The organism is Sporosarcina sp. E16_8, assembly GCF_017347095.1.
In the GTDB taxonomy this organism is placed as follows: domain Bacteria; phylum Bacillota; class Bacilli; order Bacillales_A; family Planococcaceae; genus Sporosarcina.
The window spans coordinates 1-57,671 of the sequence record NZ_JADPRZ010000005.1; the positions used below are offsets into that span (position 1 = coordinate 1).

Here is a 57,671-nt window from a genome sequence, read left to right on the forward strand (position 1 = left end):
CTTAATATTAAGAGCAAATAAGTGCTACTCGTAAGTTATAAAAAAGCAATAAGTGTATTCACAATGAAAAGGTTGGATTGTCATTTACACATAAATATTGACACTCCCTTCAATAGGGAAAAGCTTGATAAAACATTTTCTTTGTTGTAGGATATTAACTAATTAGTTTTTATTGAATTTTAACTATACTTAAAAAGCGATGATAAAGACATGAGTTGTTTTTATGGTTTCCAGAGAGGGAAGTAATGCTGAAATCTTCCTAACATAGAAAAACAATTTACCACTTTTGAGCTGCATGAAGCCGTCTATGCTACGTTACAGCACCATGAGCAAACGCCATTGTTAGATGGTGTTAGAAATTTGGGTGGAATCACGAGCAAACACACTCGTCCCTTTACAAGGGACGAGTGTGTTTATTTGTATAGAAATTTAACTAAAAAACGATAAAAGCGATGACAAAGACTTGAATTATTTTTATGGTTTCCAGAGAGGGAAGTATTGGTGAGAACTTCCTAACGCAGAAAATAATTTACCACTTTTGAGCTGTATTAGTGAAATGAAGTAACTAATACCGTTAATGCTACGTTACAGCGCCATGAGTTAACACCATTGTTGGATGGTGTTAGAAATTTGGGTGGAATCACGGGTAATCATACTCGTCCCTTTATTTGGGACGGGTATTTTTTTATTGTCTAGGAAAATATAAAATCTCTCACTATTGATTAGTTGTAACGTAGAGATTTTACGTTTAGACTCCAGCACTTGCGCTTTTGTTATACAAAAAATTGGATGGGGTGTTTTTAGATGAATGACAAGCAGATTGAGATTCGATTTCCAGATGGTAGCCGAAAGATTTTTCCTTTAGGCATTACATTAGCGGATATTGCACAGTCGATAAGTCCAAGTTTGAGAAAGAATGTTGTAGTTGGAAAGGTGAATGACCAATTATATGATTTATCACAATGTATTATGGAGGATGCTGCGATAACTCTTTTCACAAAGGAATCGGAAGAAGGGGTCGAGGTCCTTAGGCACACAACTGCGCATGTGCTAGGGCAGGCGGTTAAAAGACTATATGACGATTCGAGGTTAGGGATAGGGCCCGTTATTGAAGACGGCTTTTACTACGACATCGAATCGGATACTAGCATAACTTTGAATGACTTAGCGATGATCGAAAAAGAGATGCAAGCCATTATCGAAGAAGATTTGAAAATTGAACGTATAGAAGTCACATATGTTGAGGCAAAAGAACTATTTGAGAAGCGTGGCGAATTGCTTAAGTTAGAACTATTAAAAGATATTTCAGCGGACGAGAAAATTTCCCTTTATAAACAGGGTGAATTTATAGACCTTTGCCGCGGACCACATTTACCGTCAACTGGACAGATAAAAGCATTCAAATTAACGCATTTATCGGGTGCCTATTGGCGGGGGGGTAGTGATAATCAAGTAATGCAACGTATCTATGGAATTGCCTTTTTGAAAAAGAAAGACCTAGATCTGCATTTGTATTTATTGGAGGAAGCAGAAAAAAGGGATCACAGAAAACTAGGAAAGCAATTGAAATTATTCATGTTCTCTGAGGAAGCACCGGGCATGCCGTTCTATTTACCAAAGGGGCAGATAATACGAACGGAGCTAGAGAACTTTTCACGCGCACTTCAAACGCGGGCCGGTTACGCCGAGGTACGCACGCCATTCATGATGAATCAACGCCTGTGGGAGCAATCGGGGCACTGGGATCATTACCATGAGAATATGTATTTTTCAGAAGTGGAAAACGCAAAATTCGCGATGAAACCGATGAATTGTCCGGGGCATATGTTGATCTATAAAAACAGTCTTCATTCGTACCGTGATTTACCGATACGGATGGCTGAATTCGGTCAAGTCCATCGCCATGAATTTAGTGGAGCCCTTAATGGACTATTAAGGGTTCGAACATTTTGCCAAGACGATGCGCATATTTTTGTCAGGCCTGATCAAATAAAAAGTGAAATAAAGCATGTTATTCGTTTAATTGATGAAGTCTATCAAACTTTTGGTTTTGATTATTCGGTTGAACTTTCTACAAGGCCAGAACAATCGCTAGGGAGTGATGAGATTTGGAATGATTCAGAAGAGGCTCTAAAGAATGTGTTAGACGATCTAGCCATTATTTATCAATTAAATGAGGGGGATGGTGCATTTTACGGACCAAAAATTGATTTCCATATTAAAGATGCACTTGGACGAAGCCACCAATGCGGCACAATTCAACTCGATTTCCAAATGCCTGAAAAGTTTGATCTCACGTATATTGATGAAAACAACGAAAAAGTTCGTCCGGTTGTCATTCACCGTGCAATTTTTGGCTCAATCGATCGTTTCTTTGGAATATTAATCGAACATTTTGCAGGTGCTTTCCCTCTTTGGCTAGCTCCTACTCACGTGGAAATTATTCCTGTTTCAAGTGTCCATTTGGATTACGCATTGATCGTACAATCCATTTTAAGAAATGAAGGGATACGGGTTGAAATTGATCAGCGAAATGAAAAGTTGGGCTACAAAATTAGGGAAGCTCAACTACAAAAGATTCCTTATACACTCATTCTTGGTGACAAGGAGATTGGTGATGGAACGGTGAATGTTCGAAAATTGGGAAGTCGAGAAACAGAGAGTCTATCCATTGAAAATTTTACTTTATTCATTAAACAGCAAATAGAATATCGTAGGCTTTAAAAAAATCGATTTTGAGAGTAGTTTGAATTGGTTGTATAATTAAACAGAAGGTTACTATCCTGATAAGAGTAGGGGGATTTGGTTGACTGTAGTAGGCGTTAATCGTTCAAGACGCGAGATCACTAGTTTTCAGGAGAAAGGGAAATCATATGGTCCTACTGAATCAGACCGGAGAATTGTTGCGATCCCAGGTCTTGGTTTTCCAGTAGAAAAACCAAAAGCCAAAAGAATGTTGAATTAAAATGATATTGTGCATTACGAATCATTTTAAACTGATAAAGAATAATAAAAAATATTTACCTGGGATTAGTCATTTTAGTTCTGGTTAGGGATTTTTTGGGCAGCAATAATTTGATGCTTAGGTTTACTAAGTTACTAAGCTTTTCTTTCTGATACTATTGCTATTATTTTACGTGAAATGAAAATAGGAAAGATTGACTTGAAGGGAATGAAATTCATGGATGTCGTATTTAAAACAGAAAAAGCCGTTTTTAATTATAGAGTAGCTGGAATTTGGATTGAAATTGCGGAGGATTCGCAAAGCAGCCTTAAAAGGGAGTTTCATGAAGAGTTGGGTATTGATATTCATGTGGACCGAATGGCTTTTGTCATCGAAAATTTCTTTGAACATGGGGGGAGAGATTTTCATGAAATCGGCTTTTATTATGCGATCACATCTATAGGAAATCCATCTTCATATAACGAAGCCTCTTTTCATGGCATTGAAGGCGAGCGATTAATATTTAAATGGACACCAATTAATGAACTAAATGAAGTAGCATTATATCCTGAGTGTTTACGTAACGCTTTAAAAGATATGCCGCCGTTTATCCAGCATTTCGTAGTGAAAAAAATAATTTAATTTAATCAATATACGTACTAATCAAAAAATATTATCTTGGTATAGGAAAACCTGAATAATGAGCACTTTGCTAAGTGCTCATTATTCAGGTTTTCACATATATCATGGGACTTAGCTTGGAGGCCCTACTTTAAACCCAAGGTAAAAGAACATCATCGAAATTGCTAGTAGTTTAACAAAATACAATGTCGGGCACTCTAGTTCTTACTGTTATGACCAGTGCCCTGCAATAAATTCGTCCCGACCGGAAAGTGAGCGGTCTTCATCGTAATGCTCTTGTTCTTTTTCATGATAATCCTGATGATATTCTTCTGCACGGTAAAATGTTTCACTGGGACGGATGGGTGTCACAATTGGATTAGTAAATGTACCACTTGCACAAAGATTTTCTTTAGATGTTTCGGCAATTTGACGCTGCTCATCTGTATAATAGAAGATAGCTGTTGAATACGAATGGCCGCGGTCTTGGAATTGTCCATCTGCATCGGTTGGATCGATTTGCTGCCAAAATACATCCAGCAATTTATCATAGGGGAAAATGGAAGGAGCATATGTGATTTCAACGACCTCCAAATGACCGGAGTCGCCCTTTTTGACATCTTCATATGTAGGATGCTCAACATGTCCGCCCATATAACCGGATACGACGTCGTATATACCGTCCCACTCTTTAAATGGTTTCACCATACACCAAAAACAACCACCAGCAAATGTTGCTTTTTCAACTACTATATCAGTCATCGTTAACAACGCCCTTTCTTTGCATATTAGTGAATTGTATCATAATTAGATTAGTAGGTAATAGTTGTTTGCTTATGTTTAATACACTAGCAAAAAGAGCGCCTACTAAGCGCTCTTACAGTTGAGAGATGCAAATGAGCGGTTGAGATTGGATTAGTTTAATTATTAATAGATGAAGCTTGCGCCAATGATTATCAATAGTATAAAAAGCACAACAAGCAAAGCAAACGAGCTACCTTCTCCACCACCATGTTCACGTCCCATATCTTACACCACCTTTCTGCACCAACATCTATGTAACATATGCAGGGATGTAATGAGGTGAGTGGGGAAAATATTGTAAATCGTCCATTATAGAAAAAATAATAATGGATATAACTACATCAACAGGCCATGAATCGCCCGAAAGAAAGATAGTTAAGGTTAACCTCAATGGCCCATCGTGTTATAATCGAGATAGCCAGACGCAACCAAGAGGCTTCCTGTTCGTCCTAATCGGGATATCAATTTTTGGGGGAATCAATAATGGAAGATCATTATGAAGGGCCAGTACCGAAAAGAAGAAGAAAGAAAAAACTTCGCATTGGTAGGGTCATCTTTTTAATAATTACGCTCTGTTTTATCGGAGCTGGGCTTTATTCATATGTTGAATACAATGCAGGGAAATCACTGGCAAAAGATAATGGGATTGACCCGGGACCGTTTAAAGGGGATGCCACAGATCCGAAGTATACTTCCGTTGAAAATTACTTACTGCTCGGTGTGGACGATGACGGCAGTGGCAGATCGCGGACAGATACGATGATGGTGATGTCTTGGGATAAGGGTGCTGGAAAGATACGGGTCATTTCATTTATGCGTGATATTTATGCGGAAATCCCAACATACAAGTCGTATAAGTTAAATACCGCCTATTATCTGGGAAAATTGCAGACAACGAAAGACACGATAACAGGGATGTTTGGTGTCCCTATTCATCATTATGCAATTGTTGATTTTGCTAACTTTGAATCGATTGTTGATATTGCATTTCCAGGTGGAGTAGAGATTGATGTCAAAAAAGAAATGTCAGAAAAAATCGGTGTTACACTAATGCCAGGAAAAAAACAGTTGAACGGCAAGGAATTACTTGGCTATGCGCGTTTTCGTGCAGATGCAGATGGTGATTTTGGGCGAGTTGCACGACAACAAGAAGTAATCTCTGCGATGAAGGATGAAGCGATGCGACCAGGAATGATTGGTAATGTACCAAAACTTGCAGGTGCGCTATCAGGTTTCATTAACACGGACTTGACGTCCAAGGACGAAATTTCACGTGCGATCTCCCTTATAATGAAGAAAGGTGCAGAAGTTGAAACGATGACTGTTCCAATAGAGAATTCCTATTCATTTAATTCGTATCCTCACGCTGGATCTGTTATTGAAGTGGATATCGTAAAAAATAAAGAGGCCATCTCCAAATTTCTTAATATGCAGTTGGATTAAGAGTACAAACTTGACGAGAGAAGAGGATGCCGATGGAAGTTGATGAGAAAAGAAATAGACCCATTTCGAATATTATTCGTTTTTTAGGCGGGCGTAGCACGTTGTTCGTTCTCGTTTCACTATTATTGATTGGCTTAATCATACTTATTTTTAATCGGATATCATTCATCTTTTATCCGATTACTGTCTTTTTCTCAACAGTAGTATTGCCAGTCATTCTTGCCACAATTGCTTATTATTTACTAAGGCCTATCTTACGTTTATTAGAAAAAATCAAAATACCACGAATTTGGGGTATATTAATTATATTCATTGGTGCTATGGGTCTTATCACCTTGCTGGTGTTTATGGTATTTCCATTCTTGAAAATCCAGTTTAATAACCTTATCGAAGAATTCCCTACATATTTCAGCCAACTGGTGCTGAAAATCGATGAGCTATTAAAAACATCCATTTTCGCTTCTTATTATGAAGGTTTGGATATCAATGTGAAAAACATTTTAGAATCGGGGCAGGGTGATCTTGGAAGGTATTTCACGGATGCGGTCGGTGGAATCGCAAGTGGTCTTAGCTCTTTCATTTCCGCTTTAACTGGTTTTGTACTTGCAATCATTACTGTGCCATTTATTCTTTTCTATTTATTAAAAGATGGAGAGAAATTGCCGCGTTTCTTTATTCAGATGTTGCCTCCGCACATGAGGGATGATGCTAAAACCATTCTTCGTGATGCGGATCACCAAATTAGTTCTTATATACAAGGACAAATTCTTGTGGCGATATGCATTGGCGTTATGATTTCAATTGGATTTCTCATCATTGGAATGGAATATGCGTTATTACTCGGTGTTATTGCAATGTTTACAAGCGTTGTCCCGTACCTTGGACCGCTTATCGCAATTACTCCCGCGGTCATTATCGCCATTGTGACATCGCCCTTCATGCTTATCAAGTTAGCAATCGTTTGGACAGTTGTTCAGCTCATTGAGGGCAAGTTTATTTCACCGCAAATTATGGGGAAATCATTGCATACACATCCGGTCACAATCATTTTCGTTTTACTGACAGCGGGATCGTTGTTCGGTGTGCCTGGTGTCGTTCTCGGAATCCCAGGATATGCACTCATGAAAGTTGTGGCAACACATTTATTCAAATTGTTCAAAATACGGTATAATAAACATGTAGCAGCTGAGGGCTTATATTATGAAGATACGGATGGTCAAAGATTGGGGGAATAGAACATGGTAAGGCAGTTTTTATCAACGATTGAATATGGAGAAATGACCGTTAATACAAACGTCGATGGACCGAATGTCGCTTTTGGTGAAACGCTTTCCGGCACAGTTTATATCGAAGGGGAGGACAGTGATGAACTCGTCGATTATATTGTGATTGAGTTGTTGAAACGGTCAGAAACTGATGAAATGATCATTGCAAAACAATCTATTGAAATAATGAGTGACATCAAATCCAAAGAAACATGGATGATTTCGTTTGAAATGGTACCTGACGAGCGATGGGAGAGCGAATCGGAAGTCCAAACGCAAATACTCATTTTAAAGACCACGGTTCATCTCAAAAACGGAATCAATATCCAGGATGAAGGCGAAATTACATATGCATGATATCAAACGCGTCCAACTATATGGACGCGTTTTGCATCTTCACTGAAGCCACCCTTATAGGAGGGGGATTAAATTTTCCGTTAATATAGGTGCTTTCATTTTGCTTGCTGTATAATTGCAGAAAGAGTTAGTGGGGGGGAATTCATTAATGGATAAAATTATTCCTATTTTTCACTCGTTATCAAAAAGCATGCGTGGCATTCATAAGGCCAGTTGCGATAATATATCTATCGTTCAAAGCTCAATTCTATATGAGATTTCATTAAAGAAGAAACCATCAATGCAGACGGTGGCTGAAGCTGTTGGTATGGATATCACGACGTTTTCCAGACAGATTGGGACGCTAGAAAAGAAAGAGTTAGTTACCAGAACGCCGTATGAAGGCGATCGGAGAATATATCTATTGTCGTTAACTGGGAAGGGCAGTGACATGGAGGTGGCCATTAATGGAATCATTGCGGCCAAAATGGAGAATGCCTTGGCATCTATGAATGACTTTGAACGTGAAACAGTTCTTCGCTCCATGCATGTATTGGAGGTAAAGTTGCGAGGGAATTAAGAGTTAATCAGTACCAAATGGGTTATTGTTAGAAAAGATTGCATATTGCAAATTATTATATTGTCGATAAATTGCGGTGTACAAATAGATGAAGTAAATAATTTGTAGATTGCAAGTAGTTCACATAGTGTTTTTTGGGGGTACAGGTTGGTTATGCTCATTACTTGTAAAGTGCAACTAATACGCTAATGTGCGCGAATTGGTGGTAAATATGTATATATTACAAAGAAGTTGCTGGCGGTAACACAATTGGATTCACTTTAATTTGTGGGGGATGAGGAATCCAATAGCTGATGGAGGATTGGCTATATTGGAAACGCGGAAAATATATCGTCACTGAAAGGACGAGTTGTTCATAAAATAGTAGTAGGGAAAGAGGTGATTATATGTTTGAGATTTATGATGTAGTTATAATTCCACTTATTTTGGGGATTGTGGAGTTGTTTAAAAGGGCCGGCGTGAGTAAAAAGGTGTTGCCGTTTATAGCTTTAGTAATTGGGATTGTTATAGGCGTGGTCTACGTGACTGAATTTGATTGGAGGCAGGGAATATTAGTGGGGGGAATGCTAGGGTTATCAGCTTCAGGCTTGTATTCAAGCGCTAAAAACACTGTCGAGAAGAGTGACGAGTAATCGTTACTTTTTTTTATGACTTAGGAAACAATAAATTCACGTATTATGGCTAAGGTGCAACATAGAGTTTGCACGTCCATGCCCTTGCGGAAATATTAAATAACTCTGTAAATATCCATTGGAAACATACACTCTATCTGTGATGATATAAACAATTTTTGTCTCTTGAAGAGAGATAGAAAACGAAACATCGATATGACAAGCCGAAGAAAAGTATCCCCACACGGATGGGATAGTTGGCACAGACCTTGCTCTCTCGAAAGATTAATTTCCTAACGGGAGTTGTTCGCCAAAGTGTCGCCTCTGCCTATCCTATTGGGAGAATGTGAGTGTATGTTTGCGAAATAGAACCCCATGGCTTAAGCCATGGAGTTCTATTTCGTAAAAACTTGTACTACTCGTTTTTATTAAGCTTTCCGTACCATTTCCAGTAACATATGCGCAAGTGTGTGTTGCGCTTCTTTAGAACCGGAATTCCATAGTTCCATTAACAATTTCTCTTCCCTGTTGCGAGGATCTTCGTGTTTGGCTAGATAATTTGCAACTAATTCTGTAGTTTTAGCAAGCTTTTCATCACTCAAGCCCATGTTTTCCCCCAACTCAACTTTCTCGGAGAGGTACTGTTTGAATCGATTAAAGTTCTCTAAAATCTCGTCCTTTTTCTCGACGTCAATCTTAGATAACTCTTTTTGTACCTTATCCTTCATATCCACTAAAAACACCCCCTTTTTTGTTTGAACTCATATTGTTTACTTAAACTCAACATTATAAACAGGGAAATAATTACTTCTGTATTGTAGTAATAAATGAATGTATTTACTTACTTACTTGTAATTTGAACATACATACGTATTTTTTTAGTTCCACCAAACATCCTATTTTATATACCTATCCTAACAAAGCTGTATAATGTGAAGATGCCCTAAACGTTGATATTACTAGGTTAGTAATTAATAAATACCTCAATTTGCTAAGCGTTGTTTATACTGAGTTTACATGCGTCTACTAAAATGAACTAATCGTTGAGCAAAGAAAGAAGGCGTTCGCATATGGCGAAGGTATTAATTGTAGATGATGATCCGCATATGCGGGAATTGGTCGGACTTTTCTTACGTCCAGAAGGCTTTGAAATAGAGGAAGCATGCGATGGTATTGAAGCATTGGCAACTCTAGGGTCATTTAAGGCAGACTTGGTACTATTGGATATTATGATGCCAAACATGGATGGATGGGAGCTGTGCCGAGAAATTAGAAAACAGTTTGATATCCCCCTTCTAATGCTGACAGCCAAAGGAGACACGGCGCAGAAGGTTAAAGGGTTTGAGTTAGGCACGGACGATTATCTTGTGAAACCGTTTGAGCCAGTTGAGCTTGTTGCACGAGTGAAAGCATTACTTAAGCGCTATAGAATTGCAATCTCGCAGACGGTCCAGTTGGGCGAACTGATGATGAACGGTAAAACACATGAAGTGTTTTTGGCAAACCGAAATGTAGAGCTACCGTTGAAAGAATTTGAATTGTTGTTTAAGTTAGCGAGCTATCCTGGTAAAACCTTTTCGCGGGAGCAGTTGATTGAGGATATATGGGGGTATGATTACGAAGGCACAGATCGAACGGTTGACGTGCATATTAATCGAGTGCGCGAACGTTTTTCCGACAACCTTGGTTCATTTAAAATTAGCACCATTCGTGGGTTAGGTTATCGCCTAGAGGTAGAAGGTTGAGAAAAGTACTGCGTATTGGAATGGCTGTATTTGCGTGGTTAATCATCACTGTCAGCTACTGGTCGCTATCTTACTTAGGAACTTCGTTCATTCATATAAAATGGGATTTGCATACTAGTGACTTCTTTAGAGGGATGATTACGTTGTTCGCGATGATTTTCCTGTTCATTGTCACTAGCTGGATTTTTTCGAGGTTTGCTTCTCCGCGGCGAGTGGATTTTTTCACAATGATGATTGATGCAATGCGAAGAATTTCTAAGGGTGATTATAATATCGAGTTAGCGAATCAATTTAAGCATAAAAAGAACCATCCTTTTGGAAAAATTGTAGAAAGTATTAATGAGATGGCGGTAGAGCTGAATCAAATAGAGCAAATGCGTCAAGAGTTTATCTCCAATGTATCGCATGAAATCCAATCGCCACTTGCCTCGATTAGTGGTTTTGCAACTGTTTTGAAGCAAAGCGATTTAACGCCACATGAACGGGAACGTTATCTTGAGATTATAGAGACAGAAAGCAGACGATTAGCCAATCTGAGCGATAACTTATTGAAGTTAACATCCATAGAGTCTCAACATCACCCTTTTGAGCCAATAACGTACCGATTGGATAAGCAAATTCGTGAAATCATTCTATCCTGTGAACCGCAGTGGGTTGCAAAATCGTTAGAATTGGATATTTCATTAGATGAAGTAGAAATCACCGCCGACGAAGAACTGATGACACAAGTATGGATTAATCTCATTAATAATAGTATCAAGTTCACACCCATCGGCAACAGCCTGAAAATTGTTCTACTCAAGCGTGGTCAAGAAGCAGTTGTGACCATTGCGGATACAGGAATGGGCATAGCAGAGGAAGATCAAGCACATATATTTGAGCGTTTTTATAAAGTGGATAAATCACGTAATCGTACGCTGGGTGGAAGTGGTTTAGGCTTGTCGATTACGAAGAAAATCATCGATATGCATGATGGTTCCATTCAAGTACAAAGTAAATTGAATGAAGGTAGCCTGTTTACGGTCACTTTTCCAATGTAAGAGAGTGGCTGTCAGGAAGTCTATAGAACAAGGAGAATCTGTGGAATGGTAAAACTATTAAAAAATCTATCCGTGTATAAATGGATTGTACTAGCGATATTAGGGCTTGTTTTCATTCAATCGATGTCGGATCTATTTTTGCCGACGCTAATGGCGGATATTATCGACAAAGGGGTCGTCGTCGGTGACATTCCGTATATTTGGAAAATCGGAGGAATCATGCTGTTGGTTGCTGCACTTGGGGCGGTTGCATCTGTTGTTGCGAGTTACTACTCTTCAAAAGCAGCAATGGGATTCGGACGGGATATTCGCCGTAAAGTATTTGATCATGTAGAGAACTTTTCCCTTCAAGATTTTGATGAAATTGGCACGGCATCACTGATTACAAGAACGACGAATGATATTACGCAAGTGCAGCAAGTGGTCATTATGATGCTGCGGATGGTCGTAAGTGCTCCGATTATGTTGGTCGGTGGTATTATAATGGCTGTTTCAAAGGATGCAAAATTATCGTTAATCATCGTTGCAGCAATGCCTATATTAATCGGTTCAGTGTTGCTAATTCTTTATAAAGGGGTACCGCTGTTCCAAACAGTGCAAACGCGATTGGACCGGCTAAACCTTGTTTTACGCGAGAACTTAACTGGCATTCGCGTGATTCGTGCGTTTAACCGTGAAAAGCAAGAGCAGGTTCGCCTAAAGAAAGCGAATAAAGATCTGACTGATGTATCGATCAAGGTAAACAAAATGATGGCATTTTTAATGCCTGTCATGATGCTCGTTATGAACCTAACCGTTGTAGGCATCATTTGGTTTGGTGGAATTCGAATTGATAATGGTGCTATGCAAATCGGGGATTTGATGGCATTTATTCAATACGTCATGCAGATCATGTTCGCACTTGTTATGGCATCGATGATGTTTGTTATGATACCTAGGGCTGCTGTTTCAGCAAAACGGATTAACGAAGTGCTTGCGATGAAGCCAATGTTTCTGAATGAAGGAACTAAAAAAGCGGACAAAGAGCCCGGTACACTGGAATTTGATCGTGTATCATTCAGCTATCCTGGTGCCGAGGCTCTAGCGTTATCGGATATTAGTTTTACGGCGAAACCGGGTGAAGTGACCGCTATTATTGGCGGAACAGGCGCTGGGAAAACAACGCTAATTAACTTAATCCCACGGTTTTATGACGTGACTTCCGGTACGATTCGTGTCAATGGTGTTGATATTCGTGAATCATCACAAGAAGAAGTACGATCGAAAATCGGATTCGTCCCACAAAAAGCACTGCTCTTTTCCGGTACGATTGCTGAAAACATTCGGTTCGGTAAACAAGATGCAACGCTAGATGAAATCGAACATGCTGCTCGTATTGCACAAGCAGAAGATTTTATTTCGCGGATGAATGACGGCTACGATTCAGTTATATCTCAAGGTGGATCGAATGTATCTGGCGGTCAGAAACAGCGACTGTCCATTGCACGTGCGTTAATTCGCAAACCGGATATTTATATTTTCGATGATAGTTTCTCTGCGCTTGATTACAAAACAGATGCCAATTTACGTGCTGCGTTAAAAAATGAAACGAAGCAAGCGACCGTCGTAATCGTTGCACAACGTGTTAGTACCGTAGTCGATGCCGATCAAATCATTGTCATAGACAACGGTGGAATTGCTGGCATTGGTACGCACGAGGAACTTCTTGAACAAAATCTGGTTTATCGTGAAATCGTCGAATCACAGATCTCGGAGGAGGAAATCGCATGAGTGAACAAAAACAGTCACGACCTCAAGGCGGAGCCCCGATGGGACCTGGCGGAGGAAATATGATGATGATGATGTCGGGCAAAAAGGCCAAGGATTTTAAAGGTACGTTACGCCGCCTGATTGGTTATTTATTGCCCCGTCGCAATGCATTAATCGCTGTATTTTTTGCAGCAATTTTAAGTACTGTATTCATGATTGCAGGTCCTAAAATAATGGGGAATGCGATTACTGAACTATTTGAAGGTGCTTATGGCAAGGTCACAGGCGTGCCAGGAGCCTCGATTGATTTTGAAGCAATCGGTAAGCTACTCCTTTTACTAGCTGGGTTGTATGTGGTCAGTAGCTTATTTAGCTATATCCAACAATACATCATGTCGAGTGTGGCACAAAAAACGGTGTATGATTTACGGGAAGACGTCAACGGGAAGCTTAAGAAACTACCGCTTAAATATTACGACGGCCGCCCTGTTGGTGAAACACTTAGTCGGGTAACGAATGATATTGATACAATTGGAAGCACATTGCAACAAAGTTTGACACAATTTATCACATCGGTTGTTACAATTGTCGGGATTCTGATCATGATGTTAACGATCAGTCCTGTGTTAACCCTTATTGCGCTCGTCAGTTTACCTCTATCGCTGTTTGGCATTCGGCCGATTTTGAAAAGGTCACAAAAACATTTCGCCGATCAACAACGTACGCTTGGTCAATTGAATAGCCATGTTGAAGAGATGTATACAGGTCACCAAGTCGTCAAAGCATTTGGCCATGAGCGAAAGTCCGTTGCTGAATTTGATGAAGTGAATGAACAATTATATGATGCGGGCCGTAAAGCTCAATTCATTTCGGGGATTATCATGCCAATGATGTCTTTGATTGGGAACCTCAGCTATGTCGTTATCTGTGTTGTTGGTGGTATTTTAGTGACACAGCGCGCCATCTCAATCGGGGATATTCAAGCATTCATTACGTATACACGTCAATTCACGCAGCCGATTATGCAAACCGCAAATATCGCAAATATCATTCAGTCAACAGTCGCGGCAGCAGAGCGTGTCTTTGAACTGCTTGATGAGGAAGAAGAAATAAAAGAAGTCACGACAGTGAGTTTAACGTGCGCACAAGGAACTGTCTCCTTTGAACACGTCGACTTTGGTTACGGGGATGATTTGTTAATTGAAGATATGAACATTGACGTGCAACCAGGTCAAACAGTCGCTATTGTGGGACCAACTGGTGCCGGGAAAACGACATTGATTAATTTATTAATGCGTTTTTACGAACTGAACGGCGGGAAGATTACAATTGACGGACTCGATACACGGGATATGTCTCGTGAAGATCTTCGAACGACTTTTGGAATGGTTCTCCAAGATACATGGCTATTTAATGGGTCGATTAAAGAAAACATCGCTTTCGGAAAAGAAGGCGCAACGGATGATGAGATTTTCGCTGCATCCAAAATGGCTCATGCCGATCACTTTATTCGTACATTGCCGGAGGGCTATGACACGGTCTTGAATGAGGAAGCATCAAACATTTCACAAGGACAAAAGCAACTCATTACGATAGCCCGTGCTGTTCTGGCAAATCCTCCTATTATGATTTTGGATGAAGCGACGTCGAGTGTAGATACACGGACGGAACTCCTCATTCAACAGGCGATGAATCGTTTAATGGAAGGGCGAACGAGCTTCGTCATTGCTCACCGTCTTTCAACGATTCGGGATGCTGATTTAATCATCGTGATGGATCAAGGGAAGGTAATTGAACAAGGGACACATAAAGAGCTGCTGGAGGAAAATGGCTTTTACGCAGATCTGTACAACAGCCAGTTTTCTACTAAACCTGCAGTGTAATTACAAAAGCGGAAGCGCCTGTTCTGCCCCGACAAGCAGGAGGGATGCAGTTCAATCCCTCCCGGAAGGCTTGAAGATAAAGGCGCTCTTTGCCTTTATCAGCAAGACTGAAGTGACTCGAGGGGCAAGGCGCTTGAGTCTGGATGTTACAAAAGCGGAAGCGCATGTACTGCCCCGACAAGCACTGTAGGTAAAGGAAGGGCAGTCACGCAACGCCTCGTCCTGCAGCAATGACTGCATGACCCACATCGTGTGGGCCCAGGGGCAGGGCGCTGGAGTCTGGACGAGACAAAAGCGAAAGCGCATGTACTGCCCCGACAAGCACTGTAGGTAAAGAAAGGCAGTCACACAACGCCGCGTCCTGCGGCAATGACTGCATGACCCACATTCTGTGGGCCCAGGGGCAGGGCGCTGGAGTCTGGACGACATAAAAATACCCCATCCTCGAATTTGTTTCTGGGATGGGGTATTTTTATGCCCTTGCGAATCGGCCTTTTGAGGTGCATACTATTTTAGTAGCTTATTATACGTATAGGAGTTAATTTATTATGAAAACTGATTTAGTAACACTCAAAAAAATGTCACCTGCTTACGATCCATGGGAAGCATACTTGGATGTGCAGGAGCATGGCAAACTGACATTGTCGAGCATTGAATTCACGACGACGTATTTATGCAATATGCGCTGTGAACATTGCGCAGTCGGGTATATGTTACAGCATAAAGATCCGGACGCATTACAAGTAGCATTACTACTTTCTCGCCTAGATGAAATTCCTCATTTACGAACAATAAGTATCACAGGCGGAGAGCCAATGTTCTCTAAAAAGTCTATAGAGAACTATGTTTTGCCGTTATTGAAATATGCACATGAACGCGGAGTCCGCACACAGATGAATTCGAACTTAACGATGCCACTCGACCGTTATATGGCGATTGCACCCTATCTGGACGTCTTACATATTTCGCATAACTGGGGCACAGTCGACGACTTCGTGGATGGTGGATTCGCCAATATGGAACGCAAACCACCTCGAGAACGCCGCGCTGAGCAATTCCAGCGGATGATCGATAACAGCCGAGCATTGGCTGAAGCGGGTGTCATGGTTTCAGCAGAGACAATGTTGAATAAACGGACGTTGCCGCATCTAGAGCATATTCATCGACAAGTGGTAGAGGAAATGAAATGTGCGAGGCACGAAATTCACCCAATGTACCCAAGTGACTTCGCTTCACAGCTTGAAGTGCTTTCTTTAGATGAAACGCGTAAAGCGATTCATGAGCTGCTAGATCACCGTGATGACGATGTCTGGATGCTGTTTGGTACACTGCCATTTTATGCATGTAGCGATAACGAAGATGATTTGGCACTGTTAAAGCGAATTTACAGCAGTAAAAACGTATCGGTGCGTAATGATCCTGATGGCAGATCCCGTCTGAATGTTAATATATTCACTGGCGATGTGATTGTTACGGATTTTGGTGATACACCGCCAATGGGCAATATTCAAACGGAATCGCTTCCTGTAATGCTCGACCGCTGGCTTGAGCGACCACTTGCAAAAACGATTGGTTGCCATTGTCCCGCGGTTAACTGCTTAGGACCGAATCTATTGGTAAAATATGCGTATTATCCTGAGATGGATTTCACGAAGAGGATTGCGGCTATTACATGTTAAGCTAAACTAAAAACGACACCACTATGAGCATTTGAACGCTCATAATGGTGTCGTTTTTAGGTGGATGAAGTGTTTTTCTTTAATTGAATAAAATAGTAGGATTATTATGGTGAAATAGAAGCAACTAAAGAAAATGGAGGAGAACTTAAAAATGTCCATGATAACTATTGAAAAGGCATCATTACTGTCTTTTTCGCTTAATTAAAAACCCGTTATTGTTATTCAATCATACGCAGTACGATAAGAAATTATATAAATACTGCACTTTTGAGTTGCAAAATAGGAAAGGCATACTCAAATAGCCTTTCATCCAATGAAAAAAGAATCAATTCAAGAGCAACCGAGTAAGACGTAAAGCAAATAAGTTACATGACTGACTTATTTTTGTACTATAAAATTATGGAGTTAAATCTGAATAGTATAATACTATTGGTCTCATATACCGGGAGAGTGAAGAGGAAGTGCTTAAAAGAAAAGCGATTGCTTTATTGCTCTCTGTCCTACTAGCTATTCCAATTAGTGGTTTTTGTTTCATGCTTATAGAAAGTAGTTCAATACGGGAAGTACCCGGGCTAATCGTTTTTGCTAGTATGTTTGTAACCCCTGTGATTCTTTTATATGGGGTACCTGTATCAATTCTGTCAGATAAAATGAGCAATAGATTCATAGGCGTGAAACGAGTTCTTTTTGCATTTTTATCCATCTATTCCTGGGTATCAGTTTTTCCTTCTTTTTTATTTTGATAGCTGATTCTAGGTCAATCTTGACAAATTATAATGGTGGCGACTTGTATGTCTTAGCTGCTTCAGCACTCGCCTCAATCTTACTTTTTGGAATGGATGAAACTTTGAGGATGTTTCAAGCAGAATAAGTTTTAAGCTTTCCTTATTCAAGCAGCGAGTTCGCTAAATTTAGTTGAACTCTTTTTTTTGAAAAAATAAAGTGAACGATTTACCGAGTTGAACTGTCTAATAAGTAACTAGGGGGTGAGTGTATGGAGATGGATTTGGCGAAAAGGGCCATTGCGGGTGATGAACAGGCGTTGGTGGAGCTGTTGGCACGACATGAAGATAGGCTCTATCGTACGGCTTTTGCGTATTTGAAAAATGAACATGATGCTATTGAAGCTATACAAGAGCTGACGTATAGAGCTTTAAAAAAGATGCATACCGTCAAAGAACCAACGTACATAGCAACATGGCTTGTTCGAATTATCATCAATATTTGTTTAGATATGAAAAAGAAACAAGAGAAATTAGTCTATAATCATGAAATTGAACTAGCGTCGACAGATCATCAATCATTCGAAATGGCCGATATTATTGCAAGTCTGCCAACAGAACAACAAGAACTTATCTACTTAAAATACTTCCAGGATTTGAAGAACGGAGAAATTGCACACTTGAAGCAAATTCCCGAAGGTACTGTGAAATCAAGGCTACACATGACGTTAAAAAGATTACGCGTACTCATTGCAAAGGAGGAACTGTAAATGACTAATTTGAATGATCAGGATTGGCAGAAGCTAACGGAGGAATTGGAAGCGATTGAAATCCCTAAAGAAGCCCTACATCAAGCACGTGCAAAGGCCACGCATCAGCATCGGTTGACCAAGAAGAGAAAGCGACTTCTGTATTCAGTCGCCAGTGTAGCTGTTATTGTACTGTTGCTGTTTGTGACGTCGATTCGCGTTTCCCCTGTGTTTGCACAGGCTGTGGCCAAGATCCCAGGGTTTTCTCCTTTCGTTGGCATGATTGCTTATGATAAAGGAATCAGTGACATTGTCGAAAATAATTACTATGAAGAACTCGGAATTGTTGTCACGCAGGGCGACTATACTTTGACTTTACAGAATGTCGTAGCTGATCATTCGGGCATGACGATATTCTATAAGCTTGAATCCCCCTTTGATCTTTCCAAAGTGAGTATAACTTCTTTAGAGGTGACTCAACAAGGCATTCCATTTGGTGTCGCAAGTTCCTACATTGTCTCTCAAACGGGTAATAGGACTATACAGGAAGACAAATTTGAAATTACTTCTGCCGATGATTTATCATATGGCAATATGTCATTTGAATTTAATTTGCACGTGAGTGATGCAGTAGAGACAAAGTTCGCAGTGCCATTCACACTCACCAAGCCCATTGAACAACCAAAAGTATATGAATTAAACCAAGCCGTTGTCGTAGATGGTCAAACAATTGACATTAAACAGTTGAAAATTTCGCCCTTACGTGCAGAAATCCGACTAGCTGCTGACGAACAAAACACGATGCAATTACTAAATTTCACATCGGTTCGATTGATTGATGAGAATGGTGAAGATTGGGGTCAACCAAGAGATAGCGGTAGGGGGTTCGGCAATTTGCGTGACGGTGAAGTGGGCATATTTATGCAGAGTAATTACTTCAGACAGCCGAAAAAACTAACGTTAGTGATGGAGAGGATTGAAGCACTTCCAAAAGGTTCGGACTATTTCGAGGTCGATTTTGAAAAACAGAAAGTACTGTATGTGCCAAGTGAACTGGATATCGATGTGCGAGTACCATCGGGCAATACATCGGAAGTCACTTATCCAACTGGCGGTATTGGAGTATTGTCTGAAATAGTTGACAAAGAAGGCAATGATTTAAATAGGAGTCTAATCGAAATGCATGTTAGCAGAGAAGCACTATATGACACAGTAGTCTCAACATTTGATTTTGATAATGAAGTGAATCCAATTCGATTTAATATTAATAGCTATCCGCTGTATTTAGACGGTAAGGTAGAGGTGGATATTCCAATTGATTAATAAGTTTTCGCACCCTCCCAACCAGTCTAATACAGGCTATTAATTCATAAGGTTTTAAAACTTAATAAAAAGGATGTCTCTTATGAGTAAATGAAATCTCATAGAGGCATCCTTTTTAATTTTCAAATAATGAAATGAATAGGTTGTTAGTAACGTATTAATGATAAGGGATACTTTTAACAGAGTTAGCTATATGGAAGGAAATAAACTACTAGTATAAGGAGCGATGATGTGAAAAAACGATTATCGTTGATTATTCTGATTGTACTACTAACCGGGTGTGATCCGAATTTTTCATTTTCAGAAATAAGTATAGCTAATGCAAATGATAGTGTTCAGGAATTTATTCAGTATGCTGAAGTGAAGAATGGTAACTATCTCTACCTTGATGGTGAAAAAAGTATATATATATTTATAAATGGGATTTATGTTAATCAAGGAAATGATGCAGTATATTTTAGTGACTTTAATGTCAGCGCCCAACAAGATACATTGAACGTATTTATTAATCAGGAATATGATTCTGACTACTCAAATACGGCATTAAAATCTCAAGTGCTATATAAAATTAAAACAGTAGAGAAATATGATACGATAAACCTTTTTATCAATGGAAAACCCATTTTTTTCGATGAGATATTCGGCAATGAACAATTGATCGTGTATGAAATATAGATAAGTGCAATTACATACGACAATAAAGTTTGCAAGCAATGCCTCAAGTAAGGTGATGATGCACAGTAAGTAGATTGAACCTTCCGTCACGAAGATCGTCTGTACAGTGGGAGGAAGATGTTTATGTATAAAAAACTGAAGATTATCTTGATTATATTTGTATCATTTATTGCATAGCTCATAGGAGCAGTTTCATTATTCTTTATATCTATCCAACTCCTTTTTTCTGGCGCATGCGGAAATGAAGTCCTATCAACAATTGATTCGCCGAACGGTCGTTATACAGCTTATACTTTTACGAGGGACTGCGGTGCGACGACTTCTGTATCTTATCAACTTTCTATCCTGAAAAAAGATCAAGAACATAAAAATAAAAGCGGCAACACATTTGTCTCGAAACAGGAATTTGATGTTGAATGGGCAGATGATACACAATTAAATATAGCCTATCCGGAATCGGAAAAGACGTATAAAATGGATAATAAGGTTGGTAGGGTGGATATTGTGTATACATCAAGATAAAAGGATTTACAGAAATGGGGTACAAGGATGGCGGACTATAGTGAACCTTCCTTCTTACTATTTTCAATGGAGCATATGGCGGCAATAGGCATATTGTGCCTGTCGATTTTTTTGTTGTTTATTTCAAGAAAGCGATGGTCGGTGTTACCGAAGCATGAGCGTCTTTTTGCGTTATCCTTATTGATAATGGAAGTTATTTATCATGTTTGGATGATAGTAACTGGGAGATGGGGACTGAGCGATTCGTTGCCGCTAGAATTATGCAGCATTAGTTTACTTGTCGCGATTGTTCTATTATGGACAGGGAATAGGCATTTGTATGATTTCATCTTTTTTGCAGGTATCGGAGGGGCACTTCAAGCAATGGCAACTCCTGTTTTAGAAGTTGGATTCCCGCATTTCAGGTATTTTCACTTTTTTTATACGCATATTGGAATTATAATAACGGCTCTTTATTTTACGTGGATGAAAGGATACAGGCCCACTTTTAAAGGTGTTCTCAAAACAATGATTATTTTAAACTTGTTGTTGCCACTTATATTTGCAATTAATGTGTTATTCCAAGGTAATTATATGTTCTTAAGGGAAAAACCATTCAATGGAAGTTTGCTTGACTACTTAGGGCCTTATCCGTGGTACATGTTATCGCTCGAAGGAGTAGCAATTTCAATATTCCTCTGTTTGTGGCTGCTATTTAGAAAGTGGCATTTTCCTGTTTGGTCACGTTAACTACATCTTAAGACTGAGATAAAATCACTTCTCAGGTCCATTTGAATGAAATCCCTTTCGATTATACTAAAGTGTAAGCGGTGAATTGATTGCAACGGAGAGTAGGGCACAGAAATATGGTTGATTATTCGATGAGAGTACAAGAGGAGTTGCATTTTTGGAAGCGGAAGATGACAAAGCGATCTGGCCTTATAAGCCGAACGTCAAAAAAGGCACAAATGAAAGTGAATGGTTTTATTCCGGAAAAGTTTCATAAGGTGATGACAGAGAGCATAAAAAACATGGTGAAAGCCACTTTGGTCGGCTCAAATATCACGACGAAAAAAGGTCAATCAACCGCGCAAAGTTTATATGAGCGAGATGAGTTATTTAAGGAAAAGCTTTCTTCATTCCGCAAAACGGCTGTTATTGAAGGCGCTGGAACTGGAGCGGGAGGTATTATGTTGGGCCTGGTCGACTTTCCGCTATTATTATCCATTAAAATGAAGTTTCTGTTTGAGGCCGCAGCGGTTTATGGATTTGATACGAATGAATACGAAGAGCTATTGTTCATTTTACATGTATTCCAGCTTGCTTTTTCAAGTGAGGAAACAAGGAAAGAGACATTATCTATCATTGAGAATTGGGATGAGGAGAAACTGATGATTGCTGATATGGATTGGAGGGACTTTCAGCAAGAATACCGGGATTACATTGATTTGGTGAAAATGTTTCAATTAATTCCTGGGTTTGGTGCGATTGTCGGCGCGTTTGCCAACTATAATCTACTCGATCAACTCGGAGAAGTAGCGATGAATTCATATCGACTACGTATAATGCAAAGAACTTCGGATACACAAAAACTTAAAATCATAAATAAGGGGGTTTGAAACGAAATGATTTTTAGAAATAAAGTGTTCATTATCGTCGCATTGGTATTGCTTGTTGTTGGTGGAATTACATTGATGTTCAATTCCGGAAATCACTTTGAAAATAACGCCAAGAAAAAAATGATTGATGATCAATCATTTACTAATATTGAAATTTTGACAACAAATGCAGCGGTGGAAATCGTGCCAACCAAAGATGCGGTAACGACAGTGTCGTATTCAGGTAAGACAAAGAGAAGGTCGAAATTCATTTTCACGGCTGTTGTAAAAGAAAATACACTATCCGTTCAGTTCAAAGAAAAGCGGCGAAGTTTCATTAATTTTGGTTTTTCCTCATTAGACTTAAAGCTAATCGTGAAAGTACCTGAAAAACAGTATGATCGAATCCAAGCGGAAAGCGATAACGGACGAATCAAAGTGGAGAATATTCAAACGAAAGAGTTGGCACTGGAGACAGACAATGGCGCGATTGAGTTAAAAACGATTGATGCTACAGCTGTCAATGTTAAAACAGATAACGGAGCAATTATACTGGATCATGTAGATGGTACGATTATTGGTAGAACAGATAACGGAAGAATATCCCTTGTAACAAACAATTTAGATCGACCGATTGAATTAACGACAGATAACGGTAAAATCGAGATTCAAACTGACAAAGAACCGACGAATGCTACAATTGACGTGAAAACGGACAACGGACGAATCGATGTTTTTGGATATGAAAACAAACATACGAAGTTCGGCAACGGTGAGTATTTGATTAAATTAAGAACAGATAATGGGAGAATAACGATAACGAAATGATAGGAGACATTCTATCATTTCGTTTTTTCTATTAATTGGAGTGCTTCGTAATCAGCCTCCGTGTCGACATCGAATACTAGCCTCTTATCAGCACAGGGCATCAGCTTTCCCTTTTGATGAAAATCGCCTTGTAAGATTGCTTTAGCTCCTTTGTCTCCACGTAACTCCAACAGTTCGGTGTACATGGAAGACGAAAAAAGGACAGGTGGCATGATTGTCTGTTCATATGTGGTAGCGACAAACCTGCACATCTGGTTGATCTTCGTGCACGCAATCATTTCTTCGAGCATTTGGACGGTGATGAAAGGTTGATCCGCCAATACGACGATGACGGCATCCATGCGATCCGTTTGTGCCTGTTGAATGCCGTAGCGCAATGATTCAGATTGGCCATTATGAGCAGTTGGACATTTTATGAATGAGCATCTCGCATCTAGCTTCATTTCAGCGGGAAGCCAATCTGCATCGTCCTTATCCTTTGTAATGATATAGACCTTATCGAGCGATGAATTCAAAGCTGTTTCAAGCGCCAAGCTACCTACTGTCATGCTTCCAACAGGCAGTGCTAATTTATTACTCCCCATACGGCTGCTGTTTCCGGCGGCAAGATAAATACCAGCGATTTTCATTAATTTTTCCCTCGTCTCACTGCGATTAGTTCTGCTACAATACTAACAGCGATTTCCTCAGGTCCATCTGCACCAATAGAAAGCCCTACAGGTGAATGAATCCAATTGGGGATTTCTCCACCAAGTAAGCGTTTAGTTCTTTTTTTTGACCCTAAAATACCAAGGTACAATAATTGATGGTCGCGGATTGTATGCATTAGTTTCGCATCAAACTGGAAATCATGCGTCATAATGACGACTGAGTCGAGTGGACTTAATGAGATATTGGCGATTAGTTTCTCTGTGTCGCCAATCTGAATAGATGCTACAGTAGGGAAATGAATTTCATTACAAAGCGCACTTCTCCAATCGAACAGATGGACCGCGTATCCAACGTTGCAAGCAAGTTGTGCGAGCGGTCGTGCATCAACGCCCGCACCGATTATATAAAGGGCAGGTTGTGGCCATATAAGTTGGAAATAAACGATTTCATCTTCGTCGCCCTTACTTGTTTGTCCTACACTATTTTGAAACGGAGTGAAGGCATTTAGTTCGAAGGGTATTTCACCTTGCCAGTTGTCAAAACAATCTTTGCTTTCGTTTAAAAATGCATAGTTATTAAAATTAGTTATTGATTGGATAAGTAAAACAGGCTCCTTGGCCAACAACCGTTTGTGCATTAAGGTTAGATAGTGTCGGAAAACTTTATCGATATCGCGCATAAAGACTGAAACAACTCCATTGCATCCCGCACCACGTCCCCAGCCAAGGTCATCTTCAGCACTTAAATCATAGTGAACAATTCCCACTTTTCCTGTATTGAACAATTCTATAGCACGACTATGTAAATCACTTTCAAGACAACCGCCACTGATGATACCTGTATGTGCACCATCCTCTTGAAAGAGCATCCAAGTACCTTCTTTCCGGTAAGCTGAGCCTTCCACCTGAACAATCATCGCTAGTACAACGGGTTGGGCATCACTCAATACAGTTTCAATCATTTGTTGAATCGATTGCAAATCCTCACCTCAATTCTTTCCACCCACTTTCGCCATCAAGCTAACCTTCTATTCATTCTCTAATATCGTTACCACATTATAATCCGTCGTTGTTTTGGTTAGAATACGAGAGATATATATAACTTTTCGGAAGTGTGGTATTTGAATAACTATTTACTTCCGGTCGTAGTCGGAATTGTCTTTGGCTTTGTGGTGCGGACACTCTTGTTACGTACTGATTTCCGGCAATACCCAACGTATCCGACAGGGCGAATCATTCACCTATCCTTCGGCTTCATCGCGGCTTTCATTGGCGCGGTGGCGATTCCTGCGTTGTTGGAATCTGATTGGACTGCCGTGACATTCCTTGGTCTCGCTGCCACTCAGTTTCGCGAAGTCCGGAAAATGGAAAGAGAGTCACTCCAAAATATCGATAAGTTCGAACTTGTAGAGCGTGGAACGCCATATATTGAGGGGATGGCACAAGCGTTTGAAAGTCGGAATTATTTAGTGATGTTCACGGCACTTATCACGACGTTGTGTGCTGTATATTCCTTTTGGCTAGGAATTATTGGTGGGATTGTCATGCTAGTCATTGTGAAGTTCAATATGTCTGGAAAATCGCTGATGTGACAGAAGCGGAGATTTGTATCGAAGGGCCGACGCTTTTTGTAGGGGATATCCTCATTAAAAACGTGGGACTAGAGGATACGAGAAAAATCATTACCGAAAAGGGAGTTGGCGCAATTGTCACCCCAAAAAATCAAAATAGCATTGTCACTTTGTCCTCCCTTGGGCAGCGACAAGCAATGTTACACCATGTAGCCACTGTACTTGGAAGTTATTTGGATTCCGGTGAACCGGCGTTGGTTCCACTAACAAAAAGAGATATGGCAGACGGTCGAATTGCACTGTTCTTTTTGCCACGTGAAAAAGATTTCCATCAAATCAAAGCGGTGTTGGATAAAGTCCCTATACTAGATAGCGCAATTCAAATGCCTGAAGTAGCGGATAAAGGAAAATAGTGGAACGATGGTAAATAGCGCGCCATCGTGTCGCAATGCCTTCATGACCCGAGCGTGTGGCCGCTGGAGTCTGGACAGGTAAGGAGTTGAGTAGATTGGAAAATCAGCACGCAAAGATTGTCGCTATCATAACGACGAAGCCAGAAACAATACAAGGTGGCGGCGCACCTGTCTTCATTGTGAAAGATAATAAGGAATTACAGAAAGTCAGCATGACACTTGAGCAGGTTATGGATGCTTCACCGCATGAAATTGACACGGATACATTCATTATCTTTTCACGTTAAATACTGTTCGGGAGGCGATTGTATATGATTAATAAAATATGGACAACGGTTGGAAAACCCGAACAATGAATTGCTGCGGTAGAAAAATTGACAGGGAAAGTCAGATATGTTGGGGATTATTCGGTGCCAGGACTAATGCACGCGAAACTTGTGAAAAGCACATAAGTTCACGCTATGATTAAATACATTGACACGGCTGAGGCTTGGAAAATGCCTGGTGTACGTGCAATTGTTACAGGTGAAATGTTTCCATTCATATTGGTCCCATTTTAAATAGTTAAACATTGATTCAATTCAGTTACGAATTATCAATGGCATAAAACCGGGTAACACCACGCCAACCCAAACCAAACCGTATTGACAGCTAACAATATCAGTGATGTGGAGAAATTTGTGAATCGAGCAAAAGAACTTATCCAGTGTGATGAAGACCAAAAAATTGATAGCGGTAAAAACAAAGTGCGAGCGAAGGGCACCTATGTAGATGCACGGGGTATCAGGATATCAAAAACTTGCATATAATTTACCCGCTGGACCGCCTGTTGAAGTTGTTGCTGTACTTGTTGTAACGATTGTAGGTCTACCATGGAAGCCATTTGCTGAAGTAGTTGTACAGCCTGTTGCATGGCTTGTAGTGCTGGTTCTTTTTGGTGTTGAATTATTGCTCCATTTAAAAGAAATCCGCAATTTATTATTTTGTAGGATGGTGTTGAATCGCCTTAATCAGGAATTGCAGGCGTAGCATCGATTTGCCAAAATGACATAAAAATAACCCATCCCCGAGTTAACCACTTTTAGGGAATGGGTATTCAATCTTATAACTAATTCCGTAAGAATTTAGTCCGAAATACGTAAAACATACTTAAACCTTACCACTTTAATGTCATTAGTAAATGACAACAATCACCTGCACTTTCATCGTTGTTTAATTCAATACGAATTCCAGTTGGGCTAAAATATGTTTTAATTTTTAATGTGATGCCTGTTGATACAATTAAATCCTCTACCTTTTTTGTATTTGATAGTTGTGCTGCTTCCATTAACTCATGTGCGAATTCTTTAGAGTTAACGATCTTTCCTGCTAACAAATCCGCCTGTTTCAATAGTTCTTGAAATCTTTGTGCCGAAGTATTCAACACTTGTGTATTTATAGATGGAAAAGGACTTGGTGGTTTTAAAACGGTCTGTGGATGTAATTGCTCGTTGAACAACCGCCGTGGATCAGAATAAGGATAAGTCCAGTGTGGATAAGGGTTATAGTGCATGAGAATGCCTCCATTCCAAGTATCGGGTATCCTATTCTATGTTCAGTGACTCTGTGCGGTTAGGGTAATTGGAAGAATCGATAATGAAATTGGAAGAGGTAATAAATCTAGTGCATTTCTAGATTCTTTTCCGGATTGTAAAGTTATCTTCCAGTAACAACCAGTTCTGTGGGAATGGATAACCAAGTACCCAGTAACTGATTCCTCGTAAATGATAATCTTTTACCATATCAAACTTTGCCTGTGCACTACGGGCATCTTCAAACCAGACTTCATGGTTACGCCCCTGTTCATCCGTGTATCGATAGAATGGAGACTGAGCAATAGGGTCATATTGAATGGCCGCCCCATACTGAATAGCGCGGCGGATTGCCTCCTGCTGGCTGAATGTTTCCGCCTCTTGTCCTTGCACGTGGGGTAGCAACCAGTCGCGCGCGTAGATTTGAAAACCAAACAGGATTTTGTTTCTTGGGATAACGGTGACAGCGTAATCTAGCACTTTTTTTATTTCATTTAGCGGAGAAATTGCCTGCGGAGGACCTAATCGATAACCCCATTCATAGGTCATCAATACCACGAAATCAACGATTCTTCCGTGTGCTGCGTAATCATGTGCTTCGTATAATAACCCTTTTTGGTCACCGCTGATTTTCGGGGCAAGAGCTGATGAGACGGAATAACCTTCCGGATGCAAGCGGTCCACTGCACGTTGTAAAAATTGGTTATAGTTTTCACGGTCGGCCGGAAACACATTTTCAAAGTCGATATTTAATCCTTGATAGCCTTTTTCTTTCATGACTTTTAAAATATTGGTCAGTAACACATCTTGGATATCAGTACTTGCAAGGATTGTATGTGCAAGACTAGATCCGGCAGCCGTGGCACTGAAATTTGTAATGGCCATCACAGGAACAATTCTTTCGGCGGCAGCAGATTGAAGCATGGCGGTATCGTCAAGTGAAGTTAGTCCACCGTCTTCACGTATTGAATAGACAAAAGGCATCCAATAGGTTAAATATTGGCCCACTTCTTGAATTTCTCGAGCCCCTGTTTCCCCTGTATTGATTGTGTAGGCATTCACATCAATAACTGGTTTATGGGCGGGGATGGTTAAAATAGTTCCGGATAAAATCATATTAGGATCTTGAATTTGATTTGACTCACTAATTTCTTTGATAGTTGTACCATAACGATGTGCAATTTCTGTTAAATTTTCACCAGGTTGTACCCTATGTGTCTTTGGGGGTGTTGGAACGACTAGAGCCAACCCACTTACTAGTTTACTTGGACTTACCAACTTGTTAGCAGTCACAATTTGGGTTACAGTGACGCCGTAGCGTTGTGCAATCAACCATAATGTTTCACCTGGATGTACGACATGAATTTGCATATAGGTCTCTCCTCGTATATTCATCTCTTATATGATATTCAAAAGGGAGTGAGGATAGTATTGATAATATGATTACCTCTCAGGTTATACAAAAAGACCAATCTTCGACAAATTAAAATATGTCGAAGATTGGTCTTTTGTATATAAGCGAAAAAGTATATGCGACAAAAATGAAGTTCGATAAAATTCCATCAGAAAGCACTCCAATCTAAAATAGCCTCATCAACTGTTGTATTCCCCATAGAATCGAATCCTTTTAGGCGTTTTTCATGCATTTTCATTCTATTTCCGGTTTTTTGCATATAGTTGGCTTCCATTCATTTGAACATGCAGGCACATAACCGGATCTACCGCATCTAGATTCCCATCGTTTCGCATACAGGTCTAATCTACCTTTGAATAAATTCCGAAACAGATTAATTTTATCAAGCGGTTCTGATTTATTTGTAACCTATTTATGTATATCAAGGACATTTTCGTTTATTGGTTTACCAGGTAATTGTTGCTGAATGAGTTGCTTTAGATACTCATTCTCTTTGCGTAATTGATCACATTCAGCTAACGCTTTTTGTAATTGAAGGTCCATAGTGAACACCCTCTTATTTAATTTATTAATCCATTAATAAATCTACTTTACATTCTAAACACTGAATCTTCAAGTATTGTATAATTAGATTGATGAATGTAACCAAAATTTATGTAACAAACTATAAGGGAGTTGAGGAGTGAAAATGATTAAAGCGGTACTATTTGACTTGGATGGGACTTTGTTAAATCGAGATGCATCTGTAGAAAGGTTCATTAATTCACAGTACGAACGTTTACATGAATGGGTAGGACATATCCGAAAAGAGAAGTATATTTCAAGGTTTATTGAGTTAGATTGCCGAGGATACGTTTGGAAAGATAAAGTTTATCAACGAATGGTTGCAGAATTTAATATAACGGGGCTGACCTGGGAACAATTACTTCAGGATTATGTGAATCATTTTAAAGAGCATTGCGTTCCATTTCCTAACCTTCATAAAATGTTGACAACACTCGTAAATCAAACAATTATCCTAGGGATTATTAGTAATGGGAAAGAGCAGTTTCAGATGGAGAATATAATAACGCTTGGTATTAAAGACTACTTTGAAACGATTTTAATATCTGAAACGGAAGGTATTAAAAAACCGGATTCTCGAATATTCGAGAAGGCGTTAGAGCAACTTAATGTATCCGCAAATGAATGCCTTTTTGTCGGGGATCATCCAGTAAATGATGTGAAAGCATCTCAAAATGTAGGGATGTTTGCTGCTTGGAAAAAGGATTCCCAGTGGAAAGATGTAGATACAGATTTCATCGTGCATGATTTAATGGAAATACCTATAGCCGTAGAAAGCGTCAATAAAAAAGGAAGTGATTTGGCTATTACCGGAATCCCTAATCGTAACAGCTAATAGCCAAAAAAGTTTTTCATAAATAATTTATTGAAATACCCATATGATTTCCCCAGACCATCATTAGATAAAGAGAAAGATGAATTTTTACTCTGGGGGTGGATGGTCATGGCGAAAAGAAACCGAGGAAAAGCATTGAAAAAGCTCCCTTCAAAAGGAAGAGGAGACTGTCCGATGTGTAATCGAAGTAGAATTAAGTTATTGTACGTTCATAGAAATGAAGCTAAAGAAATTATTAAAGTGTGTAAAAACTGCAGAGATAGATAATTTTACTAGGATCGTAGAATACTTTATTATTTTGATTTAAGGCATCTTTCGAGATGTCTTTTTTTTCACATAAAGGTGATGATAGGGATGCACATGGTTTACACAGGAGTAGTGAAAATCAGATTTGGATGGTAGTTTTCATCATAATTCCGAATAACTATTTGCTCAATAATAAGGTTTGAAGGAACGTATGTATGGTATAATAGTTTAGTAATAGAATAGGTGACTCAAGGGTGGTTGGCTCATTCCCATTTTGAAGGGGGGTGGCGCTAATGACAGTATTCGAAGGATTAATGCTAACATTTACATTTGGAGCATTAATTATTGCGATACTATCATTTAACCAAAAACAAAAATAACCCATCCTTGAGTTAACGGCTCAATTAGGATGGATTATTTCATACCTGATGCTAATCCCCTTGTAGGGAACCTGCTTATTACATTGACCGTTTGGTGTTAACGCACCAAGCGGTATTTTTTATTATATTCTAATCTTATTCTCATTATACGTTCGAAGGCTTCATCTATCAAGTGTTTCATTCGGGTAAGCTTTTGTATATGGGTAATTTTGAAAAAGTTCGGAAAACAATTTAATTAAATTGTGATGAAAGCGTATGGTATATTGATGGGAAAGGGGTTGCAATGATGAATGAATTAACGATTAGAGAGCTTCAATCACGTGACGAAATTGTTGAAGCGTACCCGATTATGAAGCAGTTGCGAACACATCTGGATGAAGTTACATACTTGGAATTAGTCTGTGAGGCACAAGAGAAAGATCGTTACCAACTGTTCGCATTACAAAGTGATGGAGAAATCGTTGCGGTAATTGGTTTTAAGCCAATGATCACACTTTATTATGGCAGATTCATTTGGATTTGTGATTTGGTGACGGATACCACGAAACGGTCTAGCGGGTATGGGAAGAAGCTACTTACCTATGTCCATAAATGGGCAAAAGACAACGGCTATGAAAGTGTTGCGCTGTCATCAGGCTTGCAACGAACAGACGCACATCGATTTTATGAAGAGAAAATGAAGTACGACAAAGTGAGTTATGTATTTAAAAAATCGTTAGGATAGATATTAGACTCAAGGATGGTCGGCTCACTAAAGGAAGGCAGTAGGTTATACACTTCCGAAAATAGCCAATCACATGCAAATCTATATCTTTACAACATTTTACTGAAGACATACAATCGTGAACATATTAGGAAGCCAAGGCTTTAATCACCTACAAGATATCGTTGATAGTGACGAAATCTTCTTTCGTGAGTCTATGAAGGGAAATGAAATCACGCCATCCAACTGTTGATGTTGAGACAATAAGAAGTGCATTGAAAAGACCCTATTTAGGGGGCAATTTGATTTTTATAAATCAGTTGTCTATCTTCTGATAAATTTTTGGAAAATACCTATCAAAAATCTTGCGAATGGTGTGGTAAGTGGAAGTAAAATAAATGCATAAATTGTACCCCAAATCAATGTGCCTTCAACGTTTATCGTTTTCATGCCACCTCTAACGATAGTTTCGGCAAAAATCGCGCCTATCGTCCCACTATATAGAGTTACAAGAAATGCACTTAAAAGACTTATGAGCCAAAGTTTTTTGTTGGAGACTTCGTTTCTATTGTGAAAATATCCCCCTAATACTGCAAAGGTAATTGCAAAAGGAATTATTACTGAGAAATACAACCAATTTTCACCCCAATATAGAGTTATTCCACCAGCCAATGTTTGTCCTATAAGCATAAATAACAATGCAGTAATGAATGAAAATAAAGTACCGAAAATAAGACCTTTTAACCAAGAAATATTTTTCATAATCTAATCACCACCTAATACACATTTTGAGATATATGGACTAAATAATTTGTATCGTTACGTTACTATTCTACCATAAAATAGTAACACTCCAACTTTCGCCACGTCACTTGTGAGCGGTGATTAGAATACTTACTTTATTCACAAAGTGTCAAACTAATTTCAAACGATTTACGGATTAACTGATAGGATAGAAATCAAGATTGAGGAAGCATGTGGTGAACTATGGAAAATGAAAAGTGGTGGATTAAAAGAATAAAGAGGAACGGCAGCGACACAGCGGCAAATGAACTTGTTGCGAAATACTATAAGGAATTATACATCTATATTTACAAGTAAACGCTCAATACGGAGTTATCGCTTGATCTCACGCAGGAACTATTTATTAGTGTACTGAAGACGATTCATAATTAAGACAGTAAGAAGGCGGCATTCCTGACTTGGTTGTACAAGCATAAATTCGTAGAAATATAGTAATCTAAAGGTCAAATGAGGGTGATGGGTTTTAAAAGTTGAATCCTTGCACGTGAGTGGTTAATGAAGAGTGTAAATGAGCACATTGTTTCCTATTCGGCTAAAGGGGTGAAGCAGATGGATGTTCCTAAAATACCTTTTTTAACAAACTGTTTGTCTTATCGGTTAATCAACGAAGGTTTTTCAACTGATGTGAAATGGTGTGTCGATGAGAAGTATTTAGTACGCATTTCTCCAACTACGGACGTTAGCCAGTTAGAAAAGCAGGCACTGTTAACAAATGCGGTTCATGCAATTGAACCTCGTATTCCGTACGTGCACGAAGTAGGATTACATAAGGGTCATGCATACATGATTTTAGATTACATTGTTGGAGAAAACGGAGAGGCAATGTTGCCAACCCGCAGTTATGCGGTTCAGTATCGAATCGGTCAACAGGTCGGACAAACTCTTCGAAATATGCATAGCATTCAAGCTCCCACTGATTGTCCAACCTGGGAAGAACGCTGGACGAGGCGTGTAGAACTACTTTCTCCGCGGTATGAAGAAATTGCTGCTAAAAACGGTAGGTATCTTCGGGTTTTAGGCTTTGTACAGGAACATTTGCATTTGTTTAAGGGTCGTCCTAGTCACGTTCAACATTATGATTTTCATCCGGGGAACATCTTGATTCAAGATGATCAGTTCACGGGTTTGATTGATATGCAAAAGATTACGTATGGGGATCCGGTAAATGAGTTTTACAAAATGGAATATTTTAATGTACCCGTGAGTATAGCCTATTCGCGTGGTGTAGTAGATGGTTATCATAATAACCAGCCCATTCCAAGTACTTTCTGGGCATTACACAGACTGTATGCTGCTATCCATATCCTCTCTGCTGAAGTATGGGCAAATGAAATTAGCCTAGATCAACAACAGAAATTCAAAAAATATACAGTGTTTACGATGGATCAATTTGATGATTTCAAGTTACTCATTCCGAAATGGTACACGGAAGATACGGGAGACTAATCTTTTTATTTAATGGTTGAAGTTTAACAATGTGTATACGGTTATGGTGATGAATGGACATTTGTAGTAGAGGTAAGTAATTACTTAGTCTTTTCGTGAAAGAAACTAAGGTGAAAGAACCGCTACAGCACGGCGGCTTCTATTAAAGTGATTAATGAGTTATCATTAATCACAACAGGAAAGGCGAGTGTTTCTAAATGACTGGAGCAATTAACCAAAGAAAATCAGAGCATATTCAAATCACTTTGAATGAGCACGTAACAGGTGACACGATTACAACCGGCTTCGAAAAGGTTAAATTCATCCATAATGCGTTGCCTGAAATCAATTTCAATGATATATCAATTGATACTACATTTTTAGGACATGATTGCAAAACACCCTTTTTAATCAGTTCCATGACAGGAGGGGCGGTTTTTGCAGAAACAATTAATCGGAATCTTGCCGAAGCTGCGGAAGAAAGAGGCTGGGGATTAGCTTTGGGTTCGACGCGCGCACTGATTGAAAGTGCGGAACATAGGTCCTCTTTTCAAGTTAGAAAATATGCTCCTAGCATCCCTATAATCGCTAATTTAGGGGCGGTTCAGCTTAACTATGGCTTTGGCGTAGATGAATGTCTCCGAATTATTGATATAACTGAGGCAAATGCTCTCGTTCTTCATTTGAACAGTATTCAGGAAGTGATCCAACCAGAGGGTAACACGGATTTTAAAGATTTATTGGAGAAAATAGAACGACTTTGTAGTAAGTTGGAAGTGCCAGTTGGTGTTAAGGAAGTCGGATGGGGAATCGATGGGGCCACCGCTAAGCGATTATGCGATGTAGGCATATCCTTTATCGACGTAGCGGGGGCAGGCGGCACATCATGGAGTCAGGTCGAAAAGTTCCGTTCAACGTCTGCGGTGAAGAGAAAAGCCGCTGAAGCGTTTAGTGATTGGGGTATCCCAACAGTTGAATGCATTACTTCAGTAAGGGGTAAAATTGGTAAGCAACCGATAATCGCAAGTGGCGGAATGCATACTGGCCTAGATGGAGCAAAAGCGATTGCGCTTGGTGCAGATATAGTCGGGTTCGGCAGGTCAATTTTGAAGGAGGCTACGCTGTCTACAGAGGATGTCCTGGAAGTGATGGAAACAAGGGAATTGGAACTTCGCATGGCTATGTTCGGCATTGGAGCGGCTTCATTGAAAGAGTTGAAAGAGACGGATCGGGTCAGTTACCAGACTTACGTACGTTAAAGCATTTAAATGCCCTTAACTTAATCCAACTAATGAATTAGAGTCGTCTTTACATGATGTAAAGACGACTTTTTTCATTGTTTGAAAATGAAACTTTATTCATATGCGAAACGTAAATGAAGTTGGAATAGTGTTAGGGGGATGAATGATGCTTCGTAAATTGGCGTGATTTCAATATGTGTAGTTTGGAATCAGCTCGTGTAAATATAGGGGATTTATTACCACATGAGGATTACTACAAAGTGAAATCAATCGTCGAGCGGATTGCTAGTGATGAACAACAAGAATTGAAGTTTTTACTTCACGGGGATACCGGGGTTCATAATTTTGTGTTTCAGCATAATAGATTAACTGGAATTATAGATCCTTCACCTATAGCAGGACCTATAATATATGACTTTACGTATGCATTTTGTTCATCACCAGATGATTTGGATGTAGAGACATTACTTTCAGTATTTTCCTTGCTCAAACAGGTACCTATTGGAAAAGTGAGACTTATAGAAGAAGTTATTTTCCAATTATATACGCGAATAGGGGTTTGTGTTAAAGTCCATCCACATGATTTGGAGGACTACCTTAAAGCATGGGATTATTGGAGACGCCTAATGCCTTCTTGAGATAGCATGTGTCTAATTCATTTTAGAGGAGGTTTTGAGATCCATTGGAAATTAAACAAGTTATTTTACACACAAAAAATGTACTACAAATGAAAAAGTTCTATATTGATATTTTGGGATTCTCTTTACTAAGAGAGGATAACATTAGTTTTCGAATTGCGACTGGTAGTAGTGAGTTAGAGTTTGTAGAACATGAAGCAGTAGATCATCCCTTTTATCATTTCGCCTTTAACATTCCAGCCAACAAATTTAAAGAAGCAAAATTATGGACAAAAGAAAGAATTAACCTAGCTGTTGAAGATAATGAAGATGAAGTTTATTTTGAAAACCTAGATGCTCATGCTCTTTATTTCTATGACCCTGCTGGCAATATCGTAGAGTTTATTGCCAGACATTCGGTATCAGAAGAAAGCTCAAAAACTTTTTCTATTAATAGTATTCTTAACATCGGTGAAATGAGTTTAACCGTGAATGACTCGATAGATGCAAGCAATCAGCTAAATGAAATTGGTGTACACGAGCGTGACAATGAAGAAATAAATAGGGATTGGCTAAATTTTATGGGTGAAAGAGAGAAAGGAATATTTTTATTATTAAATCAACCCGGTAGAAAATGGCTGTTCTCGGATAAAAAATCTATGATCTTCCCTCTTAAGATAATATTATCAAACGATCATATTATTATCATTAATTCGGGTAATGAATTAGAGATTTATCCGAATGGGGATTTAGACGGTAAGAGATTATAGGCGTAATCTGGAGTGGTTGAATGTTATTTAGTGAACGGTGATTGAAAAAGGAGAGGTGCTCTTTGTTGAAGAACAAATTTCTCGTGATTCCATTGCTATTTGCCGTTACGTTGGGTGTAATCCTTAGTGTGAAAACTTTTCCGAAACAATATACGGTTAATTTAGAAGGGGTAAAGTATCAGCTGGGGACCGAAAATAATCACTTCACGGAGCCTATCACTATACGTATTGATGGGAAGCTACAGCAGAGTCTCACAGGTTCCAAAACCTTCAAAGGAACCATTGATATAGATGACGAGAAGATACCGGTACCAGAAGATCAAAGAGGGTTAGAAATTATGTTTCAAGATAACGGTGGAGGACCCATCGTATATAGTTATTTCGAAAATGGACGTCCAGGCACATATGGTTATGGGGTACTTTATACGAACAGCAACTTTAGTGAAGTTACCATCGCCACATTTCAAAAGGATGAGACGGACCTATCTAATCGTGGTTGGACATCTGAAAATGGTCAAATGATAACCGCACCTGCTGCTAATAGGACCGAAGCATTGAAGATTTCAAACGAATTGATGAAAGATTATTTAAAAGGTAATTCTTTAAAATGATACTTCTAATATAGAAGGCGGCTGTTTTGAATATAGACGTTCATACCTATCATCATTGAAATGATGATTGTTCTATTAATTATTTCGGTTTTCATTCTCATTGCAATCCCGAATGTCACGAAGCATTCGAAGTCAATTAATGAAAAGGGGGTAATTACTGATGTCGATAGTGAGGGAAATATCGCCTTATTGTCAATTGCTTAGGTCAAATCGTCAACTGCATATAAAAATAAATAAGGCCCATTGCTAATAAAATAGCCATGGACCTTATTTTCATAAAAAGGGTTTCCAATCACTTGAAAACCGCATACATTTTTCTCTTCACAATCTTGATGTTTGGGTTAGCATGGTCAATTAATCCAACGCCTTAATTGGCAAACAGATAACAAGGTGGAAAATATAAACACAATCAAAAGTGACCTAACGGCGGTAGAAAAACAACTTACTTTCAATCGGATTGAAAGTAAGTTAATTGATGAGGAAACGTTAATTTTGAAGGTTTTAACTTATAAGGGGATCGAACAACGGAAAATCTTCCTCGCAGACTGGCGTACAAGCCCTTACAAGCGGGAAACCTTCAAAAAGGCGATATAATATGCCTATGACTTAGAATTGAACGTTCTACAGCTCGTAGGTGTGCAAATTCATGATAAGGCGGCGGCGAAGGCCAAAGCGAAAGCCGTCAATAATAACGAAGTAGTATTACCCAATAAGGGGGTGGTGCTTTTTTGCGTGATTTATAATGAAATATATCCTTATAGCAATCCTACTGCAGGAGGAAATTTTAGTTTGTACGATTATTCATAGTTGATAAACCAAGAGTAACGTGATTTTAGTGGTTGGATAAATTGGATTATGTAAATATAAGTGCCGAAATCACGAGTGTTGAACATATGTTCTTATTGGTAGGAATAGAATGGAGAGGTGAGAAACAATGTTCAAAATATATTTCGGAAAAAAAACGATATTTTAAACAAAATCACGCTACATTGTCCAAGTAAAAAAGTTAATTTAGATTCTTTTGTTTAAAAAATCACAATTTGGGTATATATAGCCGGGTTAGAACATTAGTTCTGAACCCTGTAAATGAGCATATTTTGTTACGGGTTTGGAATCAATAAACACATACAATTGAATTTAATCAACGGAAAATCGTTCAAATATAAGAAGGGGCTCAACTATCAAGCCAATAGAAGGGAAGTGAAGGCTATGCCGAGAAATCCAGGTATGACAGACGAAGTCATTATTAAATTATACAAAAGTGGCCTGTCTTTTAAAGAAATGGGACCAATCGTCGGGCTGTCTGATCGCGCAATTCGGGGTGTGATGTATAAGCATGGCATATTAATGAATCGAGAACAATACTCTGGTCAACCTCGAAAGCACAAAGTGAATGAAGACTACTTTAAAGTGTGGACACATGAAATGGCTTGGGTGTTAGGTTTTTTTGTGACAGATGGACATGTGAATAAACAACTCCATAGCATCTATTTCTCCCAAAAAGATGAACGTATTCTTAAGCTGATTGCGAAATATATGGAGGCAGACTATGTGCTTGCAGCCACAGGACCAACAAAAACTACACCGACTATAATCATTAATTCTAAGGAGATTAAAAAGGATCTTGAAGTGCTGGGGATTATTGCTAATAAATCATTAACAGTTCCTTTTCCCAATGTTCCAGAAGAATATTTAGCGTCGTTTGTAAGAGGTGTTATTGATGGGGATGGCTCCGTAGGGAAGGAAGGTTATACAATGCATGTTACATCAGGCAGCCTGAATTTTGCAGAAGGTCTATTATCCGTATTCCGTTCATGGCGATTGAAATCTGACATTACATCCCTAGTAGGACAAACCGGTAATACTATTTACCGCGTATGGATAAGGGGAAAACTCGAACTACTGAAACTTGCTGCCCTTGTATATAAAGATGCAAATTCTGATGATTTTCTAATATATAAAAGAGTATACATGACACAGCATTCAGTTGACCCTTATTATATCCAGGATCAAAGAGTCTTGCCAATGTGGCAATTGGTAGATGGAAAATTAGTTCATACACCTATCAGTTCAAGAATATCGTTCCGAACAAATATCAGCAAAAAAGTTTTAGGAAAGCTGAAAATGATGGCTAAAGAAACGGATACTCATGTGAATTATTTGCTTGAAAATGGTTTGAAAAGTGTTTTAGCGCAGGAAGAGATTTCATTTCATAAAGGGAAGAGACCAACAGATCGAATTCAATACAATACGACGTATGATAATGATTTGTTAGCTGATGTAAAAGAGTTTGCAAAAAAGAATAAGCTATTCATTAATGATTTGATTGAGTACAGTGTACAATTTATTGATAGTGAAAACAGCTACTAAAAGGGACCTGATTAATATCAAAGCAGGTCCCTTTTAGTTTAAAAAATATTTAGGTTGACATAATATATATTATCGGCAGTTGTGTTTCATTAGATAAGTATACTTGAAACAGTGAGATAAAGTCGGAATATGTACAATGCCAAGATAATCTAAAATAATTAGACTTTCTTAGCTTATTAACCTGCACATAATCCTATGGATCCATTTGTGGTCACTTATTTCTTCCAACATCTAAAAACAGTTACTAATCCTTTTAACTTTCAATCGTTTTCATCTACTTAAAATAAGACTATTGTAAATAACGTTGATGAAAAGTAACAAAAAAATCACCGATTCTAAAACTAGCCCTACCAAGTAAGCCACTTATACTTCCATAATAAAAAAAACGAAGTGTCAGCTTCTCTATTAAAGAAATCGGCACTTCGTTTTATTCACTATACTTATCGTGCCTCTTTTGGTGGTTGGCACACGTCACATTTACGTTGGTTATTAGTATTAAATTTCGTAAATGTCTTTTCAAAGTTGCTACCACAAGCACATTTAAATAGTAACTTTTGAGAAAAACCATTATATTCCGTCGTTAACAACTTACTTTCTGAGTTCTTCTCAACAAATTCTTTAATTTTATCGATCGTCCATCGTTTACTCATTCTCTTACACCTCCATATTTTATCGCTATGCGGAGGGTTTTCTTCGCATACGTTCAATTATAGGCAAAAAGTAGTTATTATCCTAAGTTACTCATTATAACATGAGCTGGTACTCAATTAAACAGGTGGAAGGTATCTTATTTATACAGATTGGTAAGGGTTTGAAGTTATCGCTACCTATTCTCACCTAAGGTACGACTTTCACCAACTTAAAAGTCATTCATCACTTTTAAGTTGGTTTATTGAGCTCATTTCCCTTGTCTTACATTACGTAATAATAGTGATAACGCAAAACCGATGATCGCGATGATTAACCCGAATGTTATCGAGTTTTGAACACCTTGAATCGAGCCTTCTAACTGTGCTACTACTGTATTGCCATTTATATTCACATAATTCGCCGTACTAATCGACATAATTGTAATCGCGACTGCTGTACCAATTGCACCGGCCACCTGCTGCAATGTATTCATGATAGCTGTGCCATCCGGATACAACTGTCTAGGAAGCTGATTGAGCCCATTTGTTTGTGCAGGCATCATCGTCAATGTAATACCGATAAACATAATAATATGAAATGCAATGATAAAGTAGATAGATGTTGTACCGTCAATTGTACGTAGAGCAAACAGCGCAACAATGCTCATAAATAGCCCTCCGGGTACCATCACACGTGGCCCGAAGCGATCAAACATATTTCCTGCCAAAACGGAAACAAAGGCATTAATAACGCCACCTGGCAATAATGCAACACCAGCAATGACGGGTGTTAACAGTAAAATGTTTTGTAAATAAATCGGTAGTAATACCATCGTCGATAAAATCATCATCATACAAATCATAATGATGGTGACGCCCATGCTGAACATGCGGTATTTAAATACGCGTAAATTCAGCATCGGTTGTTCCATCTTCGTTTGTCGGAATCCAAATAGTACTAAGGAAAGTAAACCGATACCAATCGATACGAGTACTTCTGTGGACATAAATGTACCCAGTTTTCCTGAAATACTAAAGCCGTAAACGATACCACCAAAACCAATTGACGAAAGAATTATCGACAAGATATCGAATTTCACAATATTTACTTCGCCCACGTTTTGGATAAATCGTAAACCAAACAACAGGGAAAATACTAAAAACGGTAGGCTCAACCAGAAAATAAAGTGCCATGATAACTGATCAATGACTAAACCAGCAATTGTTGGCCCAATTGCTGGCGCAAAAATGATAACAAGCCCAATCTTCCCCATCGCGGCACCACGTTTGTTAATTGGATAGACGAGCAAAACGACCTGCATCATCACCGGTAAAATAATGGCCGTACCAGCTGCTTGAATAATTCGTCCCAGCAATAAAATGATAAACGTTGGTGAAACGGCTGCAATGATCGTTCCTACAATAGAGAATACTAACGATGCTACAAACAACTGTCTAGTCGTAAAACGTTGCATTAAAAAGGCTGATATGGGCACTAACACACCCAGTGTCAGTAAATAGCCAGTTGTTAACCATTGAATGGTTGGTGCATCTGAGTTGAAATCAGAAATTAATTGCACAAAAGCCATATTCAAAGCCGTTTCATTAAATAGGCCGATAAACGTTGCAATTAAAAAAGCACTGATTATTTTAATTCGCTGTTCATATAAATCATTTTTCATCTTGTTCCTCCCTAAAAAAAATCACTTCCTCACTTTATCACAAAATGCTATAAGGAAACAGTTGATAGCTTGAATGAGCCAACTATCTATCCAGTTGTTTCTCAATCGCCATAATAGCGACACCATGCAATATACATTCTATTGGTATCTCCTCTATTCAACTAATTAATCAGCTGAACTTCATAACAAAACCTGTGCTTTTAGCAGTAAAGCCATTTTTCAAATAAAATGCGTGAGCATCTACCCACTCTGCTCTATTGCCGCTATTTAAAGTGATTGCAAATCCACCTTGGTCAATAATGATTTCTTTTGCTCTTGCGATGAACTGTTTACCAATACCATTTCTTCTATAGCGTTGATTCACTACTAAGCATACAACACTTCCGTAACAACCACTCTGACATCAGTCCTAGTATAAAGGTGAATACAATCTGTAATAAGCTTTGAAACATCGACGCTAAACTACCAAAACGTCCCATGATTGCTGTCGGGACATTTTTCTGGTAAAAAGTATCATAGCCTGCATTACTAAATGCCATAAAGAATCCTAAAAAGAAAAAGGCTGCTGTTGCCGTCAAAAAATCAACTGCACTGTAGAATAACAAATAACCTACTGCTATTAAGACCATCCCAACACCTAAATATAGTTGTAATGAGAAGCGCTTTGCAAAGGCTGCTGAAGCCGCTGCACCAATTAATGCACCTACACCTGCAATACTGACGATGAGCCCATACATTTGATCAGACAGTGCTAAATCTACCTTGATAAATGTGACCTCTTGGGAATCCAAAGCGAAAGCAATCATAAGCCCGGTCTGGAACAGCAAATAAATTTTAATAAAGTAACGATCCTGCTGAATAAACTTTTTTACAACCTGCCAATCAGCAGCGAGCATACTCACTGTAATCGGCTCTCGTTGATTTAAGTGTTCATCTTCTACGTCGGGCAACCTTGCTATACAAAACGCACAGAAAAAGAAAGTAATCGCGTTTAAAATCACACACCACATCGTACCAAATAAGGAAATGAGTACACCGGCTAATGCTGGTCCGATTAAAAATGAACCTGAATTCATCATACTCATGATCGAGTTAAAGCTTCTCCGATCGGTTTCAGTAACAAATTTTGTAATATAAAAGGTCGAGCTTGGACCAAAAAATGCCCCTGCAATGTTGGCCGCGAATAGAATACCATAAATAATCCATAGCGAATCCAAAAATGGAACAAGTAAAATATGCGAACCCCTTAGGATATCTGCTATGACCATCAATTTCCGTTTATTTACACGATCAATGATGGAGCCTGCCCAGAAATTTGTCAGCATTCGTGCAATTGGCCCAACAATGTAAATCCCCGCGACTGCAGCAGCTGAACCAGTCATATCAAGTACTAAAATATTTAACGCAATTAAATAAACCCAGTTTCCAAAAAATGAAACGCCTATACCACCTAACAGAAGTGAGTACTTCTTAAAAATTCTCATTGAAATCCCCCGCATTCTTCGATGCCCTAAACTTCTAATTTAAGCTTATCAAATTTTGAGGTTAGGAATATTTAGTTTTGGGGCAATAATGTGGATATTGTGGGGTGGAAAGTGGAAATTCACTTGATTAGGTGGAAAAATTCTGCTATACAGCTTATAATTAAAGAGTATAGAAAGGAGTCGTTTAGTGTGAAAGAAATTAAATTAAATTCTCCTGAGTTTAACCGCGTATTGAAAAATATGCAGCTTGAAAACTTACATTTAAGTCATTCGCTGCAACAAAAAGCTCTTGAAATTGTCAATTCGGGTATTCCAGTAACGCCGGCTTTGATTAAGGAAGCTTTGGCAAATGGCGAAATACAATGAATTTGAAAATGACGATTATCTTTTAACGACAAATTTGTTAGGTGTGACAAATTTTGCTGAGCTTGAGCAGGCTGAGGCGTTTACTTTCTCGATTCGTGCAACTCAAATTGAACAAGGTGCATACAACATTATGGCTTTTTCGCTCAGCAATTTTGTCGGACTTCACCACCATCTATTTCAAGACATCTACTCGTTTGCAGGACAATTCCGAGATGTGCAATTGATGAAAGGTAATACTCGCTTTTGCCAAGTACAATTCATGGATGCATACGCGTGTAATTTATTCACTCAATTACACAATGAACCTAAATGGGATACTCATGAGTATGCAGTTAAAAGATTGGCTTATTTCAAATCAGAGCTGAATATGCTGCATCCATTTCGTGAAGGCAATGGTCGAACAATTCGTATTTTCCTACAAGCCTTTGCAAAGTCAAAAAGATTTTTATGGACATACGACAAAATCGATCGTGACGAATACATGCAAGCTATGATACGTGCAGTAACAAGTGAAGATTTCCTTGAAAAGTTATTGCTAGATACATTAAAATCCATAGATTAAATGCCGACGAACTTCCGACTTGGAAAGTTCGTTTTTTTTACATTATGTATAGAAAAAACCGCAAAAAGTCAGATGCTTTCTGCGGAGGATTGTTTGGGTTGTTCTAATATGATATTTCTTTTTTTCATCTGAACAAAGAAAATGGCTGTCATGCTTAAACTGATCAATCCGAAAATGATAACCATCGATTGCAATCCGATAATATCGAGAAATGCACCCGCTGTCAGTAAAACGACCTGGAACATGACTCGTTCTAGCATATTGCGGAACGAGAAAAATCGGCCATGGTACTCTTTCGGCATCTGTTTCTGAAAAATGACCATCGCTGTTGGAAAAAAACAACCTAACGCGAATCCGAGAACGGTAAAGGCACTTAATGTTATAACTGTACTATCTGCAAAAAAGAGCATGAATTCTGCCACTGCTACCATTGTTGCAAAGGAAAATAAAATAGTCGTCGTGCGCCATTTCTTAGAAATATACTTCACGGCAAATGTTCCGACCATGAATGCTACCCCTTCAAATGTATAAATAAGTCCTTTAATTGATGCAGAATCTTGGATTTCACTAATATTAATGACAATTAAGTTGAATGATCCGATGAAAAGCAATGGAATAAGTGTCATAATGAGAGTCATGCCGACTGCTGGATATGCTTTCAGCACAGGAAACACTTCCATGAACCCACCCTTGTTGCCTACAGATTTCACTTTGGCCTCTCTTCCCTCTCCCTCATCGATGCGCAACATCATTGTGAATAGTAGTAGTGCACCGTAAGCAATCATTGATATCCAGTAGAGCGAAATAAGCGACCAGTAGACGAGCATAATACCCGCTAAAGCCGTACCAAGCACACGTGAAATCGTTGCAACGTTCATATGCCACCCGTTCATCGTCAACAAATCATCATCTTTAACGACAAGCGGAATAGTAGCCTGCAGTGCAGGGAAGTAAAATGTTGCAGAGAGTTGAATGCTAACCATGAATGCAACCATCCACCAAATAGATCCCGTTGAAATTGCAATTAGCATAAAGATAACACTGAGCATACGCCCTGCCCCTGATATAAGTAGTACTGTTTTTTTCCTTGACTGATCAATGATTTTCCCAGCTAATGGCCCCGCAAAGATTCCTGCAAGAAGCCCTGCTGACATTATTAATGCTTTAACGAAATCTGATGGGATCTTTTCTTGCATAAACTCAAGATTTCCGATTATTCCAGTCCATAATCCTAAGCCGGCAATCATTTCGCCAGCTAAAATGATCCAAATATTCCTGTTTTTCCACATACAATATCCCCGTTCTATTAGTAATAATTTCTCGAATAGTCCACACTTGTACAGGATCGTCTATTTTAGAGTTATATATGTTGAACTATAGAACTCTATCTATCTCGCTACGGTGCTAGGGGATGCCTCCCCTTCTTAGCAAAGCAGCTTCGCCGGCAGTCTAAGAACTTCGGCTGCTCTTTGTAAGGCTCATTCTCTCAGTATAAATTTATAGCATATATAGTTTCCTTTTGAACGCGCAAATTATTTCGCTTATCGAACTATTATACGTTAGAAGAAATTAAAAGTCATGGGAGGATACTCCCATGACTTTTAAAGTTACTTATTCAATTTCAGCTTTCGGATCTTTATAGATATGTGTTATGCTGCCATCTTTTTTCTCATCGGCTAAGCTACTGCCGTTTGAAGAGCGGTCAACTGGTCGCAATGATCCCGCTAAGATAGGAATTTTACTTCCCTTTTCTGTCGCTAAAACAATGATTTCATCATTTTTCACCAGTAACGCTCCGATAACACGATATGGATTTGACTTAAGCTCCTTCAGTACAACATTACCTCGTTGCGCCCTAGAAGCGCTTTCGAGCTCTTTTAAGCCCATTCTTTTCACGCTACCTCGCTGTGTCGCGATTAAGACGGAAGCCCCGTCATCTGCATTAATCTCCATTGCGACGAGTTGGTCATCATCCTTTAGGTTAATGCCCCGTACACCGGCTGTCCTTATGCCTGTTACTGACAACTCAGTAAGTGGGAAGCGAAGCGCATAGGCCATCTGCGTGAAGAGGATAACGTCTTCGTCCCCTTTGACGAGCCTTGCGTCAATCATCGCATCGTCTTTTTTAACACCCATCGCTTTAAACAACCTTGAATAGCGCTGGACTTTAAAATCGGCAAGTTTGGATTGTTTGATTAACCCATTTTTCGATGCTGTAACGATTAACGCTTCTTCATCGAAGTTCTCAAGGCCAATCGCCGCCACAATCGTTTCATTCTGCGCAAGCGGGATGATACTCGAGATGTGTTGCCCAAGATCTTTCCATTTAATATCTGGCAGCTCATGAATAGGCTGATAGAGATAGTTCCCGGCCGATGTAAACAGTAAGAGATGATGCTGCGTGTTCATTGGCGCTTCTAACAGCGTATAATCGGATTCTTTCATTTCTTGTCCCGTGCCGTTTGATGCGCTGTAAGAGCGGACGCTAGTGCGTTTCACATAGCCATCTTTCGTGACTGATACAATCACTTCTTCACTTGGAACAAGGATATCAAGATCGACTTTAATTTCCTCGATTTTTTCCTCGATAACAGAACGTCTTGGTTCTGCAAATTGTTTCCGAATGTCAAGAAGCTCTTTTTTAATGACTGCAGAGAGCTTTTTATCGCTCTTCAATATGGCATCAAGCTGTTCAATCAGTTTCCGAAGCTCAGCATCTTCTTGCTGAAGTTCAGTAATATCCGTGTTCGTCAGTCTATAAAGCTGTAGTGAAACGATTGCTTCAGCTTGAATTTCGGAGAATTCGAATTTTGAAATGATATTATTTTTAGCATCACGTTTATCTTTTGATGCACGAATCGCTTTGATCACTTCATCCAAAATCGATAATGCTTTCATAAGCCCTTCGACGATATGTAGCCGGTCTTGCGCTTTTTGGATATCGTATTGGGATCTTCGTGTGACGACTTCTTTCTGGTGGCCAATATACGCATCGAGCAACATTGGCAGTGACATTAATGTCGGCCTACGTCCGGAGATGGCAATCATATTGAAGTTATACGTCACTTGCAAGTCTGTATTTTTAAGAAGATATTGCAAAATAGCATTGCCGTCGACGTCCTTTTTCAGTTCGATGACGACACGGAGACCTGTACGATCCGATTCGTCTCTGACGTCTGCGATACCATCTAGTTTCCGGTCATGACGAAGCTCATCCATCTTCCTCACCATAGTTGCTTTGTTCACGTCATAAGGGATTTCCGTCACAACGATTTGCGATTTACCGCCTTTTAAAGGTTCGATGAACGACTTTGACCTGATGACAAAACGTCCTTTTCCGGTCTCGTAAGCTGTTTTAATACCATTTGTACCTTGGATAGTACCGCCAGTTGGAAAATCAGGTCCTTTGATAACTGTCATCAATTCATCGACTGAAACGTCCGGTTTGTCCATCCGCATAAGGACTGCATCAAGGACTTCATGAAGCGCATGTGGTGGGATATCGGTCGCATAGCCTGCAGAAATACCTGTTGAACCGTTAACAAGCAAGTTTGGATACCTTGCGGGTAAAACAGTTGGTTCAGGTTCAGTATCATCGAAGTTTGGTATGAAATCGACAGTGTTTTTACCCAGGTCGCGTAGCATTTGCCCTGCTATTGTAGAAAGCCGTGCTTCTGTATACCGCATTGCAGCAGCTGAATCTCCATCGACTGAACCGTTATTTCCTTGCATTTCAACTAACATATGGCGCAGTTTCCAGTCTTGGCTCATTCGTACCATTGCTTCGTAGACGGATGTGTCACCGTGGGGATGATAGTTCCCGATGACATTCCCGACTGTTTTGGCGGATTTACGGAATGCTTTCTCATGTGTATTGCCTTCGTGGAACATCGCATACAAAATACGCCGCTGAACGGGTTTTAAGCCATCGCGTGCGTCAGGCAATGCCCGGTCCTGGATGATGTACTTACTATATCGTCCAAACCGGTCACCGATCACTTCTTCCAGGGGAAGGTCTTGGTAGCTTTCCGATTGTGTCATTCAAAATCCCCCTCAACGTGCAAAAATTCGTTGTCCAAAATATTGTGCTCTTCCTGCGTACCGAAATCGACGTTCTCTTCAATCCAGCGTCGTCTTGGCTCTACCTTATCGCCCATAAGTGTCGTAACTCGGCGTTCAACTGTAGCGCTGTCTTCAATCGTTACACGGATTAATGTACGCGTTTCAGGATCCATAGTTGTTTCCCATAACTGATCGGCATTCATTTCACCAAGTCCTTTGTAGCGTTGGAGCATATACCCTTTGCCAACTTTTTCTATCGCTTTATTAAGTTCGGTGCCTTCAGTCCATGCATAAGCAAATTTTTCGCTCTTCCCTGTCCCTTTAAACACTTTGTAAAGAGGTGGCAATGCGATATATACTTTTCCTGCTTCAATTAGCGGTTTCATGTAACGGTAGAAAAACGTGAGCAATAGCACTTGGATATGTGCCCCGTCTGTATCCGCATCCGTCATGATGATTACTTTATCGTAAGCGATGTCTGCTACTTGGAAGTCAGAGCCTACGCCGCCGCCGATTGCATGGATAATCATATTGATTTCTTCATTCTTCATGATATCCTCGAGCTTTGCTTTTTCAGTATTAAGTACTTTCCCTCGTAGTGGAAGGATTGCCTGGAATACACGGTCTCGTCCTTGTTTTGCAGAGCCGCCAGCAGAGTCACCCTCGACTAAGTATAGTTCGTTTTTCGCAGCGTTTCTAGATTGGGCAGGTGTTAATTTACCCGATAGAAGTGTATCTGATCTTTTTCTCTTTTTACCTGAACGTGCATCTTCACGTGCTTTTCGCGCCGCCTCACGAGCCTGATGCGCCCGAATTGCCTTACGTACGAGTGACGCACTTAAATCCGCATTCTCTTCAAGGAAATACAGAAGCTTTTGGGATACAATTGAATCGGTTACACCTCTTGCTTCGCTTGTCCCGAGTTTCCCTTTTGTCTGTCCCTCAAATTGCAAGATTTCTTCCGGTATACGTACTGATATAATCGCCGCAATTCCTTCACGGATGTCCGCACCTTCAAGGTTTTTATCTTTTTCTTTCAATAAACCCGCTTTTCTTGCATATTCATTAAATACACGCGTCATACCCGTTTTTGCGCCGGTTTCATGTGTTCCGCCGTCTTTAGTCCGGACGTTATTCACGAATGATAAAATCGTTTCTGAATAACCGTCACTGAATTGAAAAGCAAATTCAACTTCTATACCTTCTGATTCGCCCTCCAAGTAAGCTACTTCATGTAAGACGTCCTTCTCTTCATTCAGATAGGAGATAAAGGCTTCAATGCCCGTTTCGTATTGGAAGATTTCAAGTTTGTCCGTTCCTTCTTCTTTTAGCTCGATTTTTAAGCCTTTTAACAGGAAAGCAGACTCCCGTAAGCGTTCACTAATGGTGTCATATTGATATTTTAACGTTGAGAAGATCGTCGCATCCGGTTTGAAGTGAATGAGTGTCCCTTTTTCACGTGTTGTTCCAATTTGTTCTAGCGTCGTGGCTGGCTTACCGCCATTTTCGAAGCGTTGACAAAACTTTTTGCCATCACGAAAAATCGTGACTTCGAGTTTTTCAGACAGTGCGTTTACGACAGATGCGCCAACTCCGTGGAGTCCACCACTTGTTTTATACCCGCCTTGTCCAAATTTGCCGCCCGCATGGAGCACGGTCAGGATGACTTCCGTCGTTGGTTTACCAGACTGGTGTATTCCCGTTGGCATACCCCGTCCGTAGTCACGCACACTGACGCTTCCGTCTTTATGAAGTGTCACATCTATTTCGTTACCAAATCCCGCTAGCGCCTCATCTACCGCATTATCAACAATCTCGTAGACAAGGTGGTGAAGTCCGCGGGAATCGGTTGAACCAATGTACATACCAGGTCTTTTTCGTACCGCATCGAGGCCTTCAAGTATTTGTATCGAATCATCATCATACGTATAATTATCTACGTTTTTCGTCAAAGTGCAACCTCCATCAAACAAATGTTCTCTAATGTGTAATCGTACCGCTTCCTTTAAAGCTTGTCAAATCAACGTTTTCGAAAGCTCGCTCAATTAATTGTATAGAAGATGGCCTTTTATTGCAACGAAGACAGGAAATTGTTAGTCTCGGAAACCAGCAGTTAGAGGTCCGAAGATTAGAAATCAAGCGATAACTGTTTAACTTGGTTGACCCAATTACCACTTGAAGCCCATTGTCGCAACTTCACGGTTCTGCTAAACTAGGTCTATACATAGACAAACTAAAAAAGGGGTACATCAATGGAACTTATCATACTTTTACTGATTGCTTATCTAATCGGCTCCGTTCCTTCTGCACTTTGGGTTGGGAAACTTTTTTACAAGACTGACATTCGTCAACATGGTAGCGGAAATCTAGGTGGCACGAATACCTTCCGTGTACTTGGTAAAACAGCGGGACTTACCGTAACAATTCTTGATATTTTAAAAGGAACGGTAGCTGCACTGTTACCACTCCTTCCTATTTTCGACAGCGTTGCAGTCCATCCTCTACTTCCAGGACTTCTTGCGGTTGTCGGACATATGTATCCTGTCTTCGCTCACTTCAAAGGTGGTAAAGCTGTTGCGACATCGGGCGGTGTGTTGCTTGCCTATGAATGGCCCGTTTTCATCATTGTGCTCGTTACATTTTTCATCGCTTTAAAAGTAACGAAAATGGTGAGTTTATCATCAATGATTGTATCTGTAGTTGGATTTGTATACAGTATCTATTTTTACTTCCGAACAGGCGATATTTATCTGATGGTGATGATTGGTCTTTTCGGTGCCTTTATCTTCTACCGCCACCGGGAGAATATAGGTCGCATCAAAGCAGGAACTGAGCCAAAAGTGAAGTGGTTATAATACAATGATAGTAGTAATGGAAGGCTGGTGCGTCCTATGAAGATTATTTTATCGAACGAAGCGCTTTTATGGTTTAAAGAAGAGATGGAAGCTGTACCTGGTGACGCCATTCGCTTTTTTGCAAGATATGGCGGGTCAAGTTCGATACAGGCAGGCTTTTCGCTTGGTGTAACGAAAGAACAACCAGATGAAGTAGCCGTTGAAACCGAGCATGATAGCGTCCGTTATTATGTTGAAAGCCGGGACAAATGGTATTTCACTGACCATAACTTATATGTCAGTGTTGATCCGAAACTAGCCGAACTTATTTATTCATACGAAAAAGCGTGAGGGCCATATGCCTCACGCTTTTATTTATGAGTAGGCAAGGCTTTGATGACAATAAGTAATTATTAACTCCCAAAAAAACGTAGAACTATTATACTTCACGCTCTCTACAGTAGATTGAAACGTTCTAATTGATTGCGTAGCCCTTCCTTTAGTAAAATATCTCGTTCATGCTTCCCAAACAAATCAAAATGAGGATAATCATCCCGCATATCGATCCACTCGCGCTTCAATCCATATCGCTTGCCCCATTCGACAAGTTTGTCGATATCCGCGCAACCTGCCTTGGTTACTGTATTGCATGCTGGAAAGCGTTCATCGAGCCAGTAATGAGTTAAAAATGCCATTTCCCCTTCGCTGACTGCTTTTTTCCATGCTTGCAGTTCGGCGCGACGTATTCCAAATGCCATTAATCTTTACACCGCTTAACTTCCGTATATTTAGCATCCCAATCAGGTGCAACTTTCTTTAGGGAAACGGGACGGAATGACCCTTTTTTCACGATGACATGTTCCGATTTTGCTGTTGCTGAAATTGTGCCGTCCTCATGGAGGATTTCATAGCCGTAAGTTGTTCGCAGCCTTCCGTGTGACTCTACCCAAGTCCGTACAGTCGCTTTCTGACCGTATTTCATCGCCGCCTTATATTGGATAGATAAGTCCGTAACTGGCGACAAGAAGCCGTCTGCCTCCAGTTGCGCGTATGTATAGCCTAAGTCCTCAATCAACTTCGTTCTTCCGATTTCCATCCACACTAAATAGTTCGCGTGATAGACGATACCCATCTGATCTGTTTCTGCGTATCTGATTTCAATTTCTTTTTCACTGATAAACAATTACCGTCACCTCATTCCCTATTATACAAAAGCAATGCTGAAAAAGCTGTCTAGAGGTTACACCTTTTTTTTAGATAGAAAAAAGGTGCCCGGTTAAACCGGACACCTTCTCGTATAGATAATTATAATTTTCTCTACCCGGAACAGTGTCCAGGCTCCAGCGCCTAGGGGCTGGAGCCTGTCGCCCCTGAACAGGCGCTTACGCTTTTCTTAGTTCGTTTTCATTTTATCACGAAGAACCATTTGCAGGATTCCGCCGTGACGGTAGTAGTCTACTTCAACTTCAGAGTCAAAGCGTGCTAGTACGTCAAATTCTTTGACAGAACCGTCTTTTGCTGTTGCTGTCACTTTCAGAATATCGCGTGGTTTAACACCTTCTGCGATATTAACGTTGATTGCCTCTTCACCAGTAAGGCCAAGTGTTTCAGCACTATCGCCTTTCATGAATTGAAGTGGAAGAACGCCCATCATAACAAGGTTTGAACGGTGAATACGCTCGTAGCTTTCAGCGATAACTGTTCTGATACCTAGAAGTGAAGTACCTTTTGCTGCCCAGTCACGTGAAGAACCCATTCCGTAGTCTTTTCCTGTGATGATTGCAAGACCTGTACCTTCTTCTTGATACTTCATAGCAGCATCATAGATTGGCATAATTTCTTTTGTTGGCCAGTAAGTCGTGAATCCACCTTCTGTACCTTTCGCAATCTGGTTACGAATACGGATGTTAGCGAATGTACCGCGCATCATTACTTCATGGTTACCACGGCGTGAACCGTATGAGTTGAAGAAACGAGGGCTTACGCCATTGTCGATCAAGTATTTACCAGCCGGCGTATCTTTACCGATTGCCCCTGCAGGTGAAATATGATCCGTTGTGATTGAATCGCCAAACTTACCAATGACACGAAGTCCTGAAAGTGCTTGAATGTCAGCTGGCTCTGTTGCAAGACCCTCGAAGAACGGCGGGTTTTGAATATACGTTGAGTTTTCATCGAAATCATACAATGAATCGTCTGTTGTTTCGATTGCATTCCATGCTTCGTTCTCAGTGAATACACGTGCATATTCTTTACGGAATAACTCAGGAGTAACTGTTGCTTTAACAACTGCTTGAATTTCTTCCGTAGTTGGCCAAATATCTTTGAAGAAGACATCAAAGCCGTCTTTGTCTTTACCAATTGGATCTTTTTCGAAGTCGATATCGACTGTTCCGGCAAGTGCATAAGCAACAACAAGTGGTGGTGAAGCCAAGTAGTTTGCTTTCACAAGTGGGTGAATACGACCTTCAAAGTTACGGTTACCAGATAGAACTGAAGACATTAGCATATCGTTGCCCATGATCGCTTTTTCAATTTCAGGAAGAAGCGGTCCAGAGTTACCGATACATGTTGTACAACCGTATCCAACTGTGTTGAATCCGATTTGATCTAAGAACACATTAAGACCTGAATCTTCCAGGTAGCCTGTAACGACTTTTGAACCTGGTGCAAGTGATGTTTTCACGTAAGCTGGTGGTGTAAGTCCTTTTTCAACTGCTTTTTTCGCGACAAGCCCAGCACCCAACATAACATATGGATTAGAAGTGTTTGTACATGAAGTGATTGCAGCGATTGCAAGGTCACCTGTTTTGATATTGACAGAACGGCCGTCTTCAAATTCAATTGTAGCTGTTTTTGCAAGCTCTTTTGGAGAGAATCCGAAACCTTGGTTTCCTTCAGGTGCAACAACTGCTTCTTTGAATGAACTTTGCATTTCTGTAAGAGGAATCAAATCTTGTGGACGTTTCGGTCCAGCAAGGTTCGCTACGATACCAGTAAGGTCGATTTCGACAACATCAGTGTAAATTGGTTCTTCGTTCTCTACTGTGAAGAACATGTCGTTTTCAACTAGATATTGTTTAACTACAGCAATGTCGCTATCTTCACGGCCTGTTAAGCGCATGTAGTCAAGTGCTTCCTCATCAACTGGGAAGAAGCCACATGTAGCGCCGTATTCAGGTGCCATGTTCGCAATTGTTGCACGGTCTGCAAGTGGTAAGTGGGCAACGCCAGGTCCGAAGAACTCAACGAACTTACCTACAACGCCATGTGAACGAAGTGTTTGTGTAACTTTTAGCGCAAGGTCAGTTGCTGTCGTTCCGTTTGGAAGTTGGCCAACAAGTTTTACACCGATAACTTCTGGAATCGGGAAATATGAAGGCTGTCCAAGCATACCTGCTTCAGCTTCTATACCGCCGACGCCCCATCCAAGAACACCGATACCGTTGATCATCGTCGTGTGAGAGTCAGTTCCAACAAGTGTATCCGGGTATGTTTCGAATGTGCCGTCTTCGTTTTCAACTGCATGGACAACGTTTGCCAAGTACTCCAGGTTAACTTGGTGAACGATTCCTGTTGCAGGTGGTACTGCACGGTAGTTGTCATATGCTTTTTGTGCCCAGCTAAGGAATTGGTAACGTTCTGCGTTACGCTCGAATTCAAGTTCCATGTTTAGGTTAAGCGCTTCTGCTGTTCCGTAACGGTCAACTTGTACAGAGTGGTCAATAACAAGGTCAACCGGAATTTCAGGATTAATCTTGTTAGGGTCGCCGCCCATTGCTGCCATTGCTGAACGAAGTGATGCAAGATCAACAACAACAGGTACACCTGTGAAGTCTTGAAGGATAACGCGTGACGGTTTGAAAGGTACTTCTGCATCCGCGTCCGCATCTTTCCCCCATTTTGCCAGGTTTTCGACATGATTGTCTTTGATGACATAACCGTCGTGTTGACGTAGGACGGATTCAAGTAGCACTTTAATCGAGTAAGGTAGATTTGAAACTTTAGCGATACCGGCTTCTTCGAGTGCGGCAAGACGATAATAGTTATATGTCTTACCGTTCAGATCGAATGATGTACGGCTGTTGTGCAAATTGCTTTTTACCATTATTGAATTCCTCCTTCTATGTGTATAAGACTACTGAAAAGGCTGTAAATAAGCATCTTTTCTCTACTCCATCATATAATACCAACCCACATAAGTAAAATACATTAACTTTATAGTCTATCATAAGTTAATATTATGACTCTCTTCCTTCCTTGCATAGAACTCTTCATATACGAAAAATAGATTGCAAGTAATTTGTCATGAAAACGCGGTTAGGGTCGTATTGCTGTCGGATTTCCATGAAACGTTGGAGATTTGGATAAAGTTTTTGCATTTTTTCATTCGTCAAATCATTTACTTTTCCAAAATGTGGCCGCCCGTTGTATTTCTCCATTAGCTTGTGTACCCATTTAAAGTACGGTTCAGCGTCCATTCCTTTATACATATGGAACGCAAGGAACACCGTTTTCTCTCCTTGCGTGGGACTGAGAAAAGCATTGTCACCAGCTGCGACCCTGCATTCGATTGGAAAATGGACGTAAAACGGATGTGCACGCAAAAAGTTATGTACTTCTTCGATGCACGCTTCAAATGTATGCAAGGGAATCGCATATTCTGTCTCTGTGAATTTGACGAGTCGAGGTGAAGGGAACACTTCATAATACATACCCCTTTTTGAACCGTTTGGAACACTTTTTGCAGAAATAGTTGTCAACATTCGTGACATGCTGGGTTTGACGCGGCACAGTTCTGAAATCACTTTAAAACCAGCGTTTTCAATTAACCCATTTTTCATGAATTCGACTGTTTTCGATTGCAAAGTTTGTTTGTGGAGTGGCGTGATATTCGTCTTTTTTACTTGGACCGTATCTGTACCGGGGAAATAGAACCATTCAAAATGTCGGTTGTCGTGAATTCCGGAGGACCATTCAGCGAGGGCCTCACCTACCGTACTTCGATAACTCATCATCTGCAGGCTGTAAAGTGGGATAGTCTTAATGGTCACGTCGAGAAGGACACCGAGCATGCCAAGCGAAAGGCTAAGTGCTTTTGATAATTCGTCTTGGCTGCGACGATGATGCTGTATCTCCCCTTTACCGTCAACCCACGTCCAAGCGACAACTTGGCTGGATAGCGAACCGAGTGCGATTCCTGTGCCGTGCGTTCCTGTACTCACTGCCCCGGCAATTGTCTGCTCCTGAATATCTCCCATATTTTCGAAACCCATGCCAATGGCAGCAAGCATGGGTGCCGCCTCATGTAAATACGTGCCGCCCCAAAGTCTCGCTTCCATCGCTTCAGAGTCATAGGAGATAAGTCCACGTAAATTGTCAAGTGACATTGCGTCACTTTCGGGCTTCGCGATGGGACTAAATGAGTGCGCAGCTCCTGTTACACGGAGGGATACACCACGAATTCTGCAGCTATTTACGACGTCTTGTATATCGCTGGCACTTTTCGGAAAGTGATAATAATCCGGTGTCGCTTTGACATTCCTGGACCAGTTCGCCCATTTCATTCCCTTTTTCGGAGCATTCATAGAAAACATCCTTCCTCGCCTCTATAGGTTTTATAAGCACCAACATATTCAAATCCGCGTCTTGCGTGCAGTTCAGAAAAACGTTCGCAGAGCTCTCCCGCTTTGGCATGCCTAAAATAGACAGTATCTCCGACTTGAAGAGTTCCTTCTTTATCTCGCAATGGCGTTTGGACTTCGCCCGCCCCTTCATTTTTCAGATAGGAGAGCTTCTGCGGCCAGATAGGCACCGGATTTTTGTCGGTACCTATTGCTCCAGATGCAATATAACCACCCCCATGACAAACGATAATACCTTGCTCGGGCATTCTTGTGACACGAAGGGCGAAAGTCGCTGCCGGTTCAAGCGCCAAGTTTTGATACCTCGAGAATAATGCCGGAAAGTAAAAGGCAGAGCCGATTGTCAGTTCCGTCACTTCCTCTTCCCCCGATGTGAAATCGATGCTGCCAGAGCCGCCGCCATTTACGAATCGAAAACTGGACGAATTTTCCCGAATGAGATTGACTGCGCTTTTACGGAAATTGCGCACATCTTTACGGGACAGTCGCTTCAATTGTTTGATGAGAGCTGACTGCCAGCGAACTGCTGGGATATCCGCGACACCCGCAATCTGTGCTTCATAGCCCATGACACCAGTGATGTTAGTATGTGTGAATAAACTGCCTGCCTTCAATAATTTCTCCACATCTGTAATTGATTTTAAGGAAGAGCGGTTTGTTCCAAAATACAGTATTTTGAAATCTGATGAGACGTTTATATCAATACAAATTTCAAGAATGACGTCATTTAACTTAGCTACGGATTCTAACCACTCCCACTGTTCGATATGGTCAACCATAAAGATGACCGTCCGACCTTCACGGATATAGGGAATGAGTTGCATAAGCGCTTGTTCTTCAACTTGTGGATAGCCAAGTAACAGGTCATTAAATCCTTTATTAAGTAGGAAAAGTGTTTCCCTTAGATCGAATGTCATCAAGCCGGCAGGATAATCCAATCTCTTTGCAATGTATTGCAGCAGTTCTACCGATCGCACAGATTTTGTAGCGATTCGGACTCCTTTCGTTCCAGAGGACTTGTTGACAAATTCGATATTACGGTCAAGCGCTTCAAGGTCAATGCAAGCGAAAGGACGTGTAAGGTGGGCGTAGGCTGCTTCCGCTTCATCCAAAAGATCATCTCCCT

Annotated in this window: 57 protein-coding genes, 2 pseudogenes and 1 other annotated feature; of the genes and pseudogenes, 37 read left to right on the top strand and 22 right to left on the bottom strand. The window is 40.0% G+C overall.

The features are described from left to right. The first annotated feature begins 443 nt into the window (after positions 1-443). Positions 444-667: a binding site (T-box leader), on the top strand. 137 nt (positions 668-804) lie between these two features. From thrS to I2484_RS05900, 3 genes are all read left to right on the top strand, one after another. After that, entirely contained in the window at positions 805-2,724 is a 1,920-nt protein-coding gene (gene thrS / locus I2484_RS05890; protein ID WP_207150119.1) for a threonine--tRNA ligase, read from the top strand. Between the two features lie 82 nt (positions 2,725-2,806). Continuing rightward, positions 2,807-2,965, top strand: coding sequence for a hypothetical protein (locus I2484_RS05895; RefSeq protein WP_207150120.1), 159 nt, complete (start codon positions 2,807-2,809; stop codon positions 2,963-2,965). Between the two features lie 216 nt (positions 2,966-3,181). Beyond that, positions 3,182-3,586, top strand: coding sequence for an NUDIX hydrolase (locus I2484_RS05900; protein WP_207150121.1), 405 nt, complete (start codon positions 3,182-3,184; stop codon positions 3,584-3,586). A 210-nt stretch (positions 3,587-3,796) separates the two neighbouring features. Here the strand turns inward: I2484_RS05900 and msrA are convergent, their stop codons facing one another. Continuing rightward, a complete protein-coding gene (gene msrA, locus I2484_RS05905) occupies positions 3,797-4,327 on the bottom strand; it encodes a peptide-methionine (S)-S-oxide reductase MsrA (RefSeq protein WP_207150122.1) in 531 nt (176 codons plus the stop codon). Positions 4,328-4,492: 165 nt separating this feature from the next. After that, on the bottom strand, positions 4,493-4,591 hold the full coding sequence (locus tag I2484_RS05910) for a YjcZ family sporulation protein (protein ID WP_082786576.1): 99 nt from the start codon (positions 4,589-4,591) through the stop codon (positions 4,493-4,495). A 261-nt stretch (positions 4,592-4,852) separates the two neighbouring features. On the opposite strand from I2484_RS05910, the gene I2484_RS05915 reads away from it, so the two are divergent. From I2484_RS05915 to I2484_RS05935, 5 genes are all read left to right on the top strand, one after another. Continuing rightward, positions 4,853-5,812, top strand: a complete 960-nt coding sequence (locus I2484_RS05915) for an LCP family protein (RefSeq protein WP_207150123.1) — start codon at positions 4,853-4,855, stop codon at positions 5,810-5,812. A gap of 32 nt (positions 5,813-5,844) precedes the next feature. Further along, a complete protein-coding gene (locus I2484_RS05920; RefSeq protein WP_207150124.1) occupies positions 5,845-7,047 on the top strand; it encodes an AI-2E family transporter in 1,203 nt (400 codons plus the stop codon). A 3-nt stretch (positions 7,048-7,050) separates the two neighbouring features. Continuing rightward, the gene (locus tag I2484_RS05925; protein WP_207150125.1) at positions 7,051-7,434 is read left to right on the top strand and encodes a sporulation protein; all 384 of its coding nucleotides are present in this window, start codon (positions 7,051-7,053) and stop codon (positions 7,432-7,434) included. A 190-nt stretch (positions 7,435-7,624) separates the two neighbouring features. Continuing rightward, positions 7,625-7,993 carry a MarR family winged helix-turn-helix transcriptional regulator gene (locus tag I2484_RS05930; protein ID WP_481886381.1) on the top strand — a complete coding sequence of 123 codons (369 nt, stop codon included), beginning with the start codon at positions 7,625-7,627 and terminating at the stop codon, positions 7,991-7,993. Between the two features lie 386 nt (positions 7,994-8,379). Next, positions 8,380-8,625 carry a hypothetical protein gene (locus I2484_RS05935; RefSeq protein WP_207150127.1) on the top strand — a complete coding sequence of 82 codons (246 nt, stop codon included), beginning with the start codon at positions 8,380-8,382 and terminating at the stop codon, positions 8,623-8,625. A gap of 407 nt (positions 8,626-9,032) precedes the next feature. Here the strand turns inward: I2484_RS05935 and I2484_RS05940 are convergent, their stop codons facing one another. Beyond that, entirely contained in the window at positions 9,033-9,332 is a 300-nt protein-coding gene (locus I2484_RS05940; RefSeq protein WP_207150270.1) for a DUF3243 domain-containing protein, read from the bottom strand. 342 nt (positions 9,333-9,674) lie between these two features. On the opposite strand from I2484_RS05940, the gene I2484_RS05945 reads away from it, so the two are divergent. From I2484_RS05945 to I2484_RS06000, 12 genes are all read left to right on the top strand, one after another. Further along, positions 9,675-10,349, top strand: a complete 675-nt coding sequence (locus tag I2484_RS05945; protein WP_207150128.1) for a response regulator transcription factor — start codon at positions 9,675-9,677, stop codon at positions 10,347-10,349. Beyond that, a complete protein-coding gene (locus I2484_RS05950) occupies positions 10,346-11,389 on the top strand; it encodes a sensor histidine kinase (protein WP_255551145.1) in 1,044 nt (347 codons plus the stop codon). The genes I2484_RS05945 and I2484_RS05950 overlap by 4 nt, the downstream gene beginning before the upstream one ends. 45 nt (positions 11,390-11,434) lie before the next feature. Continuing rightward, positions 11,435-13,159, top strand: coding sequence for an ABC transporter ATP-binding protein (locus I2484_RS05955; protein ID WP_207150129.1), 1,725 nt, complete (start codon positions 11,435-11,437; stop codon positions 13,157-13,159). Then, positions 13,156-15,021: an ABC transporter ATP-binding protein gene (locus I2484_RS05960; RefSeq protein ID WP_207150130.1), complete on the top strand. Its 1,866-nt coding sequence runs from the start codon at positions 13,156-13,158 to the stop codon at positions 15,019-15,021. The genes I2484_RS05955 and I2484_RS05960 overlap by 4 nt, the downstream gene beginning before the upstream one ends. Positions 15,022-15,569: 548 nt before the next feature. Then, on the top strand, positions 15,570-16,700 hold the full coding sequence (yfkAB, locus tag I2484_RS05965) for a radical SAM/CxCxxxxC motif protein YfkAB (RefSeq protein ID WP_207150131.1): 1,131 nt from the start codon (positions 15,570-15,572) through the stop codon (positions 16,698-16,700). A 994-nt stretch (positions 16,701-17,694) separates the two neighbouring features. Continuing rightward, positions 17,695-18,192, top strand: coding sequence for a sigma-70 family RNA polymerase sigma factor (locus I2484_RS05970; RefSeq protein WP_207150132.1), 498 nt, complete (start codon positions 17,695-17,697; stop codon positions 18,190-18,192). After that, positions 18,193-19,494 carry a DUF4179 domain-containing protein gene (locus I2484_RS05975; RefSeq protein WP_207150133.1) on the top strand — a complete coding sequence of 434 codons (1,302 nt, stop codon included), beginning with the start codon at positions 18,193-18,195 and terminating at the stop codon, positions 19,492-19,494. It begins immediately after the preceding gene. Positions 19,495-19,725: 231 nt separating this feature from the next. Beyond that, positions 19,726-20,169 (top strand): hypothetical protein, encoded by a 444-nt coding sequence (locus I2484_RS05980; protein ID WP_207150134.1) that lies wholly within the window; start codon positions 19,726-19,728, stop codon positions 20,167-20,169. 210 nt (positions 20,170-20,379) lie between these two features. Next, positions 20,380-20,691: a DUF5412 family protein gene (locus tag I2484_RS21945; RefSeq protein ID WP_481886382.1), complete on the top strand. Its 312-nt coding sequence runs from the start codon at positions 20,380-20,382 to the stop codon at positions 20,689-20,691. A 27-nt stretch (positions 20,692-20,718) separates the two neighbouring features. Further along, the gene (locus I2484_RS05990) at positions 20,719-21,420 is read left to right on the top strand and encodes a YwaF family protein (protein ID WP_207150135.1); all 702 of its coding nucleotides are present in this window, start codon (positions 20,719-20,721) and stop codon (positions 21,418-21,420) included. Positions 21,421-21,536: 116 nt separating this feature from the next. Further along, positions 21,537-22,289 (top strand): EcsC family protein, encoded by a 753-nt coding sequence (locus I2484_RS05995; RefSeq protein WP_207150136.1) that lies wholly within the window; start codon positions 21,537-21,539, stop codon positions 22,287-22,289. A 6-nt stretch (positions 22,290-22,295) separates the two neighbouring features. Then, positions 22,296-23,096: a DUF4097 family beta strand repeat-containing protein gene (locus tag I2484_RS06000; protein WP_207150137.1), complete on the top strand. Its 801-nt coding sequence runs from the start codon at positions 22,296-22,298 to the stop codon at positions 23,094-23,096. A 14-nt stretch (positions 23,097-23,110) separates the two neighbouring features. On the opposite strand, the gene I2484_RS06005 is transcribed toward I2484_RS06000, so the two are convergent. Both I2484_RS06005 and I2484_RS06010 read right to left on the bottom strand, forming a co-directional pair. Then, positions 23,111-23,725 (bottom strand): nucleotidyltransferase family protein, encoded by a 615-nt coding sequence (locus I2484_RS06005; RefSeq protein ID WP_207150138.1) that lies wholly within the window; start codon positions 23,723-23,725, stop codon positions 23,111-23,113. Further along, positions 23,725-24,726 (bottom strand): XdhC family protein, encoded by a 1,002-nt coding sequence (locus I2484_RS06010; RefSeq protein WP_207150139.1) that lies wholly within the window; start codon positions 24,724-24,726, stop codon positions 23,725-23,727. The genes I2484_RS06005 and I2484_RS06010 overlap by 1 nt, the downstream gene beginning before the upstream one ends. Before the next feature lie 192 nt (positions 24,727-24,918). On the opposite strand from I2484_RS06010, the pseudogene I2484_RS06015 reads away from it, so the two are divergent. The 3 genes and pseudogenes from I2484_RS06015 to I2484_RS06025 all read left to right on the top strand — a co-directional run bounded on the left by I2484_RS06015 (position 24,919) and on the right by I2484_RS06025 (position 26,759). Next, positions 24,919-25,730, top strand: a pseudogene (locus tag I2484_RS06015) (YIEGIA family protein). Positions 25,731-25,825: 95 nt separating this feature from the next. Then, positions 25,826-26,017: a capping complex subunit for YIEGIA gene (locus I2484_RS06020; protein ID WP_207150140.1), complete on the top strand. Its 192-nt coding sequence runs from the start codon at positions 25,826-25,828 to the stop codon at positions 26,015-26,017. Between the two features lie 484 nt (positions 26,018-26,501). Further along, complete coding sequence (locus I2484_RS06025) at positions 26,502-26,759, top strand: hypothetical protein (protein WP_207150141.1); 258 nt, start codon at positions 26,502-26,504, stop codon at positions 26,757-26,759. A 127-nt stretch (positions 26,760-26,886) separates the two neighbouring features. Here the strand turns inward: I2484_RS06025 and I2484_RS21380 are convergent, their stop codons facing one another. From I2484_RS21380 to I2484_RS21385, 4 genes are all read right to left on the bottom strand, one after another. Continuing rightward, on the bottom strand, positions 26,887-27,282 hold the full coding sequence (locus I2484_RS21380) for a YuzC family spore coat inner layer protein (protein ID WP_255551148.1): 396 nt from the start codon (positions 27,280-27,282) through the stop codon (positions 26,887-26,889). A 118-nt stretch (positions 27,283-27,400) separates the two neighbouring features. Next, positions 27,401-28,672, bottom strand: a complete 1,272-nt coding sequence (locus I2484_RS06035) for a glycoside hydrolase family 18 protein (RefSeq protein ID WP_207150142.1) — start codon at positions 28,670-28,672, stop codon at positions 27,401-27,403. 277 nt (positions 28,673-28,949) lie between these two features. Continuing rightward, positions 28,950-29,093: a TOTE conflict system archaeo-eukaryotic primase domain-containing protein gene (locus I2484_RS21950; RefSeq protein WP_481886383.1), complete on the bottom strand. Its 144-nt coding sequence runs from the start codon at positions 29,091-29,093 to the stop codon at positions 28,950-28,952. A 30-nt stretch (positions 29,094-29,123) separates the two neighbouring features. Further along, on the bottom strand, positions 29,124-29,258 hold the full coding sequence (locus I2484_RS21385; protein ID WP_255551149.1) for a hypothetical protein: 135 nt from the start codon (positions 29,256-29,258) through the stop codon (positions 29,124-29,126). A 145-nt stretch (positions 29,259-29,403) separates the two neighbouring features. Here I2484_RS21385 and I2484_RS06040 point away from each other — a divergent pair, with 145 nt between their 5' ends. From I2484_RS06040 to I2484_RS06045, 3 genes are all read left to right on the top strand, one after another. Further along, a complete protein-coding gene (locus tag I2484_RS06040) occupies positions 29,404-30,114 on the top strand; it encodes an HAD family hydrolase (protein ID WP_207150274.1) in 711 nt (236 codons plus the stop codon). A 539-nt stretch (positions 30,115-30,653) separates the two neighbouring features. Then, positions 30,654-30,740 carry a putative holin-like toxin gene (locus I2484_RS21955; protein WP_481886384.1) on the top strand — a complete coding sequence of 29 codons (87 nt, stop codon included), beginning with the start codon at positions 30,654-30,656 and terminating at the stop codon, positions 30,738-30,740. Positions 30,741-31,026: 286 nt separating this feature from the next. Further along, positions 31,027-31,464, top strand: coding sequence for a GNAT family N-acetyltransferase (locus tag I2484_RS06045; RefSeq protein ID WP_207150275.1), 438 nt, complete (start codon positions 31,027-31,029; stop codon positions 31,462-31,464). 303 nt (positions 31,465-31,767) lie between these two features. On the opposite strand, the gene I2484_RS06050 is transcribed toward I2484_RS06045, so the two are convergent. Continuing rightward, positions 31,768-32,205, bottom strand: a complete 438-nt coding sequence (locus tag I2484_RS06050; RefSeq protein WP_207150143.1) for a hypothetical protein — start codon at positions 32,203-32,205, stop codon at positions 31,768-31,770. Positions 32,206-32,796: 591 nt separating this feature from the next. Here I2484_RS06050 and I2484_RS06055 point away from each other — a divergent pair. From I2484_RS06055 to I2484_RS06080, 7 genes and pseudogenes are all read left to right on the top strand, one after another. After that, positions 32,797-33,693 carry an aminoglycoside phosphotransferase family protein gene (locus I2484_RS06055; protein WP_207150144.1) on the top strand — a complete coding sequence of 299 codons (897 nt, stop codon included), beginning with the start codon at positions 32,797-32,799 and terminating at the stop codon, positions 33,691-33,693. Between the two features lie 197 nt (positions 33,694-33,890). Beyond that, positions 33,891-34,931, top strand: a complete 1,041-nt coding sequence (gene fni / locus I2484_RS06060; protein ID WP_207150145.1) for a type 2 isopentenyl-diphosphate Delta-isomerase — start codon at positions 33,891-33,893, stop codon at positions 34,929-34,931. A 176-nt stretch (positions 34,932-35,107) separates the two neighbouring features. After that, complete coding sequence (locus I2484_RS06065) at positions 35,108-35,551, top strand: protein kinase family protein (RefSeq protein ID WP_207150146.1); 444 nt, start codon at positions 35,108-35,110, stop codon at positions 35,549-35,551. Positions 35,552-35,595: 44 nt separating this feature from the next. Beyond that, positions 35,596-36,300 (top strand): VOC family protein, encoded by a 705-nt coding sequence (locus I2484_RS06070; protein WP_207150147.1) that lies wholly within the window; start codon positions 35,596-35,598, stop codon positions 36,298-36,300. A 65-nt stretch (positions 36,301-36,365) separates the two neighbouring features. Next, positions 36,366-36,911: a hypothetical protein gene (locus tag I2484_RS06075; RefSeq protein WP_207150148.1), complete on the top strand. Its 546-nt coding sequence runs from the start codon at positions 36,366-36,368 to the stop codon at positions 36,909-36,911. A 60-nt stretch (positions 36,912-36,971) separates the two neighbouring features. After that, positions 36,972-37,061: pseudogene (locus I2484_RS21395) on the top strand (competence protein ComG); the annotation flags it as partial. Between the two features lie 1,059 nt (positions 37,062-38,120). After that, a complete protein-coding gene (locus I2484_RS06080; protein ID WP_207150149.1) occupies positions 38,121-39,281 on the top strand; it encodes an LAGLIDADG family homing endonuclease in 1,161 nt (386 codons plus the stop codon). 440 nt (positions 39,282-39,721) lie between these two features. On the opposite strand, the gene I2484_RS06085 is transcribed toward I2484_RS06080, so the two are convergent. The 4 genes from I2484_RS06085 to I2484_RS06100 all read right to left on the bottom strand — a co-directional run bounded on the left by I2484_RS06085 (position 39,722) and on the right by I2484_RS06100 (position 43,076). Beyond that, complete coding sequence (locus tag I2484_RS06085; protein WP_207150150.1) at positions 39,722-39,931, bottom strand: hypothetical protein; 210 nt, start codon at positions 39,929-39,931, stop codon at positions 39,722-39,724. A gap of 248 nt (positions 39,932-40,179) precedes the next feature. Further along, positions 40,180-41,592 (bottom strand): MDR family MFS transporter, encoded by a 1,413-nt coding sequence (locus tag I2484_RS06090; RefSeq protein ID WP_207150151.1) that lies wholly within the window; start codon positions 41,590-41,592, stop codon positions 40,180-40,182. A gap of 169 nt (positions 41,593-41,761) precedes the next feature. Then, positions 41,762-41,956, bottom strand: coding sequence for a GNAT family N-acetyltransferase (locus I2484_RS06095; RefSeq protein ID WP_207150152.1), 195 nt, complete (start codon positions 41,954-41,956; stop codon positions 41,762-41,764). Beyond that, complete coding sequence (locus I2484_RS06100; RefSeq protein ID WP_207150153.1) at positions 41,940-43,076, bottom strand: MFS transporter; 1,137 nt, start codon at positions 43,074-43,076, stop codon at positions 41,940-41,942. The genes I2484_RS06095 and I2484_RS06100 overlap by 17 nt, the downstream gene beginning before the upstream one ends. 189 nt (positions 43,077-43,265) lie before the next feature. Between I2484_RS06100 and I2484_RS06105 the strand changes: the two genes are divergently transcribed. Both I2484_RS06105 and I2484_RS06110 read left to right on the top strand, forming a co-directional pair. Beyond that, positions 43,266-43,442 (top strand): Zn-dependent hydrolase, encoded by a 177-nt coding sequence (locus tag I2484_RS06105; protein ID WP_207150154.1) that lies wholly within the window; start codon positions 43,266-43,268, stop codon positions 43,440-43,442. After that, positions 43,426-44,004: a Fic/DOC family protein gene (locus I2484_RS06110; protein ID WP_207150155.1), complete on the top strand. Its 579-nt coding sequence runs from the start codon at positions 43,426-43,428 to the stop codon at positions 44,002-44,004. The genes I2484_RS06105 and I2484_RS06110 overlap by 17 nt, the downstream gene beginning before the upstream one ends. Before the next feature lie 68 nt (positions 44,005-44,072). Here the strand turns inward: I2484_RS06110 and I2484_RS06115 are convergent, their stop codons facing one another. The 3 genes from I2484_RS06115 to parE form a co-directional block, all read right to left on the bottom strand. After that, a complete protein-coding gene (locus I2484_RS06115; RefSeq protein WP_207150156.1) occupies positions 44,073-45,293 on the bottom strand; it encodes an MFS transporter in 1,221 nt (406 codons plus the stop codon). Positions 45,294-45,615: 322 nt separating this feature from the next. Further along, complete coding sequence (gene parC, locus I2484_RS06120; protein WP_207150157.1) at positions 45,616-48,045, bottom strand: DNA topoisomerase IV subunit A; 2,430 nt, start codon at positions 48,043-48,045, stop codon at positions 45,616-45,618. Beyond that, positions 48,042-50,018 carry a DNA topoisomerase IV subunit B gene (gene parE / locus I2484_RS06125; protein WP_207150158.1) on the bottom strand — a complete coding sequence of 659 codons (1,977 nt, stop codon included), beginning with the start codon at positions 50,016-50,018 and terminating at the stop codon, positions 48,042-48,044. Before parE ends, parC begins: the two co-directional genes overlap by 4 nt. A 300-nt stretch (positions 50,019-50,318) precedes the next feature. Here parE and plsY point away from each other — a divergent pair, with 300 nt between their 5' ends. Then, positions 50,319-50,921 carry a glycerol-3-phosphate 1-O-acyltransferase PlsY gene (gene plsY, locus I2484_RS06130; RefSeq protein ID WP_207150159.1) on the top strand — a complete coding sequence of 201 codons (603 nt, stop codon included), beginning with the start codon at positions 50,319-50,321 and terminating at the stop codon, positions 50,919-50,921. 36 nt (positions 50,922-50,957) lie between these two features. Then, positions 50,958-51,251, top strand: coding sequence for a HesB/YadR/YfhF family protein (locus I2484_RS06135; protein ID WP_207150160.1), 294 nt, complete (start codon positions 50,958-50,960; stop codon positions 51,249-51,251). Between the two features lie 104 nt (positions 51,252-51,355). Here I2484_RS06135 and I2484_RS06140 read toward each other — a convergent pair whose 3' ends face one another. The 5 genes from I2484_RS06140 to I2484_RS06160 form a co-directional block, all read right to left on the bottom strand. Next, a complete protein-coding gene (locus I2484_RS06140; protein ID WP_207150161.1) occupies positions 51,356-51,658 on the bottom strand; it encodes a hypothetical protein in 303 nt (100 codons plus the stop codon). Continuing rightward, positions 51,658-52,083: an acyl-CoA thioesterase gene (locus I2484_RS06145; RefSeq protein ID WP_207150162.1), complete on the bottom strand. Its 426-nt coding sequence runs from the start codon at positions 52,081-52,083 to the stop codon at positions 51,658-51,660. The genes I2484_RS06140 and I2484_RS06145 overlap by 1 nt, the downstream gene beginning before the upstream one ends. Before the next feature lie 210 nt (positions 52,084-52,293). Next, complete coding sequence (gene acnA, locus I2484_RS06150; protein ID WP_207150163.1) at positions 52,294-55,008, bottom strand: aconitate hydratase AcnA; 2,715 nt, start codon at positions 55,006-55,008, stop codon at positions 52,294-52,296. Between the two features lie 166 nt (positions 55,009-55,174). Further along, positions 55,175-56,488: a D-arabinono-1,4-lactone oxidase gene (locus I2484_RS06155; protein ID WP_255551152.1), complete on the bottom strand. Its 1,314-nt coding sequence runs from the start codon at positions 56,486-56,488 to the stop codon at positions 55,175-55,177. After that, positions 56,485-57,657, bottom strand: coding sequence for a type III PLP-dependent enzyme domain-containing protein (locus I2484_RS06160; protein WP_207150165.1), 1,173 nt, complete (start codon positions 57,655-57,657; stop codon positions 56,485-56,487). Before I2484_RS06160 ends, I2484_RS06155 begins: the two co-directional genes overlap by 4 nt. Positions 57,658-57,671: the final 14 nt, after the last annotated feature.

Excerpts from the sequence above, each read along its gene's own strand:
- I2484_RS06090 (WP_207150151.1), bottom strand. The coding sequence starts at position 41,592 with ATGAAAAATGATTTATATGAACAGCGAATTAAAATAATCAGTGCTTTT.
- I2484_RS06135 (WP_207150160.1), top strand. The coding sequence starts at position 50,958 with ATGAAGATTATTTTATCGAACGAAGCGCTTTTATGGTTTAAAGAAGAG.
- fni (WP_207150145.1), top strand. The coding sequence starts at position 33,891 with ATGACTGGAGCAATTAACCAAAGAAAATCAGAGCATATTCAAATCACT.
- I2484_RS05960 (WP_207150130.1), top strand. The coding sequence starts at position 13,156 with ATGAGTGAACAAAAACAGTCACGACCTCAAGGCGGAGCCCCGATGGGA.
- I2484_RS06050 (WP_207150143.1), bottom strand. The coding sequence starts at position 32,205 with ATGAAAAATATTTCTTGGTTAAAAGGTCTTATTTTCGGTACTTTATTT.
- I2484_RS06100 (WP_207150153.1), bottom strand. The coding sequence starts at position 43,076 with ATGAGAATTTTTAAGAAGTACTCACTTCTGTTAGGTGGTATAGGCGTT.
- I2484_RS06000 (WP_207150137.1), top strand. The coding sequence starts at position 22,296 with ATGATTTTTAGAAATAAAGTGTTCATTATCGTCGCATTGGTATTGCTT.
- I2484_RS06035 (WP_207150142.1), bottom strand. The coding sequence starts at position 28,672 with ATGCAAATTCATGTCGTACATCCAGGTGAAACATTATGGTTGATTGCA.
- I2484_RS05995 (WP_207150136.1), top strand. The coding sequence starts at position 21,537 with ATGGTTGATTATTCGATGAGAGTACAAGAGGAGTTGCATTTTTGGAAG.
- I2484_RS21955 (WP_481886384.1), top strand. The coding sequence starts at position 30,654 with ATGACAGTATTCGAAGGATTAATGCTAACATTTACATTTGGAGCATTA.
- I2484_RS06115 (WP_207150156.1), bottom strand. The coding sequence starts at position 45,293 with ATGTGGAAAAACAGGAATATTTGGATCATTTTAGCTGGCGAAATGATT.
- plsY (WP_207150159.1), top strand. The coding sequence starts at position 50,319 with ATGGAACTTATCATACTTTTACTGATTGCTTATCTAATCGGCTCCGTT.
- I2484_RS06025 (WP_207150141.1), top strand. The coding sequence starts at position 26,502 with ATGCACGGGGTATCAGGATATCAAAAACTTGCATATAATTTACCCGCT.
- I2484_RS05925 (WP_207150125.1), top strand. The coding sequence starts at position 7,051 with ATGGTAAGGCAGTTTTTATCAACGATTGAATATGGAGAAATGACCGTT.
- I2484_RS05945 (WP_207150128.1), top strand. The coding sequence starts at position 9,675 with ATGGCGAAGGTATTAATTGTAGATGATGATCCGCATATGCGGGAATTG.
- I2484_RS06155 (WP_255551152.1), bottom strand. The coding sequence starts at position 56,488 with ATGAATGCTCCGAAAAAGGGAATGAAATGGGCGAACTGGTCCAGGAAT.
- msrA (WP_207150122.1), bottom strand. The coding sequence starts at position 4,327 with ATGACTGATATAGTAGTTGAAAAAGCAACATTTGCTGGTGGTTGTTTT.
- I2484_RS06140 (WP_207150161.1), bottom strand. The coding sequence starts at position 51,658 with ATGGCATTTGGAATACGTCGCGCCGAACTGCAAGCATGGAAAAAAGCA.
- I2484_RS05920 (WP_207150124.1), top strand. The coding sequence starts at position 5,845 with ATGGAAGTTGATGAGAAAAGAAATAGACCCATTTCGAATATTATTCGT.
- I2484_RS05940 (WP_207150270.1), bottom strand. The coding sequence starts at position 9,332 with ATGAAGGATAAGGTACAAAAAGAGTTATCTAAGATTGACGTCGAGAAA.
- thrS (WP_207150119.1), top strand. The coding sequence starts at position 805 with ATGAATGACAAGCAGATTGAGATTCGATTTCCAGATGGTAGCCGAAAG.
- I2484_RS05935 (WP_207150127.1), top strand. The coding sequence starts at position 8,380 with ATGTTTGAGATTTATGATGTAGTTATAATTCCACTTATTTTGGGGATT.
- I2484_RS05955 (WP_207150129.1), top strand. The coding sequence starts at position 11,435 with ATGGTAAAACTATTAAAAAATCTATCCGTGTATAAATGGATTGTACTA.
- I2484_RS05975 (WP_207150133.1), top strand. The coding sequence starts at position 18,193 with ATGACTAATTTGAATGATCAGGATTGGCAGAAGCTAACGGAGGAATTG.
- yfkAB (WP_207150131.1), top strand. The coding sequence starts at position 15,570 with ATGAAAACTGATTTAGTAACACTCAAAAAAATGTCACCTGCTTACGAT.
- acnA (WP_207150163.1), bottom strand. The coding sequence starts at position 55,008 with ATGGTAAAAAGCAATTTGCACAACAGCCGTACATCATTCGATCTGAAC.
- I2484_RS21380 (WP_255551148.1), bottom strand. The coding sequence starts at position 27,282 with ATGCACTATAACCCTTATCCACACTGGACTTATCCTTATTCTGATCCA.
- I2484_RS06110 (WP_207150155.1), top strand. The coding sequence starts at position 43,426 with ATGGCGAAATACAATGAATTTGAAAATGACGATTATCTTTTAACGACA.
- I2484_RS05910 (WP_082786576.1), bottom strand. The coding sequence starts at position 4,591 with ATGGGACGTGAACATGGTGGTGGAGAAGGTAGCTCGTTTGCTTTGCTT.
- I2484_RS06080 (WP_207150149.1), top strand. The coding sequence starts at position 38,121 with ATGCCGAGAAATCCAGGTATGACAGACGAAGTCATTATTAAATTATAC.
- I2484_RS05915 (WP_207150123.1), top strand. The coding sequence starts at position 4,853 with ATGGAAGATCATTATGAAGGGCCAGTACCGAAAAGAAGAAGAAAGAAA.
- I2484_RS05930 (WP_481886381.1), top strand. The coding sequence starts at position 7,625 with ATGCGTGGCATTCATAAGGCCAGTTGCGATAATATATCTATCGTTCAA.
- I2484_RS06065 (WP_207150146.1), top strand. The coding sequence starts at position 35,108 with ATGTGTAGTTTGGAATCAGCTCGTGTAAATATAGGGGATTTATTACCA.
- I2484_RS06045 (WP_207150275.1), top strand. The coding sequence starts at position 31,027 with ATGAATGAATTAACGATTAGAGAGCTTCAATCACGTGACGAAATTGTT.
- I2484_RS06005 (WP_207150138.1), bottom strand. The coding sequence starts at position 23,725 with ATGAAAATCGCTGGTATTTATCTTGCCGCCGGAAACAGCAGCCGTATG.
- I2484_RS21385 (WP_255551149.1), bottom strand. The coding sequence starts at position 29,258 with ATGGACCTTCAATTACAAAAAGCGTTAGCTGAATGTGATCAATTACGC.
- I2484_RS05900 (WP_207150121.1), top strand. The coding sequence starts at position 3,182 with ATGGATGTCGTATTTAAAACAGAAAAAGCCGTTTTTAATTATAGAGTA.
- I2484_RS05990 (WP_207150135.1), top strand. The coding sequence starts at position 20,719 with ATGGCGGACTATAGTGAACCTTCCTTCTTACTATTTTCAATGGAGCAT.
- parC (WP_207150157.1), bottom strand. The coding sequence starts at position 48,045 with ATGACACAATCGGAAAGCTACCAAGACCTTCCCCTGGAAGAAGTGATC.
- I2484_RS06085 (WP_207150150.1), bottom strand. The coding sequence starts at position 39,931 with ATGAGTAAACGATGGACGATCGATAAAATTAAAGAATTTGTTGAGAAG.
- I2484_RS06040 (WP_207150274.1), top strand. The coding sequence starts at position 29,404 with ATGATTAAAGCGGTACTATTTGACTTGGATGGGACTTTGTTAAATCGA.
- I2484_RS05970 (WP_207150132.1), top strand. The coding sequence starts at position 17,695 with ATGGAGATGGATTTGGCGAAAAGGGCCATTGCGGGTGATGAACAGGCG.
- I2484_RS06055 (WP_207150144.1), top strand. The coding sequence starts at position 32,797 with ATGGATGTTCCTAAAATACCTTTTTTAACAAACTGTTTGTCTTATCGG.